This window comes from Spongiactinospora sp. TRM90649 (genome assembly GCF_029382225.1).
Classification (GTDB): Bacteria; Actinomycetota; Actinomycetes; order Streptosporangiales; family Streptosporangiaceae; genus Spongiactinospora.
The window spans coordinates 1-56,948 of the sequence record NZ_JARLTC010000045.1; the positions used below are offsets into that span (position 1 = coordinate 1).

Annotated in this window: 49 protein-coding genes, 4 pseudogenes and 1 riboswitch (1 of these 54 running past the window's edge); of the genes and pseudogenes, 22 read left to right on the top strand and 31 right to left on the bottom strand. The window is 71.7% G+C overall.

Going from position 1 to position 56,948, the window contains the following annotated elements; all coding sequences use genetic code 11:
• Positions 1-397 (top strand): hypothetical protein (locus tag P3X83_RS38135; RefSeq protein WP_277310259.1); only part of this gene is annotated, 397 nt, incomplete at its 5' end.
• Between the two features lie 101 nt (positions 398-498).
• Here P3X83_RS38135 and P3X83_RS38140 read toward each other — a convergent pair.
• Together P3X83_RS38140 and P3X83_RS38145 are read right to left on the bottom strand one after the other, a co-directional pair.
• Entirely contained in the window at positions 499-648 is a 150-nt protein-coding gene (locus P3X83_RS38140) for a hypothetical protein (RefSeq protein WP_277310260.1), read from the bottom strand.
• A complete protein-coding gene (locus P3X83_RS38145) occupies positions 596-913 on the bottom strand; it encodes a hypothetical protein (protein WP_277310261.1) in 318 nt (105 codons plus the stop codon). Before P3X83_RS38145 ends, P3X83_RS38140 begins: the two co-directional genes overlap by 53 nt.
• Before the next feature lie 370 nt (positions 914-1,283).
• Here P3X83_RS38145 and P3X83_RS38150 point away from each other — a divergent pair, with 370 nt between their 5' ends.
• Entirely contained in the window at positions 1,284-4,121 is a 2,838-nt protein-coding gene (locus P3X83_RS38150) for a tetratricopeptide repeat protein (RefSeq protein WP_277310262.1), read from the top strand.
• A 471-nt stretch (positions 4,122-4,592) separates the two neighbouring features.
• Here P3X83_RS38150 and P3X83_RS38155 read toward each other — a convergent pair.
• Positions 4,593-5,365: pseudogene (locus tag P3X83_RS38155) on the bottom strand (transposase family protein).
• 562 nt (positions 5,366-5,927) lie between these two features.
• Between P3X83_RS38155 and P3X83_RS38160 the strand changes: the two are divergent.
• Both P3X83_RS38160 and P3X83_RS38165 read left to right on the top strand, forming a co-directional pair.
• Positions 5,928-6,725, top strand: coding sequence for a hypothetical protein (locus P3X83_RS38160; protein ID WP_277310263.1), 798 nt, complete (start codon positions 5,928-5,930; stop codon positions 6,723-6,725).
• A 602-nt stretch (positions 6,726-7,327) separates the two neighbouring features.
• Positions 7,328-7,663 (top strand): annotated as a pseudogene (locus P3X83_RS38165) (MerR family DNA-binding protein); the annotation flags it as partial.
• Between the two features lie 25 nt (positions 7,664-7,688).
• Here the strand turns inward: P3X83_RS38165 and P3X83_RS38170 are convergent.
• Positions 7,689-9,104 carry an MFS transporter gene (locus P3X83_RS38170; RefSeq protein WP_277310264.1) on the bottom strand — a complete coding sequence of 472 codons (1,416 nt, stop codon included), beginning with the start codon at positions 9,102-9,104 and terminating at the stop codon, positions 7,689-7,691.
• A 66-nt stretch (positions 9,105-9,170) separates the two neighbouring features.
• Between P3X83_RS38170 and P3X83_RS38175 the strand changes: the two genes are divergently transcribed.
• Positions 9,171-9,809 carry a TetR family transcriptional regulator C-terminal domain-containing protein gene (locus P3X83_RS38175; protein WP_346742783.1) on the top strand — a complete coding sequence of 213 codons (639 nt, stop codon included), beginning with the start codon at positions 9,171-9,173 and terminating at the stop codon, positions 9,807-9,809.
• A 76-nt stretch (positions 9,810-9,885) separates the two neighbouring features.
• Here the strand turns inward: P3X83_RS38175 and P3X83_RS38180 are convergent.
• The 7 genes and pseudogenes from P3X83_RS38180 to P3X83_RS38210 all read right to left on the bottom strand — a co-directional run.
• Positions 9,886-10,020, bottom strand: a pseudogene (locus P3X83_RS38180) (IS256 family transposase); the annotation flags it as partial.
• A 230-nt stretch (positions 10,021-10,250) separates the two neighbouring features.
• Complete coding sequence (locus tag P3X83_RS38185; RefSeq protein ID WP_277310265.1) at positions 10,251-11,831, bottom strand: HEXXH motif-containing putative peptide modification protein; 1,581 nt, start codon at positions 11,829-11,831, stop codon at positions 10,251-10,253.
• Positions 11,832-11,889: 58 nt separating this feature from the next.
• Positions 11,890-12,057: a hypothetical protein gene (locus P3X83_RS38190; RefSeq protein WP_277310266.1), complete on the bottom strand. Its 168-nt coding sequence runs from the start codon at positions 12,055-12,057 to the stop codon at positions 11,890-11,892.
• A 684-nt stretch (positions 12,058-12,741) separates the two neighbouring features.
• The gene (locus tag P3X83_RS38195; RefSeq protein WP_277310267.1) at positions 12,742-13,014 is read right to left on the bottom strand and encodes an AAA family ATPase; all 273 of its coding nucleotides are present in this window, start codon (positions 13,012-13,014) and stop codon (positions 12,742-12,744) included.
• A gap of 376 nt (positions 13,015-13,390) precedes the next feature.
• Positions 13,391-13,783, bottom strand: coding sequence for a hypothetical protein (locus P3X83_RS38200; RefSeq protein ID WP_277310268.1), 393 nt, complete (start codon positions 13,781-13,783; stop codon positions 13,391-13,393).
• 78 nt (positions 13,784-13,861) lie between these two features.
• Positions 13,862-16,885, bottom strand: coding sequence for a BTAD domain-containing putative transcriptional regulator (locus tag P3X83_RS38205; protein ID WP_277310269.1), 3,024 nt, complete (start codon positions 16,883-16,885; stop codon positions 13,862-13,864).
• 240 nt (positions 16,886-17,125) lie between these two features.
• Positions 17,126-17,818, bottom strand: a complete 693-nt coding sequence (locus P3X83_RS38210) for a GNAT family N-acetyltransferase (protein WP_277310270.1) — start codon at positions 17,816-17,818, stop codon at positions 17,126-17,128.
• Positions 17,819-17,914: 96 nt separating this feature from the next.
• Here P3X83_RS38210 and P3X83_RS38215 point away from each other — a divergent pair, with 96 nt between their 5' ends.
• The gene (locus P3X83_RS38215; RefSeq protein ID WP_277310271.1) at positions 17,915-18,649 is read left to right on the top strand and encodes a TetR/AcrR family transcriptional regulator; all 735 of its coding nucleotides are present in this window, start codon (positions 17,915-17,917) and stop codon (positions 18,647-18,649) included.
• A 284-nt stretch (positions 18,650-18,933) separates the two neighbouring features.
• Positions 18,934-19,392 (top strand): hypothetical protein, encoded by a 459-nt coding sequence (locus P3X83_RS38220; protein ID WP_277310272.1) that lies wholly within the window; start codon positions 18,934-18,936, stop codon positions 19,390-19,392.
• Here the strand turns inward: P3X83_RS38220 and P3X83_RS38225 are convergent.
• Positions 19,378-19,647, bottom strand: a complete 270-nt coding sequence (locus tag P3X83_RS38225) for a hypothetical protein (RefSeq protein WP_277310273.1) — start codon at positions 19,645-19,647, stop codon at positions 19,378-19,380. The genes P3X83_RS38220 and P3X83_RS38225 overlap by 15 nt on opposite strands.
• Positions 19,648-19,980: 333 nt before the next feature.
• On the opposite strand from P3X83_RS38225, the pseudogene P3X83_RS38230 reads away from it, so the two are divergent.
• Positions 19,981-20,283 (top strand): annotated as a pseudogene (locus tag P3X83_RS38230) (IS701 family transposase); the annotation flags it as partial.
• A gap of 232 nt (positions 20,284-20,515) precedes the next feature.
• On the opposite strand, the gene P3X83_RS38235 reads toward P3X83_RS38230, so the two are convergent.
• Both P3X83_RS38235 and P3X83_RS38240 read right to left on the bottom strand, forming a co-directional pair.
• Positions 20,516-21,286: an alkaline phosphatase PhoX gene (locus P3X83_RS38235; RefSeq protein WP_277310274.1), complete on the bottom strand. Its 771-nt coding sequence runs from the start codon at positions 21,284-21,286 to the stop codon at positions 20,516-20,518.
• Between the two features lie 724 nt (positions 21,287-22,010).
• Complete coding sequence (locus P3X83_RS38240) at positions 22,011-22,478, bottom strand: DNA starvation/stationary phase protection protein (protein WP_277310275.1); 468 nt, start codon at positions 22,476-22,478, stop codon at positions 22,011-22,013.
• A gap of 119 nt (positions 22,479-22,597) precedes the next feature.
• Here P3X83_RS38240 and P3X83_RS38245 point away from each other — a divergent pair, with 119 nt between their 5' ends.
• From P3X83_RS38245 to P3X83_RS38255, 3 genes are all read left to right on the top strand, one after another.
• The gene (locus P3X83_RS38245) at positions 22,598-23,389 is read left to right on the top strand and encodes a helix-turn-helix domain-containing protein (protein WP_277310276.1); all 792 of its coding nucleotides are present in this window, start codon (positions 22,598-22,600) and stop codon (positions 23,387-23,389) included.
• On the top strand, positions 23,386-25,800 hold the full coding sequence (locus P3X83_RS38250; protein WP_277310277.1) for a VIT domain-containing protein: 2,415 nt from the start codon (positions 23,386-23,388) through the stop codon (positions 25,798-25,800). Before P3X83_RS38245 ends, P3X83_RS38250 begins: the two co-directional genes overlap by 4 nt.
• A 106-nt stretch (positions 25,801-25,906) precedes the next feature.
• Positions 25,907-26,935, top strand: coding sequence for a helix-turn-helix domain-containing protein (locus P3X83_RS38255; RefSeq protein WP_277310278.1), 1,029 nt, complete (start codon positions 25,907-25,909; stop codon positions 26,933-26,935).
• A 185-nt stretch (positions 26,936-27,120) separates the two neighbouring features.
• Here P3X83_RS38255 and P3X83_RS38260 read toward each other — a convergent pair whose 3' ends face one another.
• The gene (locus P3X83_RS38260; RefSeq protein WP_277310279.1) at positions 27,121-27,846 is read right to left on the bottom strand and encodes a lysophospholipid acyltransferase family protein; all 726 of its coding nucleotides are present in this window, start codon (positions 27,844-27,846) and stop codon (positions 27,121-27,123) included.
• A 197-nt stretch (positions 27,847-28,043) separates the two neighbouring features.
• Between P3X83_RS38260 and P3X83_RS38265 the strand changes: the two genes are divergently transcribed.
• Entirely contained in the window at positions 28,044-28,808 is a 765-nt protein-coding gene (locus tag P3X83_RS38265; protein WP_277310280.1) for an alpha/beta fold hydrolase, read from the top strand.
• A gap of 65 nt (positions 28,809-28,873) precedes the next feature.
• Complete coding sequence (locus tag P3X83_RS38270) at positions 28,874-29,377, top strand: hypothetical protein (RefSeq protein WP_277310281.1); 504 nt, start codon at positions 28,874-28,876, stop codon at positions 29,375-29,377.
• 24 nt (positions 29,378-29,401) lie between these two features.
• Here the strand turns inward: P3X83_RS38270 and P3X83_RS38275 are convergent, their stop codons facing one another.
• From P3X83_RS38275 to P3X83_RS38305, 7 genes are all read right to left on the bottom strand, one after another.
• Positions 29,402-30,589, bottom strand: a complete 1,188-nt coding sequence (locus P3X83_RS38275) for a hypothetical protein (protein WP_277310282.1) — start codon at positions 30,587-30,589, stop codon at positions 29,402-29,404.
• A gap of 91 nt (positions 30,590-30,680) precedes the next feature.
• Positions 30,681-31,373: an endonuclease/exonuclease/phosphatase family protein gene (locus P3X83_RS38280; protein ID WP_277310283.1), complete on the bottom strand. Its 693-nt coding sequence runs from the start codon at positions 31,371-31,373 to the stop codon at positions 30,681-30,683.
• Positions 31,374-31,505: 132 nt separating this feature from the next.
• Positions 31,506-32,450 (bottom strand): ROK family glucokinase, encoded by a 945-nt coding sequence (locus P3X83_RS38285; protein ID WP_277310284.1) that lies wholly within the window; start codon positions 32,448-32,450, stop codon positions 31,506-31,508.
• Between the two features lie 34 nt (positions 32,451-32,484).
• On the bottom strand, positions 32,485-33,261 hold the full coding sequence (locus P3X83_RS38290) for a hypothetical protein (protein WP_277310285.1): 777 nt from the start codon (positions 33,259-33,261) through the stop codon (positions 32,485-32,487).
• A complete protein-coding gene (locus tag P3X83_RS38295) occupies positions 33,254-34,429 on the bottom strand; it encodes an ArsA family ATPase (protein ID WP_277310286.1) in 1,176 nt (391 codons plus the stop codon). Before P3X83_RS38295 ends, P3X83_RS38290 begins: the two co-directional genes overlap by 8 nt.
• A gap of 25 nt (positions 34,430-34,454) precedes the next feature.
• The gene (locus tag P3X83_RS38300) at positions 34,455-34,889 is read right to left on the bottom strand and encodes an SRPBCC family protein (protein WP_277310287.1); all 435 of its coding nucleotides are present in this window, start codon (positions 34,887-34,889) and stop codon (positions 34,455-34,457) included.
• Positions 34,890-34,926: 37 nt separating this feature from the next.
• The gene (locus tag P3X83_RS38305; RefSeq protein WP_277310288.1) at positions 34,927-35,694 is read right to left on the bottom strand and encodes a metallophosphoesterase; all 768 of its coding nucleotides are present in this window, start codon (positions 35,692-35,694) and stop codon (positions 34,927-34,929) included.
• Between the two features lie 174 nt (positions 35,695-35,868).
• On the opposite strand from P3X83_RS38305, the gene P3X83_RS38310 reads away from it, so the two are divergent.
• Complete coding sequence (locus P3X83_RS38310; RefSeq protein ID WP_277310289.1) at positions 35,869-37,662, top strand: AMP-dependent synthetase/ligase; 1,794 nt, start codon at positions 35,869-35,871, stop codon at positions 37,660-37,662.
• A gap of 19 nt (positions 37,663-37,681) precedes the next feature.
• Here P3X83_RS38310 and P3X83_RS38315 read toward each other — a convergent pair whose 3' ends face one another.
• The 5 genes from P3X83_RS38315 to P3X83_RS38335 all read right to left on the bottom strand — a co-directional run bounded on the left by P3X83_RS38315 (position 37,682) and on the right by P3X83_RS38335 (position 42,459).
• Positions 37,682-38,107 carry a toll/interleukin-1 receptor domain-containing protein gene (locus P3X83_RS38315; RefSeq protein WP_277310290.1) on the bottom strand — a complete coding sequence of 142 codons (426 nt, stop codon included), beginning with the start codon at positions 38,105-38,107 and terminating at the stop codon, positions 37,682-37,684.
• Positions 38,108-38,127: 20 nt separating this feature from the next.
• Entirely contained in the window at positions 38,128-39,276 is a 1,149-nt protein-coding gene (locus tag P3X83_RS38320; RefSeq protein WP_277310291.1) for a glycosyltransferase family 4 protein, read from the bottom strand.
• Positions 39,273-40,526, bottom strand: a complete 1,254-nt coding sequence (locus tag P3X83_RS38325; RefSeq protein ID WP_277310292.1) for a M48 family metallopeptidase — start codon at positions 40,524-40,526, stop codon at positions 39,273-39,275. Before P3X83_RS38325 ends, P3X83_RS38320 begins: the two co-directional genes overlap by 4 nt.
• 205 nt (positions 40,527-40,731) lie before the next feature.
• Positions 40,732-41,268: a C40 family peptidase gene (locus tag P3X83_RS38330; RefSeq protein WP_277310293.1), complete on the bottom strand. Its 537-nt coding sequence runs from the start codon at positions 41,266-41,268 to the stop codon at positions 40,732-40,734.
• A 103-nt stretch (positions 41,269-41,371) separates the two neighbouring features.
• A riboswitch (cyclic di-AMP (ydaO/yuaA leader) is annotated at positions 41,372-41,555 on the bottom strand.
• 598 nt (positions 41,556-42,153) lie between these two features.
• Complete coding sequence (locus P3X83_RS38335; RefSeq protein WP_277310294.1) at positions 42,154-42,459, bottom strand: hypothetical protein; 306 nt, start codon at positions 42,457-42,459, stop codon at positions 42,154-42,156.
• A 134-nt stretch (positions 42,460-42,593) separates the two neighbouring features.
• Between P3X83_RS38335 and P3X83_RS38340 the strand changes: the two genes are divergently transcribed.
• The gene (locus P3X83_RS38340) at positions 42,594-43,235 is read left to right on the top strand and encodes a hypothetical protein (protein WP_277310295.1); all 642 of its coding nucleotides are present in this window, start codon (positions 42,594-42,596) and stop codon (positions 43,233-43,235) included.
• Between the two features lie 579 nt (positions 43,236-43,814).
• On the opposite strand, the gene P3X83_RS38345 is transcribed toward P3X83_RS38340, so the two are convergent.
• The 4 genes from P3X83_RS38345 to P3X83_RS38360 all read right to left on the bottom strand — a co-directional run bounded on the left by P3X83_RS38345 (position 43,815) and on the right by P3X83_RS38360 (position 48,385).
• Positions 43,815-44,792, bottom strand: a complete 978-nt coding sequence (locus P3X83_RS38345; protein WP_277310296.1) for an NlpC/P60 family protein — start codon at positions 44,790-44,792, stop codon at positions 43,815-43,817.
• A gap of 247 nt (positions 44,793-45,039) precedes the next feature.
• Positions 45,040-46,362, bottom strand: coding sequence for an NYN domain-containing protein (locus tag P3X83_RS38350; RefSeq protein WP_277310297.1), 1,323 nt, complete (start codon positions 46,360-46,362; stop codon positions 45,040-45,042).
• A 107-nt stretch (positions 46,363-46,469) separates the two neighbouring features.
• On the bottom strand, positions 46,470-47,186 hold the full coding sequence (locus P3X83_RS38355; RefSeq protein WP_277310298.1) for a response regulator transcription factor: 717 nt from the start codon (positions 47,184-47,186) through the stop codon (positions 46,470-46,472).
• Entirely contained in the window at positions 47,183-48,385 is a 1,203-nt protein-coding gene (locus tag P3X83_RS38360) for a histidine kinase (RefSeq protein WP_277310299.1), read from the bottom strand. The genes P3X83_RS38355 and P3X83_RS38360 overlap by 4 nt, the downstream gene beginning before the upstream one ends.
• A gap of 112 nt (positions 48,386-48,497) precedes the next feature.
• Here P3X83_RS38360 and P3X83_RS38365 point away from each other — a divergent pair, with 112 nt between their 5' ends.
• The 7 genes from P3X83_RS38365 to P3X83_RS38395 all read left to right on the top strand — a co-directional run.
• Positions 48,498-48,716 (top strand): hypothetical protein, encoded by a 219-nt coding sequence (locus tag P3X83_RS38365; protein WP_277310300.1) that lies wholly within the window; start codon positions 48,498-48,500, stop codon positions 48,714-48,716.
• Positions 48,717-48,719: 3 nt separating this feature from the next.
• Positions 48,720-49,205, top strand: a complete 486-nt coding sequence (locus P3X83_RS38370; protein WP_277310301.1) for a PH domain-containing protein — start codon at positions 48,720-48,722, stop codon at positions 49,203-49,205.
• A complete protein-coding gene (locus P3X83_RS38375; RefSeq protein WP_277310302.1) occupies positions 49,202-50,707 on the top strand; it encodes a PH domain-containing protein in 1,506 nt (501 codons plus the stop codon). The genes P3X83_RS38370 and P3X83_RS38375 overlap by 4 nt, the downstream gene beginning before the upstream one ends.
• Before the next feature lie 93 nt (positions 50,708-50,800).
• A complete protein-coding gene (locus tag P3X83_RS38380) occupies positions 50,801-51,517 on the top strand; it encodes an ATP-binding cassette domain-containing protein (RefSeq protein WP_277310303.1) in 717 nt (238 codons plus the stop codon).
• Complete coding sequence (locus tag P3X83_RS38385) at positions 51,514-52,329, top strand: ABC transporter ATP-binding protein (RefSeq protein ID WP_277310304.1); 816 nt, start codon at positions 51,514-51,516, stop codon at positions 52,327-52,329. The genes P3X83_RS38380 and P3X83_RS38385 overlap by 4 nt, the downstream gene beginning before the upstream one ends.
• Positions 52,326-55,349, top strand: coding sequence for an FtsX-like permease family protein (locus tag P3X83_RS38390; RefSeq protein WP_277310305.1), 3,024 nt, complete (start codon positions 52,326-52,328; stop codon positions 55,347-55,349). Before P3X83_RS38385 ends, P3X83_RS38390 begins: the two co-directional genes overlap by 4 nt.
• Before the next feature lie 20 nt (positions 55,350-55,369).
• Positions 55,370-56,948: the 5' portion of a DEDD exonuclease domain-containing protein gene (locus tag P3X83_RS38395; RefSeq protein ID WP_277310306.1), read on the top strand. The gene runs 161 nt beyond the window's last position; the window shows 1,579 of its 1,740 coding nt (coding positions 1-1,579); the start codon lies at positions 55,370-55,372; its stop codon lies beyond the right edge, outside the window.

Below are 56,948 nucleotides of genomic sequence, written 5' to 3' on the forward strand. Positions count from 1 at the left end.
GGACCTGATCAACGGGATCAACCCGGGATTCCTGGAGCTCGCCGCCTCCCGCGGCGCGACCCGCGCCGCCGGCGGAACGTTCGAGGGAACCAAGACCACCCTGCACAGCGGCACGGTGACGGTCCCGGTGCTGGACGAGCGGCAGGCCGGGATGTTCTTCGAGATGCAGGAGGAGGAGGGTGGCACGTGGAAGGGGCCGATCAGGTGGAAACTGTGGGCAGGGCCGGACAACCTGCCGAGACGTTTCCACGCCATCATGGATTTCACCCCGACCTTCAGTGACGGTGACAGTGACGGTGAGGTCGAGACCATGACGATGAACATCATCTATCGAGGATGGGGAACCGCCGTCACGATCACGGCCCCGCCCGAACGCCTGATCTCCACCGACTGGTGATCAACGACCGCTTGCTCGGCCACCGGCCCGCCGCCGGACGGGGACGTGAGCGGGTGGTCGGGCCGAGCGTCGGCCGGCACAACGCACACGACTCCCCCGGCTCACGCCACCTCACCGGATGAACGGCTACGGCCGAGCACCGCCGGCACCGTCAGCAGGGCCGCCTCCGCGAGGCAGGTGAGGGCGAACAGCAGCAGGTCATCTCTGTTCCAGGGCAGGAACCACGGTGCCAGGGTGGGCCGGTCCGGCATTGAGGTACTGGATCTGGGCGTACAGACCGAGGTCTTCCTCGTGCGGGCCGATGAGGTGAGCGATCGGCGGCGTGGTGACGGCCACCGCGACCATGGCAAGGACGACCGGCAGGGCCGTCAGCGCCGAGCCCAGCCGTGGCAGCCACCGCCTGCGGCGCAGCACGATGACGGGCGCGACCACCAGCGCGGCCACGGCCGCCCCGAGAGCGAAATTCGTGATCTTCGGCGTGACGGCGAAGGGCGCCGGCGGCAACACGATCGCCACCGCGGACAAGGCCGGCCAGAGGATTCTCGCTACCGCCGCAGACGCTCCATTTCGCCGGTTAGACGATCTTGTCACAGTCGGGCCCGCCGCCCAGTCCGCCGGCGGCGAGTCGGCCCGCACAACGCCGAGATCGGTGATCAGCCGGGATCTGCCGCTCTTTCCTGCGCCGACGGATGGCAGTGGGAGCACAAGGCGCGTTGTGGCGGAGGCAAGATCCCGCCGTACTCGCCATGGTCGGGGGTCACGAGTGGGTGACGCTCGGCCAGGCGGTCCGCGTTCCGGACCGGCGGGCCATCAGGCTGGAAGGATGCCGTTACCGACCATCTCCAGCGAGGGAACCGAACCGACATTGCGCAGCACGCTTCGGCGGGTGCTGCGAGTGCTTGCCGTGCTCGCGGGTGTGGAGGTGGCCCTGGCCGGGCTGGTGTGGTTTCTCCTCTACCCGTCTGGCCGGGATGATCCGACGCTGAGCAACCTGGACCAGTTGTTCGGCGTGCTGGGCGTGCTGGCCGGGGTGGCAGCGTTGTGGGTGGCGGTCATCACGCTGCGCCGTACTCCCATGCCGGGCGGCCGGGCGGTCGACGCCGGTCCGCCATCGTCCCAGGTGATCCCACAGACGGCAGCGGGCGACCAGGCGGTATCAGCTGCTTTGGCGCATCGTGCGGCGCCTCGGGCGCTGGCCGGGCTGCCCGCCGCCCCCGGCGCCTTCACCGGCCGTGATGCCGCCCTGGCCGAGATACTGGCCTTCCTGAACCCGGCCGCCCCGGCCGCCCCGGGCGGCGCAGAAGAGGAGGACAAGGGGGGTGGGACGGGGGTGGTCGTCTCGGCGGTGACCGGGATGGCCGGGATCGGCAAGACCGCCCTGGCTTTGGTCGCCGCCCACCACGGCCAGACCCAGGGCTGGTTCACGGGCGGGGTGTTCTTCATCGATCTGCGCGGCTACACCCCCGACGAAGCCGACCGGGTCCCCGCCGAGGCGGCGGCCGCGCAGTTGCTGCGCGCCATGGGCGTCCCCGACGATGAGCTGCCACCCGCCGGTGAGGAGGTCCTGGCCTTGTACCGGTCGGTGCTCGCCGGGCACGCCGCCGCTGGGCGGGGGGTGCTGGTGGTGACCGACAACACCGCCACCGTCGGGCAGGTGGAACCCCTGCTGCCCGCCCAACCGTGTCACCGGCTGCTGGTCACCTCCCGGCACACCCTGGCCACGCTGCCCGCCCAGCCGATCGACCTGACTGTGCTGTCTGAGGGGGAGGCGGTTGAGTTGCTGGGCGCCGCGCTGGCCATCGCCGGACCGGATGGACGGGTGGACGCCGACCCCGACCACGCGAAGATGATCGCGCGGCTGTGCGGGTTTCTGCCGCCGGCGTTGCGGATCATCGCCTCGCTGCTGCGGGCCGAACCCGGCCGCCCGCTGGCCGCGATGGCAGGCGAACTGGCCGATGCCCGAACCCGGCTGGAGGCGATGGAGTCCGGTGACCGCGACCGGAGCGGTCGGCCGATCGGGGTACGCGCCGCGTTCGACCTGTCCTATGAGCATCTGCTGGCCGAGGAGCCGGAGCAGGCGCGGCTGTTCCGGCTGCTGCCGCTGAGCCCTGGTCCGGACGTTTCCACTGCGGCGGCCGCCGTCCTGGCCGGGACCAGCGAGCTGGTGGTGCGGCGGCGGCTGGCCGGTCTGGTCCGCGCGCATCTGGTCACTGTCACCGCCGCCGAGGATGTCGGGCCCGCCGACGGACCCGTAGACGGGGCCGGTGCCGGGCCTGGGCTTTCGGGACAGGAGCGGTGGGGAATGCACGACCTGGTCCGCCTGTACGCCGATGAGCATGGCCAGGAACAGGCGGGCAGCGATGACCGCGAGAGCGCCCTGGATCGGCTGCTGGACTTCTACCTGCGCACCGCCGATGCCGCCGATGATCATCTGCGGGCCCTGCCCGGGCAGGATGTCCCCGATGCCTTCACCGGCCGCGGCCAGGCGATGGCCTGGTTCGACGCCGAACGTGTCACGCTCATCGCCATCGTCGCGCTGGCCTGGGCCACCGGCCGCGATCACATCGCCGCCTACCTGCCCGCCTGCCTGAACGAGTACCTGGACTGGCGCCGCGCGTTCGATGACCGCTTGAGCGTCGATGCCGTCGCGGTGCAGGCCATGGTCCGGCTCGGTGACCGGCACGGCGAGGGCATCGCGTTGACCGGCCTCGGCGTCGCTCTGCAGGAGGTGCGCCGGTTCGATGAGGCGATCACCGCTCATGAGCAGGCCGCTTTCATCTTCCAGGAGACCGGTGACCGGCCCGGCGAAGGCCGGGCGTTGACCGGTCTCGGCATCGCTCTGCAGGGGGTGCGGCGGTTCGGTGAGGCGATCACCGCCTATGAGCAGGCCGCCGCCATTTACCGGAAGGCCGGTGACCGGCCCGGCGAGGGCATCGCGTTGACCAACCTCGGCCTTGCTCTGCAGGAGGTGCGCCGGTTCGAGGAGGCGATCACCGCTCATGAACAGGATCTGGCCATTTGCCGGGAGGCCGGTGACCGGCCCGGCGAAGGCCAGGCGTTGACCGGTCTCGGCATCGCCCTGCAGGAGGTGCGGCGGTTCGATGAGGCGATCACCGCCTACGAGCAGGCCGCCGTCATCTACCGGAAAGCCGGTGACCGGCCCGGCGAAGGCCGGGCGTTGAGCGGCCTCGGCATCGCGCTGCGGGAGACAGGCCGGTTCGATGAGGCGATCACCGCTCATGAACAGGATCTGGCCATTTGCCGGGAGGCCGGTGACCGGCCCGGCGAAGGCCAGGGGTTGAGCGGCCTCGGTCTGGCCCTGCAGGAGGCAGGCCGGTTGGATGAGGCGGTCACCGCTCATGAGCAGGCCGCTTTCATCTTCCAGGAGGCCGGTGACCGGCCCGGCGAGGGCATGGCGTTGAACAACCTCGGCGTCGCCCTGCAGGAGGCAGGTCGGTTGGATGAGGCGATCACCGTCTACGAGCAGGCCGCAGCCATCTACCAGGAGAGCGGTGACCGGTACCACGAAGGCGTGGCGTTGAACAACCTCGGCCTCGCCCTGCACAAGGCAGACCGGTTCGATGAGGCGATCAACGCGTTCGAACGGGCTGTGGCCTGTTTCGAGGAGGTCGGCGACGCGCACTGCGCCGACATCGCCAGAGCCGGTCTGCTGGAGGTGCCGCGCGAGCAGGACGGCGGGAAGGGCGGGCCGCCTGCTCCGTGATCGGCGATCGGGCTGCGTAAGCGCGCGCCCATTCGTAGGGTGTGCACGGCAGGGGCGGGTCAGCGGCAGCGGGGGCGCGGCCGGCCTGTCTGCCGGTGGGCCGGCGCCTCGGGGACAGGCGGGTGTGGTGGTCGGCGAGGCGAGCGAGGTGTACCCGGAGCATGGCGCAAGCGGAAGCGCCGCCAGCCCAGCGGGCAGGCCCGCGAGGAGGCCCGTCGGCGAGAGGAAACGATGAGACGATCTAGGGTGACCAAGCCTCAACGGGATCTGCTCGCCAAGCCGTAGATTACCGGCCCCAGCAGGTCATCGATCTCCCGCCGGCGCTCCACCGGCCGGTAGGAACACCACCGCCTGGAAAGCGCCTCCAGATCGCCATTGGCGCGTCACCCGGATCGGAGCCCGAATCCAGGCCGCCACGTGTCCCCGCTCCCGCGCGCAGAGCGAGGATGTCTCAGTGAACCTATTTCAACCTCATGCGGCTTGGGCGACGCGATGGTTCTGAAGGACGGCGATGGCCTTGCAGAGGTGGCCGGCCTTGGACGGGCTGCAGCGTAGCTTGCGGAGGATCTTCCAGCTTTTGAGCTGGGCGTTGGCGCGTTCGCCGGGGCCGCGCAGCCTGGCATGGGAGCGGTTGGCCTGCTTCTGGGACCCGGGCTTGTTCTTGCCCTTGTACGGAGTACGGACCGGCCCCTCGGCTCCCTGATATGCCTTGTCCGCCAGAATGACGATCCCGGCCTGCTCCAGCGCGCGCAGGATGCCCCAGATGCGGGCGGCGCTCAGATCGTGGGCCTTGCCGGGCAGAGCGCCCGAGGTCCACAGGATCGTCCCATCCGGGGAGGCGATGACCTGCACGTTCATCCCGTGCACACGGTGCTTGCCGGAGAAGTACGGCCGGTCGGCCTTGATCCGGTCGATGTGGATCAGTGTGCCGTCCAGCACCAGGTAGTGCAGCCCGTCCCGCTTGGCCTTGCGCAGCGCCTGGCCGAGCTTGGGCGAGCGGGCCGACAACAACGCCACCGTCTCCTCCACGTACCGCCACGCGGTTGTCATCGACACCCCGAAGCCGGCCGCGTGCTCGGCGTAGGCCTCGCCCTTAGCAGGTAGACCAGCACCAGCAGGGCCTGTCGGCCGGGGTTGAGCCGCCGCCAGACCGACCTCATGGACTTACGGTGGTGCCGGATCACCCCGGCGACATGGTTCAGGCTCTGATGCGACAAATCGACGGCGGCACGATAGAACAGCACCCAGAGCTCCTGGTTGTGATGGGCGTGGTTGTGGTGATCAACCCCTCTACCAGGAGCTCTTCTACGTCATGGAGCTAACACCGGACTTGCGATCATGCTGTGACCAGGGCACTCGCTGGGAAGCCTGAAATGGGTTCAGTGACGGGTATGTAGAAAGGGATGCCGTCGTGGAGGACGACGCAAAAGTCGTCGTCATATTCGCTGAACATCAGGATCATCCCGGGCTTCAGCGCACTCGATAATGTAGAAGCCGGCTGAGCGCGCCGGTGGCGTCGTCGGGCACGGCCGCGACGATGAGCGTGCCATAGCGGCCGACTTTCAGCCGGACGAGCCCGACAGCGGCGGTGAGACCGGGTTGTTGTTCATCAGTGGTTCCTGATCGGTGGTCGACGTGGGCCTGTCCGCGCGGCAGGCCCAGGCGGACGCCCTGGAGGGGATGGCGGCCATCGGCGGACGGCCGTTTGCCGCGACCGGCCCCTCATCGTGATCACGCCGAGATCCGCACGTAGAACGATCCACTCATGTTCCGCAGGAGTACCGCGACAGGGCATGGGAGAGGTTCATGATGCGACGAGCCGCTGCGGTCGCGGTCGTGCTGGTGACGCTCATCGCGACCGGGCCGGCCTCCCACGCTCAGGCCCACGCCGGGCCGGGGAAGACCTCGGACCCGGTGGCGGCGCTGCAGCGCGCACTGGTCAAGGGGCACGGCATCCGCTTCTTCACCCATTACGAGTCCGACTTCACCACCGACGGCGAAATGGACAAAGGGCCTATCCGCGGGACGGATCGAGGACGGGTGGAGTTCAGCGACGGAGGACTCCACGCCTCGGACCTGACCAGCCGATCCCCCGACAACAAGGACGATCCCTGGCCGGTGCGATGGATCACCTTCAAGGGCCGCCACTACGTGCACGACCGCACGATGACCGACGACGGCAAGTGGGGGAAGTACGAGTGGACGCTCGTCATGATGGATCACCTGCGGCCCCGGCTGGACAACGGCGACGTCAACCTGCTGTCCCCGGCCACGCTGAAGGCCGTCCTGGCCACCACGAAATCGCGACACACCACTCCCGCCGGGACACTGCGGCTGGAAGGGACCATCACCACGGGCGCGTTGTACAAGGCCGACCGGGATATCTACACGGGCCTGAACGGCAAGCTCGATGCCGAGGAGGCGAAGAACCCGATCGCGTGGCGGTTGTGGATCGGCAAGGACGGCCTGATCCGGCGGGCGTGGACGGCATGGACCTTCCCGATCACCCCGACGATGGCCCAGCATCTGAAGAAGAACATGCGCATCACCGGCTGGGGAAGCAAGGTCAAGATCACACCGCCGCGTTCCTACGTCGGAGACTGATCGACGCCCCTTTGCCGGTCGACGGCCCGCCTCGCCATGGCCGAGGGGGGGCCGTCCGCGTGTCAGTCCAATGGGAGTCACGCGGCCCCCTGACGCGCGCCCCCGCGCTCCCCACAGTGCGGAGGCGCTCTCGCCGGGGCTGACCTGGACGCTACGCCGCACCATGCCATCCGGCAAGGGGCGTTACCGGTTTCCGTCCCATCCGATATGGGCTGCGAGAGCAGCGGCCCCGCCCTGGTAGCTCGGGCGGGGCCGTTGACGTCTGGTGGGAGTGGGGCCACCTCCACTGCACCCCAGCGAGTCGCAACCGTCCTGGTGGCCCTGGAGGCCCTGGCGGCCCTGGTCGGCGCGATCCCCGTGTTGCTGGAGGTCCTCCGCACATAGCCCCTTCCCCCACCCCCGCTCCCACCCCTGGGAGCGGGGCTTCAATCCCCGCCGCGGGCGGCCTTCCGCATCTCTGCCTGCGCCGTCAGCCGGTCCGTTTGCCTCCCTACCGCCTGTTCCGGCGGCCGAACCACTGCGCGCCCGGCACCGTGACCACATCACCGCCGTAGTCCCCCCCCCCGTGCAGGGCGAGAATGTCTCAGTGAGCCGCCTGGTAGGTCGGCCTGGTCCGGCCCTCGGCGCGCAGCCAGGGCGGTTTCCGCCTCTACACCGAGGCGGACGTGGCTCGGCTGATGGTGATCCGCCGGATGAAGCCGCTCGGCTTCACGCTGGAGGAGATGGGCGAGCTGCTGGCCATCACCGACCGACTCGACGACGGCGGCGCGGCGGCCCCGCAGGCGGCCGAGCGCGAGCAGTTGCCGGCGAGGCTGGGCCGCTTCGAGCAGGCCACTCGTGAACGCTGCGAGGTGCTGCGCACGCAGCTGAGCCGGGCCGAGGAGTTCGCCGCCGACCTGCGGCGGCACGCCGCTCAGTTGGCCGGCGGTGCTGCCTGACCCGCCGGCGCGCGGGAACGCCCGATCAGCGGGCGGGCTGCTGATCCGCCGGCTCGCCAGGGACGCTGGGTGCGTCGGGTGCGCTGTCGCGCCGTCGCGGCAGCGCGGCCGCCAGGAGGGCGGCGGCGACCAGCACCAGGGCCAGAACGGCGAACGCCCGCCCGTATCCGATCGCCAGAACGTGCGCCGGTGCCGGACCGCCGCCTACGCCGGTCGGCCCCGCCGTCAGCGTGACCAGGGCGGCCAGGCCGAGCGCGCCGCCGATCTGCTTGGCGGTGTTCATCAGTCCGGAGGCCGCCCCCGCATCGGCCGGGGCGACGCCCGAGGTGACCGTGACGGTCAGCGGCGTGTTCAGCAGGCCCGCGCCGAGCGAGATCAGCACGGCCGGGCCGCCGATGGCCGTCAGGTAGTCCTGCCCGGGGGCGACGCGGCTCTGCCACCAAAAGCCGGCCGCGCCGATCAGCGCCCCGGCGGCGATGAGCACGCGATCGTCGGCGCGGCGCATCAGCCACGGCGCCACCCGCAGGCCGACCAGCATGGTCAGCAGGGTGTGTGGCAGGAAGGCCAGCCCGGTCTGCAACGGCCCGTAGCCCAGCACGTTCTGCAGGGACAGGGTCAGGAAGTACCACATCGGATTCAGGCATGCCCCGGCCAGCAGCATCACCGTGTTGCCCAGCCAGACCTGCCGCGGCCGCAGCAGCGGTGGCGGAATCAGCGGCGCCCCCGCCACGCGCACCTCCACCAGCGCGAACAGGGCCAGCACCACGGCCCCGGCGAGCGCGACGGCGGGTGCGCCGGACAGGCCATAGGCTAGCGCGCCCAGCCCGGAGCCGGCCAGCACGGCGCCGAGCACGTCCAGCCGCCGCAGGCCATCGCGCCCCCGTCCATCGCGCCCCTGGCCGGGAGCCAGCAGGCGGGCCGCGGCCAGGCAGCCCAGCCCGATCGGCACGTTGATCAGCAAAATCCAGCGCCAGGACAGGTATTCGGTCAGCGCGCCGCCGATCAGGTTGCCCGCCGTGCCGCCGGCCAGGCTCACCGCCGTCCAAACCGCGATCGCCCGGGTACGGCGCGGCCCCTCGGGGAAGGCCGCCGTCAAGATCGTGAGCGTGGCCGGGACCAGGATCGCCGCCCCCACCCCCTGACCGGCGCGAGCGGCGATCAGAGCACCGGGCGCATCGGCCAGCCCGCCGGCCAGGCTCGCGGCGGTGAACAGCGCCAGGCCCGCGACAAAGACGCGCCGGTGCCCGTACAGGTCGGCCAGCCGACCGCCGAGCAGCAACAGAGCGCCGAAACTCAGCGCGTAGGCGTTGCCGACCCACGCCAGATGCGCCGCGTCGAAGCCGAGCGCGTGCTGGATGGACGGCAGCGCGACGTTCACCACCGACACGTCCAGGACCACCATGAATTGCGCGGCGCACAGCAGCGCCAACACGACGGGCACTGACCCTCCCCTCCCGTATAGCGATGTGTTCACATCGCATTACTGAGGTCCAGCATATAATCCGATGTGAACACATCGAGAAACTGGGAGGGGTTCATGGGCAGGGGGCCAGGTGCGCAGCACGTGCAGCGGCGCAATGAGATCGCCGACGCGGTGCTCGCCATCGTCGCCGACCGCGGCCTGGCCGCGGTCTCGCTGACCGAGGCGGCCGCCCGAGCAGGCGTCTCACCCGGACGCGTGCAGCACTACTTCCCCGCCAAGCAGCAACTCCTGGAAGCCGCCTTCGAGCGCGGCAACGAGCTGTCCAGCGCCCGCATCCTGGCCAAAGCCGGCGCCGACCTGCGAGCCGCCGAGCCCCGCCTGGTGCTCACCACGGTGCTGAACGAGCTCATCCCCTACGACGCCGCCAGCCAGGCGCACATGCGCGTACGGCAGTCCTTCCACGCCCTGGCGCTGGCCGACGAGCAGATCGCCGCCCGGCTCCGCCAGCTGTATGACGCCTTCCACCGAGACATGACCGACCTGCTGCACGCCGACCAGAACGCCGGCCACCTGACCCCCGGCACCGACCCGCACCGACACGCGATCAGCCTGGTAGCGCTCGCCGAAGGACTGGCCGCCAATGTGCTCATCGGCGTCACCACCAGCCAGGCCGCGCGACAATACCTGCTGGCGGCCATCGCCGACCTGTACAGCCGGGCTTAACGACGGGAGCCGGATCGCGCCTATCGCGGGTCCTGAGCTGCGAGAACACAACGGGTGGCGCCTGGTGGGGCCAGCCTTACCGACAGGCCGAGGAGGGCTCGGGGTGAGCGGTCATCGCCTGGAGTTCGGCCATGGATGCCTCGGACAGGTAGCGGCGGTCGGTGACCTGCCACTCATCGTGGAGTTCGGCCAGGACGGCGCCGGCCAGGCGTAGCTTCACCAGTCCCCTTGCCGGAGATGGCACCCGCAGCGGCAAAGGCGCCCATGAGATCAGTGACCGGGGACGTAGCGGGGCTGGCTGCCGGCTCGGCCGGTGGATACAGCTCGCGCAGCCAGTCGGCCGGCCACCCCGCCTCCACCACGGCGGGGCGGCCGGGCAGACGTGCCATGACCGCGGCGGCCTGCTCGCGCCCTGGCCCGGCCGAGGGACACTCCCTGCGGCTACCCGGAGGTCACCCGTTCCTTCGATCGCGTCGCAAACAGCTTCCTGAGCCGACGTCCGGATTCATCGACCATGGTCTGCACCACCTCCGCGGGCGCCCGCTCGGACTCACGGGGCGATGGGCTCATGTACACGGCGGGCGGCACGGAGTTCAGGGCATGGGATATGAGGCGTCTCGTCTCCATGAACGAGTCGACGCAGTCCTGTAGTGCGGCGCCGGCCGCGAGCGCTTCGCTCTGCTTGCGCAGGGCGTGTGCCTCCGGCGAATCCACATCGCACATCCGTAGCACGGCGAGCGCGTCGCCGATCTCCCGCCGGACGGCCATACCCAGTTCCCCAGCCCAGAGCGCGTCGTCACTCGCGGCATCTTCCGACCGTTGCGCGATCCTCCTGCAGATTTCCGCCGCCTCGCGCTCATAGAGATCGAGGACCAGGTGGATGTGGGCCCCCTCGGCGGAAGGCGACGGATCGAACGCAGCGTTGATCTCACCCAGCCAGCGGAGGAAGGTCCGCCCGGCGCTGCCCAACTGGTCCGGGTGCCGCCGGAGTTGGAGGACCAGATACCGGGCCCGGTCGAACGCCCTCCGTGCCTGTTTGACGGGGTCGGGGCCCTGGATCGGTCCGTACCGCCGGACCAGATTTTCGCTGTGGTCGATCACGCGAGTGAAGAACAGCGCCAGGCAGGAATAGACGTGCGCCACGGTGAGCGCCCGTTCCACCGGCCAGTCGCCCGGTTTCCCGGGATGTGCCCTGTTCCACCACGGACGGATCATCGGTGAGGTCTCGTCGGTGTAGCCGGGTCGCAGAATCGAGTGCGTCTGCAGCAGATCGATGAATTTGTCGTGCATGGCCTCGTGCAGGAGATACTCCGCGGCAAGCCACGGGTTCTTGAGCACACCGGGGGACAGGAAGATCACGCCGGGCACGCCGTTGTGGGTGAGCGAGGTGAATCCCATGGACGGCGCCGCGTCGAGAACGGCGATCAGGTGGACATGGCTCAGCGCGCTCTCGGCCAGGGTCGGGCACAGGACTCGCAGCAGCCGTACGCCTTCGGCGAGCGTGTCACGCGTGTGGTCGTCCGGGGTCGCCAGGGTCAGACCCATGTCCATTGCCCCGAGCTTCCGCTGGACGGCACGCCGGAAGTAGTCACCCGACACATCGTGGCCGGACCGTGTGCCGGACCAGACCCAGGGCCCTGGGGCCCCCTGCGGCAGGAGGAGGTCCTGCTCTCGCTCCGCGAGGGGAGGGATCTTCAGGTCTCCCCGCAGGTTGGCCACTGCGGCGGTCAGGATGGCGTCCAGTTCCGTACCTGGCGGCTGACCAGCGGTCTTCGTCTGTCGCAGCGAGTCATTGATCACCATGCGGACCGCCGGATCCCCGAGAATCCGGCGATGCACATCGTCGTCCGCGCCGTCCAGCGCCGACAGCAGAGCCGTGGCGGACGCCGACCACTCCTGCAGTCGCTCCAGGCGATACCGGTAATGCAGGAAAACGCGCTGCCATATATAGTCGTGCGACCCGAACGGGCGGGCGAGCGCGAGTTCCTCTTCGATATTCTGGGCCATCCGGACGGCGTCCATTTCCTACTCCCGAAAGTCATCGTGTGTGTCAGCGGGGGGAGTAGCGGTCACGATTCTATTATTGCTCCTCCGTCGCCGAGCTGTACTTTTGTGCGCACCATCCTCCTTCGCATTTCCCGGCGAGCTCCATGTCCACATCGGACAGGTCATCCGATGCGAGCTGGCTGTCGATGATTTCACCTTCGGTGATTCGAACGACCATCGGGCCGCTGAGCTTTTTACCCACCTGAAACTCCTCGTGGCGGATTTGTAAGCGGAAATGGAATCATGGCATTCATTGCCCTAATTGCACGATGAATAACCATCGGTTCCGCAAAGGCTCCCGCCGGGTTTGGGCCGCGAGGGACCGGCCGGTGGCGGGACGAGGAGCGCCGGGTCGCCGCCACCGGCGGACGCCGATGTGATCAGGCCGGACGGGTGGGACGCCCCTGGTGATGTCCCACCCGGCTGAGCTTGCCGGGGTAGCTCGGCGGCGTTCAGGCCCAGGCAGCGGTAGCCCCGGCGATGCCGAGGATCAGCTGAACGGTCACGGTGCCGGTACTCCCCGGCTTCTCGGCGGGTAGCCCCGCGCGCGGCGAGTTCTCACTCTCGCCGGTCGGCGCTCTGGGCTGCCAAAAGGCGGTCAGTCCGGCGCGTCCCAGATGGGCCGGATCTCGATCCCCACCCCAGCGGGCAGCGCCGCGCGATGTCCTCAGCCTCCTGCGCCCCGGCGCACTCGATGACGTAGAAGCCGACCAGATTCTGCCGCAACTCCACCATCGGCCCGCGCCGGAAGATCGGCCCCCGCTGCGATGATCGCGATCTCCAGCGGGTCGGGCGCTGGTGGGGAGATAGTACGTCTTGCGGGTCATCCCCTCCGGCTCGCCTCTGCGGCGTGTATGAGACGCCTCAGAGCCGCGTACACCAGAGTCTACGGAAGGTGGAGAGGGGTCCTCTTCGGGTGCGAGCCTGCTGAGCCGGGCGACCCGCGCGGCCTCGGTGACCTCCCCGGCACCATTGGGCGGGCCGATCGTGCGGGCCGGGTGGCCTCGGCCACCCCGCACGCCTCGGTCAGGTGCCCTTGCGGGTCCAGGTCGATCATGAGCACCCGATAGCCGAGTTCGGCCAGGGCGCCGGCGACGTTGAGCGTGGGGGCGGGCTTGCCGACCCCGCCCTTCTGGTTCAAAACGGCGAGTGTGAACACGCGGTCACGGTAACCCGGCCGGGTCGCATACTCATGGAGGAGCCGCCGATGAAACGCCTCATCCCCGTGTGTACTTGAGTTGAGGCGAGTATGAGGCGACTCACACATGCCTATGCGACTACGCGAGCGCGGAAGCAGTACGGGACCACAGAAGCTCTGTGGTCCCGTGTCCATCTGCCTGGGATGTCACTGCGGCGGCGCGAACTCCTGCCCGCACGTCCCGCATGAGGGCGCTGTGGCGATCAGCTGAACGTCGTGCGCTCATCGACTATGGCTACCTTCCGCACCTCATCCTCGGTCACGCCCCGGACGCCGCGCACGTCCACGCCGCTCAGCACCGCGCCGCTCAGGTCCGCGCCGTCCAGGTACGCGCCGCTCAGGTCCGCGGCGTACAGGTACGCGCCGCTGTCGTGGCCGCGGACGAAGCGGCCAGCACCTGGCGAATGGTGTCCTTGTCACGAGGGGAGTCGGCGGCCGGGCGCTGCAGGGCGTAGATACCGCCCAGCCGCACGTCGGTCTTGGCCGATCCGAGCTGCTCGACGGCCTTGGTGTAGCGGTCGGTGATCTGGCCCTGTTCGGCGACGGACTGGGCCTGGCGGCCGGGGTCCAGGGACGCGGCGGTGTACCAGAGCCCTTGGGCGGTGAAGACCACGCCGCCGATGACCACCAGGCCGGTGGCAGCCTGGACCAAGGTGTGCCGGGCGGCGTTGACCGCCTCGATCCGTTCGGTCGGCGTCATCTGCGCGCGCTCGGCCGCGCTCAGCGGCACATCTTCTCCCGCCAGCCACGTTCAAAAGCGCACAATATGGCTCCTGAGACACCACATCCCTGAAAGTCGATCAAGGATTCAGGGGGTTTCCGCGCTGGTGGGAGCCGCCACGTCCTGACCCCCGTTACGGGTGCTCGCCGGCCATGGCTCGCCTTCGAGGTCGGCCAACAGTGACAGTGCCAGGTCCTCCAGGAGGCGGGAGCCCATCGAGGACGCCTGGTCCAACGCTTGACGGGCGTACAGGAGAGCGCGGTCGCGCGTGCCGAGGTCGGCGTGCGCGCGGGCGAGGCCGAGCAGTGGCCTGACCTGCAGATGCCGCATGCCTGCGGTGACGGCGTAGCTGAGCGCTTGCTGGTGGGCGTCGAGGGCCGCGCCGTGATTTCCAGTCAGCGCCTGAACGGTGCCGAGGACATACGTGGCACGGCACAGGGCGTAGACGTGGCGCGCGCCTTCCGCGCGCTCGCCGGCCGTGACCGCGGCCTCAAGGGCGAGATCGAGACGCCTTCGGTCACGGTGGATCTCCGCCAGCGTGGTCAGGCTCTTGGCCTCGGGGACGTGCAGCCCACTCGCGCGGTCGTGACCGAGTGCCTCGGTGGCAAGGGCCAGCGCCTCGTCGAGGTCGCCGCTGAGACGCCGGACGGTCGCGAGCTCGTTGAGGGAGTGGCTCACCGCGCTGTCGCGCAGGTGGCGATGAAGGGCGAGGGCGTCGCGCAGGTGCCGTTCCGCGGTCTCCAGGTCGCCGCATTCCAGGCATACGGCGCCTAGATTGCCCATGGCGTGGGCCTCGCCGTAGGTGTCGCCGATCTCACGGTTGAGCTCCATGGACCTGACGAGATGGTCGATGGCGAGGGTCAGCTCGCCTTGGTCGTGGCAGGCGGCGGCGGCGTTGTTGTGTGCGGCGGCGGCGCCGGCGGACCAGCCCACGCGCTCGCTGTGCTGAACGGCCAGTTCGCAGGCGACACGGGCGGCGGCATAGCGGGCACGGCAGAGAGCGGCCGCGCCCGCACAGAGGTGCGCCGCCGCCAGTCCGAGCGGGTCGTCCTCCATGATGGCCGCGTGCACCGCAGCGTCGGAGAGCGCCACGATGTCGGCCAGGCTGGTAGCGGTGTGGTGCACGAAGTGACCGCGCAGGGCGTCGGCGATCAGCCAGGTGTGCCGCCTGGGCCCGCTGATCGGAGGCCGGCGGGCGGCCGAAGAGGGGCGGACGGCATCGGCGGTGTCGGCGGCGTGCAGGGCGAAGGCGACGAGGTTGGCCTGTTCCGCGGCGAGCCAGGCCATCGCCTCGGCGCGGGGCTTGTTCCCGGAGGTGACGGGGGGCGGCAGGCGGGTGATCGAGGGATAGGCGCTCTCCGCTGCGGCGACGGCCTCGGTCAGGTACCAGTCGCCGAGGCGTTGGAGGGCTTGGCCCCCGGCTGCGGGGCCGTCGTCGCGGAGCGTGAGCTCTCCGGCGTATTGGCGGAGCAGGTCGTGGCAGGCGTACCGGTACGACCGGTGCTCCTCGATGAGGTGGGCGGCGGCGAGGTGGTCTAAGAGTCGTTCGGCCTCGGCGGTGTCGACGTCCGCCAGGGCGGCGACGGCCGGCGCGGTGATGTCGGGCCCTCGGACCAGCCCCAGCAGCCGAAACACGTGCCGCTCCGCCTCCGCCAATCCCGCGTACGACAACTCGAACGCCGCCCGGACCGCCACGTCGCCGTCGATCCACAGCACGTCGAGCCCTCGGGCGGACAACGCCATGGCGTATTCGTCCAGCGACCTGCGCGGGCGCGTCGCCAGCGTGGCGGCGGCCACGCGCAGAGCCAGCGGGAGGTGGCCGCACAGCTCCACGATCCTCTCGGCCGCCTCCGGTTCGGCGGACAGCCGCTGATCCCCGATCACGGAGGCCAGCAGCCGGATGCCCTCGCCGTGGTCGAGCACGCCGAGTGACAGGTGTCGGGCGCCGTGGGAGACGGTCAGCCCGGCGAGCATATTGCGGCTGGTGACGAGCACCAGGCAACCGGTAGCGCCGGGTAACAGGGGCCGTACCTGCTCGGCCGTCCGCGCGTCGTCGAGCAGCACCAGTACCCGCCGGCCCGACAGGCGTGAGCGGTACAGGGCAGCCGCCGCCTCTTCCTGTTCGGGGATCCGCTCGGGAGGTATTCCGAGCGAGCCAAGCATCCGTACGAGTGCCTCCTGCGGAGCCGTGGGCGGGCGGGGCGCGTGCCCACGCAAATCCACATAGAGCTGGCCGTCGGGGAACTCCTCGGCCACGAGACGGCCGAACCGCACGGCCAGGGCGGTTTTGCCCGCCCCGGCGGCGCCGGTGACGGTCGTGACGGTGGGCGCTTCCCCGGAGAAGGCGTGGCGGCGCAGCAGGTCCAGTTCGCGTTCGCGCCCCACGAAGCCGGTCACGTCGGCGGGCAGCTCGGCGGGTGCCTGCCTCACCTCCTCACCTCCGTGGAGGGGGCCGAGGTCGGCGGAGTCGGCGAGGATGGCCGCCTCCAGCCGACGCAACTCGGGCCCGGGGTCGAGGCCGAGTTCGTCCGCCAGCAGGGTTCGCCCCTCGCGATATACCTCCAGCGCGTCGGATCGCCGTCCGGAGCCTTGTAGTGCGGTCATGAGCAGCCCCCGCACCCGTTCCCTCAGCGGATGCTCGGCGAGCAGCTCTGACAGCTCACCGACCACCTCTCGATGACGGCCGAGGGCGAGGTTGAGTTCGGCCCGCTCTTCGAGGACGGCCAGGCGCAGCTCCTGCCATCGGCCGACGAAGGCCGCCGTCTCCTCTAGTTCCAGGTCGCCGAGCACCGGGCCGCGCCACAGTGTCAAAGCCTGACCCAGCAGGCCGGCGGCCTCGCCCTGCCGCCCGGCTTGGGCGGCCTGCCGGCCCAACTCGATGCACTGCTCCGCGTCCTGGGTGTCCACCCGGCCGCAGGCCAGCCGGTAACCGGACCCTTCGGTTCTGATGATCTCCGACTTGGCGCCGGCTCTGCGCAGTTCCCTGCGTAGGGCCGCCACCGCGATCATGACCTGGTTGCGTACGGTCGCTGGCGGGTTCTGCCCCCAGGCGGTGGCCAGCCGGTCGATGCTGAGCACCTGGCCGCGGGCAACCACCAGCATGGCCAGCACCGCCCGGACCGTGGACCGCCCAGCCGCACCGGCCAGTCGCCGACCGTGGCTTCGAGCCGTCCAAGAACGCTGAACCGTACGTCGTCATCCCCCATGTGATCACGATAACGAGGGCGGCTTCCATCGGCCGATCAATGGGGCGAACGTCCCCGTCCACCGAGATGTGGGGAAGCGCTCGGAGCCTGCGACGAAGGACGCCGGCCGGCGTCAGAGTGGGACACCAGGCGGTGCGGCCCGGGATTATTGAGGCGTGGCGGACGTCCGCGCTTCGGCCTCTGCCTCCTCGGCAGTGCGGCTGGCACTCCAGATCATCGTCCGTTGGTGGACCCGTCGGCCGTCGTGGCGGAGGCCGGGAACCAGTGGTGCCGGGCCGTGCTCGGCGAAGCCCATGCGCTCGAAGAACCGCACCGCCCGGGTGTTCTCGACCAGGGTCTGCAGGTGGCAGCCGGGAGATCCGACCTTCCTGAGCCTGTCAAGCCACCGGCTCATCAGCCCGTCGGCGGCACCTGTCCCTCGCGCTTCGGGTGCCACGTTGATGTGCAGGTGCGCGGGCCACCTGGCGTCGGCGAACTCGCCGACGCCAGGCTCCCTGCGGATCGCGGCCCACGCCAGATCGGCCAGGCTGCGCGCGAAGAAGGCCGCCGGCCTGGGTCGGAAGACCAGCCGGTAGGTCCGCATCGCCTGCTCCATGCGCTCGCCCTCCCCGGGGAACCTCGCACTGTCGAGGCACCCCGTCAGGTAGCCCACCAGGGCGCCCCCGGCGACGGCGACGAAGAGCGAATCCGGCTCCAGCTCCATATAGGGGTCCAGGTAGACGGCCGCCTCCGAGTCCACGTGCCCCCACAGCGACGCCGTGGGAGCGCCCTCGCCCACGCGCTCGAACAGCTCGCGTAGCTCGGCGCGGTCACTCCGTGCGAACGTACGGATCTCCATGACGCCTCCCTTATCTGTACAGCCTACTCTGTACGACATACACGATTACTATGCTATATGACGTACACAGATTCCGGCCGCTCGAGAGGATGTTCCATGGCAGAGCTGCCACCCGTCGTGGCGCGGATGTGGGACCGCGAACCCACCACGCGCAGAGGCCCGAGGCCGCGCCTGGACCTGGCCACGATCACGATGGCCGCCATCGAGATCGCCGACACCGAGGGGCTGGCCGCCGTCTCCATGAGCAACGTCGCCGCCCAGGTGGGAGTCGCTCCGATGGCGCTCTACCGGTACGTCGGCAGCAAGGACGAACTGCTGACCGTCATGGCCGACAGCGCCGTGCCCCCACCGCCCGAACGCGAGAACCTGTCCTGGCGCGCCTACCTCGCCACGTGGACCCGGCTCACCCGCGACCTCCTGCTGTCCCGGCCCTGGCTGCTGGACCTGCGCCAGAGCACCCCGCCCATGGGTCCGCGGCGACTGCTCTGGCTTGACCGGGCCCTGGACGCGTTGTCCGGTACCGGGCTGGACGACGGCCAGAAGTTCAACGCCGCCACGGTGCTGACCGGCTACGCCTTCACCGACGCCACACTCACGCACTCGCTCGGCGCCGGCGGCAAGGAGCTCGCGGCCAGGGCCAAGGGAGCCACCGAGTACGGCGAGATACTCACCGAGGTCCTGGACCCCGAGACGTACCCGGCACTGTCGGCCATGATGCGCTCCGGCCTGCTCGGGGACTCCACCGGCTGGACGGAGGACGCCGACTTCCGGTTCGGCCTCGACCTCTTGCTGGACGGCATAGAGGCGCTGATCGCCCGCCCAGCCCGGTAGGGTAAGCAATGGTTCTTGAGTCGAGTTCGTTGGATCTTCCTCGACTTCCCCCTTCCTGGCCTGCGAGCTGGGTCTTCTCAGGTTTCCAGATGGATCACGGTCACCTGAAGTAGCTTCACTCTCCGTGAAACAACTGTCACTGGGGTGACGGAACAGCGGCTGGGGTGAAGTCGGGAGGTGCGGGTTGACGCTGGCAGTCGTACGCGATCTGCGTGAGCACCGCGCCCCGGCGAGCGTGGAGGAGCTCGCCGACTTCGAGACCCATGTGCTGGCTGGGTTCTTGCTTGCGCGCCTCGGCCGGCCTGGCCGACAGCACCATCCGCAGTGACACCAACCATCTGGAGCTGATCCGAGCCTGGTTCGGCCGACCACTGTGGGAGATGCAGCCGGCCGACGCCGACGCCTACTTCGGCAAGGTCCTGCGCGACGCCAGGCCCTCCACGCGCACCGGCCGGGCGGCCGCGCTGACGGTCTACTTCCAGTTCCTCGAGCTGCGCCATCGCATCGAGTTGCACAACATCACCGGACACGTGATCGAGTGCCCGCTGGATGAGATGAACCGGCCCAAGGCCTCGGTCGACCCGCTGCTGCGGATCCCGCCGTCGGAAGCGGAGGTCGAGCAGTTGTGCTCCGGATGGCGCGCGAGGACCTGGTCACCTGCCGCAAGTTCGCTCCGGCCGCCCGCAACTACGCCGTCGCGCGGCTGGTCGCCGATGTGGGGCTGCGGATCAACGAAGCTCTGAGAAGTCCCGCTCGGCGACCTCAGCCGGCACCGTGCGACTGAACGGCGTGACCACGGTGGGCGCGTTGTACCGGGCCGACCCGTACAACGCGTGGGACGGCAAGCCCACCGCAAGGGAAGGCAGGATCAATGCCATCCGGCAAGACCGATTACCGCATACCCGCCCAGCCGACATGAAGAAGATCAGCATGATGCGGGAATCCCAGCCGACGATGACCGCAGGCAGGCGCACCGACTGGCGCGAGCCGCGGACCATGGCCCGCGCATACCAGATCGGAGGAGGCATTGAACGCCGCAAGCATCGCCGCAACGCTCGCCCGGTGGCAACGTCTACTCCCCCAATCGTCGATGGCTTCCGAGGACCATGCTCGGCGCGGGGACGCTATGGACCATGAGCACGTAGGCCGTTCCCCGGCAGGCACGGTGAAGCGCTCGACGCCGCCCGCGAGGCACAGCCGGCTGCCGAGCGGCGCGCCGATGACACGAGCGGCACGTGACCGCGATGGCCACCGCCACCCACCGCGGCGCTGCCCTGGTCAACGGCTTGGCCGCAAATCGACGCGCTCGCCGCCACCACCTCGTTGATCGACTGGCCCGCCGCTCCCTTACCAACGACGACATCGCCTACTACGTGTGCTACGGGCCTGCCCGCACCACTCTGGATCGGCTGCTGCGGGTGGCCGGATCGCGCCGGGCCATCGAAGAGTGCTTCCAGGCGGCCAAGAACGAAGCCGGGATGGACCACTATCAGGTGCGTGGCTACACCGGGTGGTACCGGCACATCACCTTGTCGATGCCGGCCCACGCCTTTCTGGCGGCTGCCGCGGCTCAGGCAAACGAGGCCGGGCAGGAGCCGACACCCCACCAGACGATCATGATCTCATCCCCTTGACCGTCAACGAAATCCGGCGTCTGCTGGTCCGGCTTCTCCTGCAACCCCGGCATTCACTCGACCACGTTCTCGCCTGGTCACGATGGCGGCGCCACCGACAGGCCCAGGCCCGCCGTTCCCAGTACCGCAGCCGCGGCCACCCACTCCCTCAAGTGCCGTTGCAGTACTAGGACCCGGATCGACCGGCCGCGACCAGGCCGCGCGGCCGGTCCGGTCCGGGCGTCCGACGACCTCAGGGCCGGAAGGGGCCGGTGACCTCGTAGGTCACTCCACCTTCCGCGGGTCGTGGCACGGAGAAGTACAGGCGGCGTCCGTCCGGCGAGAACGCCGGGCCGGTGATCTCGGGCGTGCCCTGCCCGATCAGCCGGAGCAGCGGCCCCGCGCCGCCCTCGGGGGTCATCATGTTGATCTCCGGCAGGCCGCCCCTGGTGGCGTCGACGACGTCGAGGCGCTCCTCCTCGGCGTCGTACGACCAGATCCGGCCGTCGGCGGTGGCGAAGGCCAGCACGCCGTTCGCGTAGTGGCACCCGTCGGCGCGGACGAAACGGGCCGCACCGGGCACCTGCCCGCGCGCCGGGGTGAACAGCGCCGCCGGGCTCGGCACCGGACGCCAGACGACCGGCCCCGGCCCGCCGCACAGCACCTCCAGGCGGCCCTCGATGAGCGCGCCCCAGTCAAGGGGGCGGAACCGGTAGAGGCAGCCGTCCTCCTCGTCCTCGGTCAGGTAGACGACGTACCGCTCGGGGTCGCAGACGGCGGCCTGGTGCCTGAACCTGCCCATGGCCAGGCGGGGGGTGGCGGCGCGCACACCGTACGGGTCGCACTCGAAGATCCGCCCTCGGCCGGAACTCTCACAGGACAGCCAGGTACGCCATGGGGTCGCGCCCCCGCCCCGGTTGAAGTCGGCACCGGACAGGATGCGGTAGGCGTCACGCACCTCGCCGTCCCGCGCGAACCTGATCGCGGACGCCCCACCGAGCACCGGGACGTCGGAGTTGGACACGTATATCCAGCCCTCGCCATCGGGGAAACAGGCACCGCCGTGCGGCGAGGCATGCCACCGCAGCCCGCCCACCCGATGCCCGGACCGGGCGACGACCCGTCCCGAAAAGCCCGCCGGAAGGGCCATCCCATGCGAGTCCGGAGGCTCCAGCGGCCCATGCGGATCCTCCCGCGGCCCCGACCCCCCACGCCCCGGACCGGCGGCACGCCAAAGCGCCCCGCTCAGCGCCTGCGCGGCGAACGGGCCGGTACTGACGAACGTCCGGCGCAGCATCGGGACCCGCCTCCACATGTCCGGGGTTGCGACGTCTTCACGGCCACGCTACGCCGCGGGCCACCGGTCAGACCGATTCGATCCCCACCGCGTTAACAGACGGATACCTCCACACCCCCTCCGGCCTTAACGCCACACGAAAACCCAACCCCTCCCCCCACCCACCTCACCCCAAACCCCCACGCTCGGAACACCCACATCCCCGCTCGCCGCGCCGCCCGCGCGATCTTGGGCTTCGAACCGCCTGCTGGCGGGCGTGGATGACCGGGTGTCGGCGCGATGGGTCGTGGGAGTCGGTCACCGCAAGGCGAGCCTGCCGGGAACGATGGGGCCAGCCGGTGTCAGCCCTTCCGCCCGGGCCCGAGCGATGCGGTCGGAGTCGGCGCCGGTTTTCGATGATGCCGCCGCCGAAAGTGAGGCCACGGGCTTCCGCCCGGCCGGGCCGCTGTCGTCAGCGCTGGGCCTGCATCATCCAGTGCTGCTTCTCCAGATCCTGGGTAGCCTTGATCAGCAGGTCCTGGGTCACCGGATCGGGCTCCTCGGTCGCGCGGACGCGTTCGCGCATCCGCTTGACGATGCCCTCCAGGACGTCGGTGAGCGCCGCGACGACCTTGCCGTCGTTGATCCAGCCCAGTTCGAGCTGGGGCAGCTCGCTGGCGCGCGCGACGGTCGCGGCCCGGCCGTCCGGGTTGAGTCCGAGGGCAACGGCACGCTCGGCCATCACGTCGGTGTGCTCGCGCGCCAGCGCGACGATCTCGTCCAGTTGCAGGTGCAGCGGGCGGAAGTGGTGACCGATGACGTTCCAGTGGGCCTGCTTGCCCAGCAGTGACAGGTCGATCATGTCGATGAGCGCGCCCTGCAGGGCCTCAGCGACGGCCTTCTTCTCACCCTGCCGCAGACTGCCGGTGATTGCGGCCATGATGTGTCCTCCCCCTTTGCCTTGATATCAGCCTCATACGGCAAGCGCGCCCCTACCCGGACCTTCCACAGGTATGCACCCGGTTGACACTGTCATAGTTACAGTGTCACTATCACGGTATGAGCGAAACCTGGACAATCGGCGAGCTGGCCGAGCGCGCGGCGGACACGTTGCGCGCCGCGCCGGGCGATGCCGCCAGGGCCGGCGGCGGGGAGGAGACAGCGGGCCGTGGGGCCGTCAACGGGCGCATCCGCGAGGTGCCGGGCGAGCGGCTGATCAGGTGGTACACGACGATCGGCCTGATCGATCCCCCGCTGAGCCGCCGGGGCCGCGTCGCCCGCTATGGACGGCGGCACCTGCTCCAACTGGTCGCGATCAAGCGCCTCCAGGCCGGGGGCATGTCGATCGCCGACATCCAGGTCCACCTGGCGGGAGCCACCGACTCCCACCTCGCCTCACTCGCCGGGGTAACCCCCGCTCCCGACATCGCCCCGACCGCGACGGCCGACGCCGCGCCCCGGCGCGCCAGATTCTGGACCTCACCGGGAGGGTCACCCCCCGTGGAACCGGCAGCCCAGGCAGACCCTTTCCTGGCAGGCGCGCCGCAGAGCCTTCCGGCCGTCGCCTTCGACGGCGGGGTGCGGGCCGTGCAGGGGGTACGGCTGGCGCCAGGGGTGGTGCTGCTGCTCGACGGGGCGGAGCGGGCGCCGTCGGCCGCCGATGTGGCGGCGATCGCCGAGGCGGCCGGGCCGTTGCTGGCCGTGCTCGCCGAGCGAGGGCTGACCGTGGCCGCCGCGCCGTCCGCCCGGATCGCCCATCAGAACGGCCCGAAATACCAGGGCATCACTGACTTTTCCAATCTCCCCGATCATCCGGACATCGACCCTCCTTCGGAAGGGAGCACCGCATGACTGTTCCGATCACCCCGCTGCGGCCGGAGGAATGCCTCCCTGTCCCCGACGCGGGCTTCGGGGCGCTGCGCACCGAGCGGGGCAACCTGCCATTGGAAAGTGTCGACGTGACCGCCGGGGTGGCCGGCCTGATCGCCGGGGTGGAGGTCGTCCAGGGCTTCCGCAACCCGTTCGACGTGCCGCTGGAGGCGACCTACGTCTTCCCGCTGCCCGACCGCGCCGCCGTCACCGCCTTCCGAATGGAGGCCGACGACCGGGTGGTCGAAGGGCTGCTCAAGGAGCGCGGCCAGGCCCGGCAGGACTACGACCGGGCGCTGGCCGAGGGCAAGCGGGCGGCCATCGCCGAGGAGGACCGTCCCGACGTCTTCACCATCAGGGTCGGCAACATCGTGCCCGGAGAGAGCGTCCGGGTGTTCCTGACGCTGAGCCAGCCGCTGCCGTACGAGGACGGCGCGGCGACGTTCCGCTTCCCGCTGGTGGTCGCCCCCCGTTACATCCCGGGCACGCCGCTGGACGGGCCTTCGGCGGGGACGGGAACCGAGCCCGACACCGACGCCGTGCCCGACGCCTCGCGCATCTCGCCGCCGGTGCTGCTGCCCGGCTTCCCCAACCCGGTACGGCTCTCGCTCGCTGTGAACGTCGACCCGGCCGGGCTCGACCTGCGCGAGATGCGCTCCAGCCTGCACGAGGTGAACGCCGAGGGCACCCACGTGAGCCTGCGGCCCGGCGAGCGGCTGGACCGCGACTTCATCCTGCGCCTGTACTTCGACGCCTCGACCTCCCTGGCCTTGGTCCCCGACGAGACCCCAGGCGAGACGGCGGCCGGGCAGGGCACGTTCGCGCTGACCCTGCTGCCGGCCCCGGCCGAGGCCGTCCGCGCGCCGCGCGACGTGGTCCTGGTGCTCGACCGCTCGGGCAGCATGGGCGGCTGGAAGATGGTGGCCGCCAGGCGCGCCGCCGCCCGGATCGTGGACACGCTGACGGCGGGCGACCGTTTCGCGGTGCTGTCGTTCGACACGGTGGTGGAGCGCCCCGACGACCTGCCCCCCGGCCTGGCGGAGGCCACCGACCGCAACCGCTACCGGGCCGTGGAGCATCTGGCCAGGCTCGACGCGCGGGGCGGCACGGAGATGCTCGCGCCCCTCCAGGAGGCCCTCGGCCTGCTCGGCGACGGCGCGCGTGACCGGGTGCTGGTCCTGGTCACGGACGGCCAGGTGGGCAACGAGGACCAGATCCTGGAGCGCACCGGCGCGGGCCTGGCGGCCGTGCGGGTGCACACGGTGGGCATCGACCGGGCCGTCAACGCGGGCTTCCTCGGACGGCTGGCCGGCCTCGGCGGTGGCCGCTGCGAGCTGGTCGAGTCCGAGGACCGGCTGGACGAGGCCATGGAGCAGATCCACCGCCGGATCGGCGCGCCCCTGGTCACCGACCTGTCGCTGAAGGCCGAGGGCTTCGACCTGGTGCCGGACACGGTGACCCGCCCGGGTTCGCTGTTTCCCGGGGTCCCGCTGTCGGTCACCGGACGCTACCGGGCGGCGGACGGCGCGCAGGCCGTCCTGGCCGTGCACGGGCTGACGGCCGACGGCCAGCCCTGGGAGAGCCGGGTCACCGGCGCCCGCACCGGCAACCCGGCGATCCGGGCGATCTGGGCGCGGGCCCGCCTGCGCGCGCTTGAGGACCGCTACGCGACCGGTGACGAGTCGGTCGAGCAGGCCATCGTGGACACGTCGCTGGAGTTCGGCGTGCTGTGCCGGTTCACCGCCTTCGTCGCGATCGACTCCCGGGTGGTCGCCGAGGGCGGCCCCGAGCACCGGGTGATCCAGCCGGTGGAGCCGCCCAGCGGCTGGGACCCGCGCATGGCGGGCGCGCCGCCGATGGCCATCGGCGGCTACGCCATGGCCGCCGCGTCCTTCGCCGCTCCGGCGCCCGCTCCGCCCGGTGGCGCGTTCCCCGAGGCGTTCGACCCCGGCGATCCGGCCGGGCCCCCTCCGGTTCCGGCCTCGTTCCAGCCTCCGGTGGCGTCCGCCCCCATGCCCCGGCGCGGGTTCGCCGGGCCCGTCACTCCGCGCATGCCGGTGGGGCACGCGCTGGATTCGATCAGGCCCCAGCTTCTCGCGGAGCTGGAGCGGCTGCGGGCGGCCGAGTCGCTGCCGCGCCCAGCGCTGCTGCGCTACCTGTCCGACCTGGGCAGCCGCCTGGGGGCGCTGGCCACTTACCTGGCCGGGCACCAGGAGATGGCCGCCCTGGCCGTGGAGCTCAGCGCGGCCGAGCGTTCCGGTGCCGACCCACGTGACCTGTGGCGGCGGACGTTCGCGCTGCTCACACGCCTCACCGGTAGCGACGCGCCGTCGCCGGGGCCGCTGCGGCAGGTGGGCGGCGGCACGCCGTCGCGGCCGTTCTGGAAGCGTTAGGAGGCGGAATCGGCTCCGACTCCGGCCCTGCCAAGCGGTGGCGAGAACCTGACATGTCGTGAACCCGACGGTCTGAGTAGAGTGACACTCTCTACGCTCACCAACCATGGGGGAAGAGGACATGGCAGGACGCCGGTTGCTGGAGGGCCTGGGAGTCGGCGCCGCCGAAGAGACCGGCTACCGCGCGCTGCTGCGGCAGGGGCCGTCCACGCTCAGCGAGCTGTCGGCGGAGACCGGGGCCTCGGTCGCGGCGATCCGGCGGATGCTGCCCCGGATGGAGAACCTGGGCCTGGTGACCCGGGTGGCGGGCAGGCCGCTGCGGCTGCTCGCCACGCCGCCCAGCGTGGCCGTCGACATCCTGGTGGCCCGCCGCCACGAGGAGATCACGCACAGCCGGGCCGCCGTGGCCCTGCTCGCCACCGAGGTCGCGGGCCGGGTGGGCAACCACCCGGAGGAGGTGCTGGAGGTGGTGACCGGCCGCGAGGCGGTCGCCCGCCGGTTCCTGCAGCTCGAACACAACGCCGCCGACGAGATCCTGGTGCTGGTGCATCCGCCGTACGCGATGGACATCACCGACGAGGGCGAGGATCGGCGACGGCGTGGTGACCGCCGGGCGCAGGCGCGGGCCGTATACGGCCCGCGCGCCTTCGACGAGCCGGGGATGCTGGAGCACACGCGCCGGTCGATCGCCGACGGCGAGCAGGCCCGGCTCGGGGACGTTCCGCTCAAGCTGGCCATCGCCGACGGGCGGACCGCGATGCTCCCGCTGGTCTCCGAACAGGACGAGGCGGACGGCAGCGCCCTCGTCGTGCACCCCTCGGCGCTGCTCGACGCGCTGGTGGCGCTGTTCGAGGCACTGTGGCGCTCGGCCGTGCCGCTGCGCCTGACGCCCGGCGCGGAGCCAGAGGGCGAGTCGTGGCCCCGGCACTCCGACACCGACGTGCTGACACTGCTGGCGGGCGGCATGAAGGACGAGACGATCGCCCGGCAGCTCAGGCTCAGCTCGCGTACCGTGCAGCGGCGCGTGCAGGCCCTGTGCGAACAGCTCGGCGCGCGCACGCGGTTCCACGCGGGCTATCTGGCGGCGACCCAGGAGCTGCTGAACCGTGCGGCGGGCTACTCCCGGCCGGGGTAAGACCACGCGGGTCCAGATGGCGGTCGCCCGGGGCTCTTCGCGCTGGGCGACGCGCTCTGGTCAGCCAGGACATGTCGCCGCCGGGCCCCGCGATGAACCCGTCGAGCGACATGGTGCCCGAGTAGAGCAGGTTCGCCATGCAGGCCATGCTACGGAGCGCTACCGGCAGTCGGCGGCGGCGCCGTCTAGCTCGCGGCCCGGCCCTGTTCGGCCGCCTTGGCCTCGCGCGCCGCCTTGACCATCTCGATCTTGGCGCTGGCGGCGTACTTGTCCACGTACTCCTGCTCGGCCAGCTCCATCAGCGCGTACATGATCTCGTCGGTGACCGCGCGCAGCACCAGCCGGTCGTCCTCCATGCCGTAGAAGCGGGAGAAGTCGAGCGGCTTGCCGAACCGGACGCCGGGCCGGATGCCGAGCTTGGGCAGCGGACGCCCCGGGGGCATCATCTCGAAGGTGTTGACCATGGCCCAAGGGATCACCGGCACCCGCGACTCCAGCGCCAGCCTGGCCACCCCGGTCTTGCCCTTGTAGAGGCGGCCGTCGGGCGAGCGCGTGCCCTCGGGGTAGATGCCCAGCACGTCGCCCGCGCGCAGCACCCGCAGCCCGGTGCGCAGCGCCGCCTCGCTGGCCTTGCCGCCCGACCGGTCGATCGGCACGGTGCCGACCCCGGAGAAGAACAGACGGCTGAGCAGACCCTTCAGGCCGGTGCCGGTGAAGTACTCGGCCTTGCCGAGCGAGATCACCTTTCTGGGCAGGAACAGCGCGCCGAAGAAGTGGTCGGCGAAGGAGAGGTGGTTGCCCGCCAGGATCACCGGCCCTTCGCGCGGAACGTTGTCCACTCCCTCCGCCCATGGGCGGAACACCAGGTGCAGGATCGGCGCCAAGATGGCCTTGACCACCCAGTAGAACACTCCGGGCACCTCTTCTCGGCATCGGGTTCCGCCATCGATCCCGGGCAGGGGAACACGCCGTGGATCGGTGCCGGTGGGGCAAGCAGATATCTTCCCATCTTCCGGCCGGGAAGTCTCACCACGCCGAACCGCCGTTCCTCTCCCCAAACGGGTGTGTCTCATGCGAATATCGGGCGAACTGCCAGAGGAGGCGCGCGATGCCCGTCCTGCCCGGCGCCGAGCCGTACCACCGCGAGGGAGGCCCGGTCGGTGTCCTGCTCTGTCATGGATTCACCGGCACGCCGCAGTCGCTGCGGCCGTGGGCCGAGCACCTGGCCGCCGCCGGCCTGACCGTCGCGCTGCCCCGTCTGCCCGGCCACGGCACCACCTGGCAGGAGATGAGCCGGACCCGCTGGGAGGACTGGTACGCCGAGCTGGACAAGACCTTCGCCGACCTGCTCGGGCGGTGCGCCGAGGTCTTCGTGTGCGGGCTGTCGCTCGGAGGCTGCCTGGCGCTGCGCCTGGCCGAGGTGCACGGCCCGGCGGTGCGCGGCGTCGTCGCGGTCAACCCCTCGATCACCAGCGACGTCCCGCTGCTGCGCCTGGCCCCGCTGCTGAAACTGGTGCTGCCCTCGGTGCCCGGCGTCGCCGGGGACATCAAGCGGCCGGGGGTGACCGAACTGGCCTATTCGCGCACCCCGGTGCGCGCGGCGGCCACCCTGCCCCGCCTGTGGTCGCTCGTGCAGGCCCGGCTGAACCTGGTCACCCAGCCGCTGCTGGTCTACCACAGCCCCCAGGACCACGTCGTGAAGCCCACCAGTGTCAGGATCCTCCGCGAGCGGCTGACCGGCGGCAACCTCTCCGTCGTCGAACTGGCCGACAGCTACCATGTGGCGACGCTCGACAACGACGCGGGCGAGATCTTCGCGGGGAGCCTGGAATTCATCAGGACGCACGCCTCGGTACCCTTACAGAGGGACTGATCGCCGATGGGGGTGGCGGCCTCGGGAGGAAGGCACGGGACTGCGATGACTGACAGGCCCTGTACGTGACGCCCCAGAGTGACGAGGACGAGGTCTGGCGGCAGATCGTCGCCTCGTTCAACGAGCCTGCCGTGGACACCGCGGCCGGCCAGCCATGGCCGGACAGCGAGAACCTCCCGGCCGAACCCGTCAGGCGCGCGTCCGGCCGCGACGCCGACGACCCGGGGGCCGACGCGTCCGGCGGCACCGCGACGCGCGATCCCGCCGACGCCGACGACCGTGTCCCTGACGGCGAAGCGGACGAGCCCGATGAGCCCGATGAGGGCCACTACGAGCCGCCGCCACCGCCGCCGCTCCCCCGGGCCGACGCCTCCACCAGGCTCGCCTGGGCGGGCCTTTTCGGCGGCCCGGCCTATCTGCTGCTGGCCGCCGTGCTCGGCTGGCATATGCCGGGGTGGGCGCTGTTCACCGCCGTGGCCGCCTTCATCGGCGGGTTCGTGGCCCTGGTGGTGCGCATGGGCGACGGCCCGCCCGGCGACTCCGGCTGGGACGACGGCGCCGTCATCTGACCGTCCTGCGCCTGGCCGCGCGGGTCAGGACGTCGCGGGCGTGGCGTCGGACGACGGGGCGTCGAGCGCCTTGGATGTGCCGGAGCCGAAGCGCTCCACGACGTCGGTGTAGGCGTCCTTGTCGTCGATGGCGTGGCCGACCGCCCACACCGAGCCGGGGCTGCCCGGCAGATGGCCGACCGCCTGCAACCTGATCGTCCGGGGCGACTTGCCGGGCTCTCCGCGCATGATCTCGGTGGTGTCGCCCTGGTGGCGCAGCAGGAACGCCTGTCCCGGCCTGCCGGGGTCGTAGCCGGAGATCCAGTAGGTGCCCTTGCCGTCACCGGTCACGCCGTACAGGCGGGCGTCGCGGTCGGGCACGCGCACCTCGGACCAGCGCTTGCCGTTCCAGGACAGCGCCAGCGGCGAGACCTTGCCGTCGCCGAGGTAGACGCCGCCGACGGCCAGGGCTCGCTTGGGGCCGTCGCTGTGGACGTCGCGCAGGTATCCGCCGGCGACGCGCGGGGCGGAGACGGTCTTCCAGTCGCCGCCGCCGGAGCCGCGCCGCATGATCAGCGGCTTGCCGTCGGCGTCTCCGACGGCCCAGCCGTCGCCCTTGGGCTGCAGGGACACGCCGTACAGGGTGCCCTCGTCGCGGGCCGACTCGACGCGCCAGCCGGAGTCGGATCGGGTGACGATCAGCGGCTTGCGCTCGCGGGTGCCGACCGCGACCATCCGCCCCGGCACCGCCGCCACCCCGGCGAGCCAGTCGCTCGCGCGCAGTTGTTCCACACCGACCCGGTCGAAGCCGGAGCCGTCGCCGTGGGCGACGTACGGCAGGCCGTCGTGCCCCGCCCCCACGGTCCAGATGTCGTTGGGCGCGGCGGCGGCGATCGAGCGCAGGTAGCCCGCGCCGGTGTCGTCGTTGCGGATGCCGACCTGGGTCCACGCGCGGCCGTCCCAGTGCGCGATGGCCCCCCGGTTCTCCCAGGCGTCCCAGATGTCCTGCTGGCCGACGGCCCACACATCGGTGCTGGACAGGCCCGCCACGTCGGACAGCGAACCGTCGCCCTGCAGCCGGACGCGCTCGGACCGCTGCCACGACTCGGCGACGGCGGACGGGCGCGGCGGATCGGCGTGCGCGTAGGCGGCCGACATGCCAGGAAGGACAGGCCCGGCGAGGAGCACGGCTCCCACACCCGCCACCACACGCCGCACTGAGCGGCTGGTCATAGGCAAATCGTACGGGCACGATCTCCCGCGCGTGGACATCCACCCGGTTAAACGCGCGCCGATGCCGTTCCGGTGCGGCCGAACGCCGAGCTCAGGAGGCCCGCAGCTCGGCCACGACGGGAAGATGGTCGGTGGCGGCGGCCAGGTCGGCGGGGTCGGCTTCCGCCCCGCCGCAGGACACGACGGACACACCGGACCCGGCGAAGACGGCGTCGATCCTTTTGCCCGGCCGCCTGGCGGTGAAGGTCAGGCCGTCGCCCCTGGGAGCGTGCGCGTAGCAGTCGGTCAGCCGTCCGGCGATGTAGCGGAAGGTCTCGCGGTCGGCGTGTTCGTTGATGTCGCCGGCCAGCACCGGCACGGCGTCGTACGGCTCGGCCGCCGCCTCAAGCAGCGTGATCGCCTCGGCGGCGTGCAGGGCCCTGGCGGCCACGTCGAGGTCGAGGTGCACCGACGCGACCCCCAGGCGCAGGCCGTCCGCCTCGACCACGGCGATCGCCACCGCCCGGCGTTCCAGGAACAGGCGGAAGGACAGCAGGTGCGTCTCGGCGCTCAGCACGCGGACGCCGGGGCCGGTCAGCACGGCCATGCCGCCGCGCCGCCGTCCGGCGGCCACGATCATCCCGGTCTCCGCGGCGAGCCTGGCGCGTTTGCGCCGCCAGCACCACAGCCGGGGGACCTCCTGCACGCACAGGACGTCGGGGCGCAGCGCCCTGATGACCCTGACCAGCGCCGGCACGTCATCACGCATCGAGCGGATGTTGTACGTCGCGACCCTGATGGTCATGCGACGCAGAGTAGTCCGGCATGCACGGTAGCGGCCAGCGTCCTGGCCACAAGCGGCCAAACCCGGCGTTTCCGGACTTCCAGCATCAATCTCCGGACGACCGGTCGAAAAGGCTTCTCCATCTCGGCCATGTCACCGGCGGCGGGCCAGCCCGGCCGCGCCCACCAGCCCCGCCGCGGCGCCCAGCTCGGCGAGGCGGATGTCGGCGACCGGCCGGTGCCCGCTGCCGGTCAGCGCCCGCGCGAAGGACCGCCTGGCCTGGTCGATGAACAGGTCGGCGGCGCGGGACACCCCGCCGCCGAGGATGAAACAGCCCGGATCGAGCACCGCGGCCAGATCCGCCATGCCCTGCCCCAGCCAGTCGCCGATGCTCCCGAAGGCCGTCAGCGCGGCGTCGTCGCCCCGCCGCGCCGCCTCGGTGACGTCCTCGCCCTTGATGTCGGCGGGCGAGCCCCCGGCCAGGTCGAGCAGCAGCGCCGCCCGGTGCGGCTCCGCGGCGGCGATCACACGGGCCTCCTCGACCAGCGCGCCGCCGCTGGCGTAGCGCTCCCAGCAGCCCAGGTTTCCGCAGTCGCACAGGCGGCCCCTGGGGACCACCTGCATGTGCCCCATCTCGGCGCCCATGCCCCACCGTCCCCGGTACAGCTCACCGCCGAGCACGATGCCGCCGCCTATGCCGGTGCCGACCGTCACGCACACGATATGGCTCTCGCCCCGGCCCGCGCCGTGCCTCGCCTCGGCCCAGGCCATGGCGTTCGCGTCGTTCTCCACCGTGACGGGCAGCCCGACCAGCGCCGCCACCTTGTCCCTCAGCGGCTCCTCTCGCCAGGCCAGGTGGGGCGCGAAGCGCACGAACGCGCGGGACTCGTCCACGAAGCCCGCCGCGCCCAGGCCGACCGCCTCGACCTCGTGGCCGTGGGCCAGTTCCCTGACCACGTCGGCGATCGTCTCGGCGACCTTGTCGGGGTCGTCGGCGGGAGTGGGCCGGAGGGTCTGGGCGAGGATCCGCCCGTCGTCGTCGACCAGGCCGCCCATCAGTTTGGTGCCACCGATGTCGACTCCGATGGTCAGCGCCATCTCCCGACCCTCTCCTCCGGGCTCCTCCGGGCGATCAGCCCAGGTCGATGTGCTCCACGTCGCCGTGGTCGTCACGGTCGGCCTGGCCCGGACGGTCCTCGCGCGGCCTGCGGGCGGGGGTGGGCCGCGCCAGGGCGTCCACGGCCTCGCGCAGCGCGGTCACCAACTCGCCGCCCGCCGCCACCAGGTGGTCGGCGATGTCGGCGCCGGCGCTCGTGCTCGCCCGGCCCGCCTCGCGCTGGGCGGCGATCACCCGGCACACGGGGCAGGCGCGGCAGATGTAGCCGTCCTCGTGGTGGTCGGAGACGGCGTCCTCCCACACATCGCGCTCCCGCTCGGGCTTGGCGCCGCCGCCGAGCATCTGGCCGATGCTCTTCCTGGTGCCCCAGAGCAGGCCGCGGCCGATCTCCCGGGCCGCGCGGTCCTGCAGGGAGTCGAGCAGCCGCCGGGCCTCGCCCGCGACCATCGACAGCGGGTCGCGGCCCTCGGCCCTGGCCCGCTCCACGTCGCGCTCCCAGGCGGCCCGCCGGGCCTCCTCGGCCCGGGTGGCGGCCCGTGCCGCGGCCTCCTCGGCCGCCGCCGCCTCCAGCCGTGCCGCCTCGGCCCGGGCCTCCGCCGCCGCCCGCGCGTCGGCCGCCGAAGCCCCGGAAGCCTCAGATGGCTCCGCAGCCTCCTCCTGAGCGTCACGAGGCTCGGTGTCGGCCGGGGTGGCCGTCGGGCCGTCGATCTGGTCTACCTCCGCGCTCCACGCGTCCTGCGTGCCGGACCCGCCCGCGGAGGCCTTCTCGTCGTTGCCACGCTTCTCAGTCATCAAGCCCTCCTGACTCGAACCGTACCCGCAGGCGTCCGTCGAGGAGCGCGGCGCTTTTCACCCGGCGGCGGGCCAGCGCCCCCGGCAGCGCGATGATCCGCCGGTGCGCCCCGGCCGTGACGATGAGCTCCTCGCCCTTCCTGGCCAGATCGACCTCCTCGCGCACGGCGAGCGGCAGCGCGAGCACCAGCTCGCCGGACTCGCCGATCATCAGGGGCGGGTCGCCGGCGGGCGGCGCGAAGGGGTCGGTATCGCCGTACATGGCCGCGCCGACCCCGGCGAGCGCGGCGGTCCCGATCGGCTCCTCCCCCAGGTACGGCACGCGGTGGATCGGCAGCGGCGCGAACGACTCCGCCGCCTCCGCCAGCCTGGCCGACTGCGCGGCCACCCACTGCCTGCGCCAGTCGTCCGCGCCCTCCTCCGGGAACACCCGGTTGGCGATGACGGCGTCTACGCGGTAGCCGTACAGGCTCAGCGAGGTCAGCGTACGGCGGGCCTCGGCGAGCACCACCGTCTCCGGGGTGAGCACCAGCCGCACCGAGGCGTTCTCGCCGGTCAGCCGCTCGCGCACCGCCAGCAGCCCGCGGTGCAGCCGCTCCCCCACCCCGACGACCTCCTCGCCGGGCGGGCTGATCCCCATCACGTGCCGGATCAGCGGCGACGCGGCGCGCAACAGCCGCCTGCCCGCCGGAAGGAGCCTGCCGACGTGCCAGTCCAGGGCCTCGGGCAGCGCCAGCAGCCGCAGAGTCTCGCCGGTGGGCGCGCAGTCCACGACGATGACGTCCCAGCGACCGGTCTCGGCCTGGTCGCGCAGCTCCAGCAGCGCGATCAGCTCCTCCGCCCCCGGCAGGACGGTGATCTCCTCGGAGGTGATCTCGTCCATGCCGAGTTCCTTGAACACGTCGCGGACATAGTGCCGCAGCGTGCCCCAGTACCGCTCCATGGCCCGCTGGGCGTCCACCTGGAGCATGTAGAGGCCGGGCGCGATCTCGGCGGGGTCGGGCGCGGCCGGGGCGCCGAGGGCGTCGGCGAGGGAGTGCGCGGTGTCGGTGGAGACGACCAGCGTCTTGTGCCCGGCGCGGGCGGCGAGCACCGCCGTGGCCGCCGCCGCCGTGGTCTTGCCGACCCCGCCCTTGCCGGTGAACAGCAGCACGCGCGGCGCGCTCATCGGCGCGGCCCGCCGTCGCGGCCGGTCATGCCGCCTCGACGCGTTTTCTCAGCCCTTTCAGGGCGGTGTCCACGATGACCTTCTCGGCCTTGCGCCTGATCATGCCGATCATCGGCACCTTCAGCTCGACGGCCAGCTCGTAGGTCACCTCGGTGGCGCCGCCCGCCGGGGCGAGCCGGTAGCTGCCGGTCAGGCCGGACACCATGCCGCCCTGCTCGGCGATCCGCCAGTCGACGCCGTCGTCGTCGTGCCATGTGTAGGACAGGACGTAGGAGTCGCTGATCACGCCGACGTCCAGGGCGAAGCGCACCCGGTCGGCGCGGCCGTCCGCTCCGGTTGACAGCACCTCGGCGGACTTGACCTGAGCCCATGCCGGATATGAAGCGAAGTCGGCGATCACCGCCATGATGGCCGGCCGGTCTGCGCCGATCGTGATGGATGAGGTGGTGCGATCAGCCATGGCCTAACCGTACTCGTTTCCCCCATGCGTCACGTAGTCACCACTCCAGCGTGAAAGGGGTGCGCCTGGCCCGGAAGTGCCCGACGTTCACGCACTCCGTGCGGCCGATCCTGGTACGGGACGCCAGGGGCTGGTGCACGTGCCCGAACAGCGCGTACTTGGGCTGCGTGCGCCTGATCGCGTCGAGGGTCGCCTCGCTGCCCCGCTCGAAACGCCTGGCCACCACGTCGTAGAGCAGTTCGGGCACGGCGGGCGGGATGTGGCAGCACAGCACGTCCACCTCGCCGACGGCCTCCACCTTCGCGGCGTACTCGTCGTCGTCGATCTCGTACGGCGTGCGGTACCGCGTGCGCAGCCCGCCGCCCACGAACCCGAAGGTCAGCCCGCCGATCTCGACGCGCTCGCCGTCCAGGATGTGGTGTCCCTCGCGGGCGTGCGCGGCCCAGAACCTTGGGATGTCGACGTTGCCGTAGGTCATGTAGGCGGGTGTGGGCATGGCGGCGAACAGCTCGGCGTACTGCCGTTCGACCATGCGCTCGATGTGCTCGGCGGGGTCGCCGTCCAGCGAGCCCCACAGCCCCGCCGACATCGTCCGCGCCTCGTCGAAGCGGCCCGCCGTGCGCAGGCCGATGTACTCGGCCGCCCTGGCCGCGCCGAAGAGCTCGGGGAAGATGCCCTGGGAGTGGTCGTCGTAGTCGATGAAGAGGACCAGATCGCCGAGGCAGATCAACGCGTCCGCGCCGTCACCGGCGCGGGCGAGCGCGTCGGCCCTTCCGTGCACATCGCTCACGACATGGACCCGCATGCCGGACATCCTAATCAGCCGTCTCCGGCGCGCCGGATACCGGGAGTGACTGCTGGTAACGTGGTCGTCAGGTTGTCAACGCCCTTAGTAACGCCTAGATGACGAACTCTACCCAGTCGTAACTTATCGCGGTAGCGTCCAGGCACAGATCGACCGCCCCGCAAGGAGTGACCCGTGCGCGAGTACAGCGTCCCGGTGCTGGTGGACGTGCCGGCCGCCGCCAACTGCACAGACACGGTATTCCAGCGAGCCGAACAAGAACCGGGCAGGGTGGTCATCCGCCGCAAGTCCGGCGACGCCTGGACGGCGGTGACCGCGGGCGAGTTCCGCGACCAGGTCGCCGCCCTGGCCAAGGGCCTGATCGAGGCGGGCATCATGCCCGGCGACCGGATCGCCCTGATGTCACGCACCTGCTACGAGTGGACCGTCGCCGACTACGCCATCTGGGCGGCGGGCGCGGTCAGCGTCCCGATCTTCGACACCTCCTCCGCCGAACAGGTCTCCTGGATCCTGTCCGACAGCGGCGCCAAGGCCGCCTTCGTGGAGCAGGCCCAGCACCGCGACATCGTCGCCGAGGTCGTCGCCGGGCTGCCCGAGCGGATTCCGGTGTGGTGCTTCGACGACGGCGCCGTCGGCGAGCTGACCCAGAGCGGGGCCGGCGTGTCCGCCGAGACCCTGGAGGAGCGCCGCACCTCCCAGGGCGCCGCCGACCTGGCCACGATCATCTACACGTCGGGCACGACCGGCCGTCCCAAGGGCTGCCGGCTCACCCACGACAACCTGCTGTTCACCGCGCGCAACGTGGTCGCCGGGCCGCTGGAGCGGCTGTTCGAGAAGCCCGACCGCGCGGGGCTGCTGTTCCTGCCGCTCGCGCACAGCTTCGCCCGCATCATCGAGGTCGTGCTCGTGGAGACCGGCGCGGTGCTCGGCCACTCCCCCAACCTGCGCGAGGTCGCCCCCGACCTGCAGTCCTTCGGACCCACCTTCCTGCTGGCCGTGCCGAGGGTCTTCGAGAAGGTCTACAACGGCGCGGTGCAGCGGGCCACGGCCGAAGGCAAGGGCAAGATCTTCAAGGCCGCGGCCGACACCGCGATCGCATGGAGCCGCGCCGAGGGCACCGGCGGCGCCGGGTTCGGGCTGCGCCTGCGGCACGGCCTGTTCGACCGGCTCGTGTACGGCAAGCTGCGCGCCGCCACCGGCGGCAATCTGTCGGCAGCCGTCTCCGGCGGTTCCGCGCTCGGCGACCGGCTCGGCCACTTCTTCCGGGGCGTCGGCATCGAGGTCTTCGAAGGCTGGGGCCTGACCGAGACCTCCGCGCCGTCCACGGTCAACATGCCCGGCGCGAACAAGATCGGCACGGTCGGCAAGCCGTTCCCCGGCGTGACACTCCGCATCGCCGACGACGGCGAGGTGCTGGTCAAGGGCCGCCACGTCTTCGACGGCTACTGGGACAACCCCGAGGCCACCGCCGAGGCCATCGACCCCGACGGCTGGTTCCACACCGGCGACGTCGGCGAACTCGACACCGACGGCTACCTGCGCATCACCGGCCGCAAGAAGGAGATCCTGGTCACCGCGGCGGGCAAGAACGTCGCCCCGGCCCCGATGGAAGACCGCATCCGCGCCCACCCCCTGGTCAGCCAGGCGATGGTGGTCGGCGACGACCGGCCGTTCGTCGCCGCGCTGGTCACCCTCGACCCCGAGGCGCTGGCCCAGTGGAAGAAGACCAACGCGCGCGAGTCCGCCACGCTTGCCGAGCTGAGCGCCGACCCGGAGATCATCGCCCAGGTGCAGAGCGCCGTGGACGACGCCAACCGGATGGTGTCCCGGGCCGAGCAGATCAAGAAGTTCAGCGTGCTGGAGATCGAACTCAGCGAGGAGTCCGGGCACGTCACGCCGAAGCAGTCCATCAAGCGCAACGTGGTGATGGCCGACTTCGCCAAGCAGATCGAAGACCTCTACACCTGACGGCCGCGGGCGTCGGTGCTCACAGGGGCGTTCGCAGCGCCCGCACCACCCGCTCGAAGGTCTCGTCCCAGCGGGCGGCCCGCTCCTGCCGGAAGTCGGCGGCGGCGCGGGCGCCCGCGAGCGGCGGCAGCGGGCCGTCGCCGATCAGCACCGGGATGACCCGCACGTTCTCCTCGATCGCCCGTTTCATCATCGCCGCGTACTCGTTGCGCACCCAGGCGCTCCCGGCGGAGGCCGGGCTGTGGACCAGGATGCCGTTCGCCGACGCCCGGACGAACTCCTCGACCCGCACCACGATCAGGTCGCCCAGGGTGATCAGCTCGCCGTCCCAGGCGACGGTGAGACCGCGCTCGCCAAGGCGGCGGGCGAACGCGGCGACCCAGTCGCGGTCCGCGTGGGCGTAGGAGATGAACACGTCGTATTCCGGGGATCCCCGCGTTTCCACGGCGTCACCTTCCCTGGTGATCACGAGGGCGGTCTCGTCCGGGAGCCGAGCAGCTCGTCGAAGCGGGCGGCGACCAGCGGCCAGGACCACTCGCGTTCGGTCCAGGCGCGCCCGCGCTCTCCCATCATCCGCGCTCTGCCGGGGTCGGACAGCAGGTCGATCAGGGCGCGCGCGACCTCGTCCACGGACGTGCCGTCCACGACCAGGCCGGTCTCGCCGTGCCGGACGGCGTCCGGGGCCCCGCCCGACGACCCCGCGATGACCGGCAGCCCGGTGGCCGACGCCTCCAGGTAGACGATGCCGAGCCCCTCCACGTCGATGCCGCCCAGGCGGGTGCGGCAGGGCATGGCGAAGACGTCTCCGGCGTCGTAGTGCGCGGGCAGCGCGCTCCACGGCACCGGGCCGGTGAAGCGCACGGACCCGCCCAGGCGCGCGGCGGCCCGCTGCAGGGCGCGGCGGCCGGGGCCGCCGCCGACCAGGAGCAGGGCGGCCTCGGGGACGGCCCGCAGCACCTTCGGCCAGGCCCGCACCAGCACGTCCTGGCCCTTGCGGGAGACCAGGCGGGACACGCAGACGGCCACCGGGCGGCCGGACAGGCCGAGCCGTTTGCGGACCTCCGCGCCTCCCGCGCCCGGCCGGAAGACGGAGGTGTCCACGCCGGGGGTCAGGCGGGCCAGCTTGCCGGGGTCGATGACCTCCGCCAGCCGTCCTCGGGTGTACTCGCCCAGATAGGTGACGACGTCGGCGTGCGCGCCGATGCGCGCGAGCACCTGCCGGGGGCCGGGCAGCCGGGCCCACGACGCCTCGTGGCCGTGCGTGAGCATGACCACGCGCCGGGCGCCGGCCGTCCGCAGCGCGGGCGCCAGCAGGCCCAGCGGCGCCGCCGCGCCGAACACCACGGTCTCCACGCCGTGCTCGCGCACCAGCCGCGCCGCCCTGCGGGCGACGCCCGGCACCGGCAGCATCAGACGCCCGGGGTGACGCACCACCCGGTACGGCTGGCGGCGGTCGAACGCCTCGCACCCCGTCCAGCTCGGCGCGTAGACGATCATCGACCCCGGCGGCCGGTGCAGCGCGAGGCCGTGCACGAACGCCTGGATCCCGCCGGGGCGCGGCGGGAAGTCATTGGTGACGACGAGGGCGGGGCCAGGTTCCCGCGGCTCCGTCATGGCTCGGGCCGGCCGTGCAGCAGCGCCCAGGAGCGGGCCGAGGCGATCCGCTGCGGTGCCGTGGGATGCGATGAGTAGAGGACGTATTCCAGCGGATCGGGTGACAGGTCGGAGATGTTGGTGACGGCCAGCCGCTTCTGCATCGCCACGAACGTGGCCGGATCACGGGTGAGGTCCAGCGCGTGGACGTCGGCGCGGGCCTCGATGTGCCTGCTGACCACGTTCTGCGCGGGCCCGGACAGGAACGTGGCCAGGCTCATGAGCCCCATCAGCAGCCCGGCCGCCGCCGGGTCGGCCACCGAGCGGACCCCGGTGCGGCGGGTCAGCGGACCGGCCGAGGTGATCAGGAAGAGCAGCACCGCGCCGAACGCCGCGCCCAGGCCGCCGATCAGCGTGCCGGACAGGACGTCGTCGTTCTTCGCGTGGCCCAGCTCGTGCGCCACGATCAGCTCGATCTCGTTGGCCGGGGCGCGCAGCAGCGTGTCGTAGACGACGATGCGGCGGGTCGCGCCGAACCCGGAGACGTAGGCGTTGAGCGCCGTCGTGCGCCGCGACGCGTCGGCGACCAGCACGTCCTCCACGGGCACGCCGTCGCGGGCGGCCATGGCCAGCAGGTCGTCGCGCAACTGCCCGGCGCGCATCGGCTGGAAGTCGTTGAACAGCGGCTCGACCACGATCGGGTAGACGAACGAGGCCGCGAGGGTCAGCGTGAACGCGCCCACCGCCGCCGGGATCCACCACCGCGCGAAACGCCGGGCCAGCGCGATCACCGCGACCACCATGACGGCGGTCAGCAGTGTGCCCACGCCGATGTTCTTCAGCCGGTCGATGCTCCAGGAGGCCCAGCTCTGGGTGGAAAGGCCGTAGTCCACCAGGTAGGTCTCGTACCACATGCCGAGCGGCCAGCGCAGCAGCTCGACGATCACGGTCAGCGCCACGATCCCGAGGACGGCCTGCACCCACCAAGGTCCCGGGAGCCGCCGCACCACGCGTGCGCCGAACGGCGTGGCCACCAGCACGATCGCGAAGGCCAGGCCGAGCGCGAGCGACACGTATGACGGCACGCTGATCGCCGCGTCGAACGCCCGTGACCGGGCGATCTCGGCGGCGGTGAAGTCGCGCGCCGGGTCCGGCGTCACGGGCGGCGCGTCCGCCGGAAGCGGATACCAGGGCGTGGCCAGCGCGACGACGAGGCCGATCGCCAGGCCGAGCACCGCCAGCGCGATCCATGCTCCGCGCACCCCTCGCACCAGCGCCACTCCCCCCGGTCGGACCGTCTCCCAGAGCGCATTCTCTAGGATCCGCCCGCCGGAGAGCCACCATCGCGGGATTCGGACGCCTGCCGTACCCCGGATGGCGGCCGGTCCCGGTCCCCAGGGGGGCGGGGAGGACCGGGACCGGTGACCGCCGGGCCTCGTGAGACGAGGCCCGGACGGAACCCGGCCGGAGGCCGGGCTAGATGCCCGGACGTACGGCGCCGCTGAAACTCGCCTTACGCCAGCCGCTGAGCTTGTCGATGCGGACGGTCTTTCCACTGCTGGGCGAATGGACCATCTTGCCGTTACCGACGTACATTCCAACGTGGCCCTTGCCCCGGAAGAACAGCAGGTCTCCGGGCCGCAGGTTCTTGTAGGACACCTTCTTCTTGACGCGCGCATATTGGCTGTGCGTGATGCGCGGAAGGTTCACGCCGGCTTTCTTCCAACTGAACTGAACGAGACCTGAGCAATCAAAAGCGTTCGGACCGGTGCCTCCCCACCGATACGGATCGCCGACCTGCTTCTTGGCCACAGAAACGGCCTTGGCGGCTTTGGCCTTCTGCTTGGCCGCCTTACTCAGCTTCTTGGTCTTGGACTTGGCCTTGGCGGCTTGTGCCTCGGCCGGTGCGGCCTCGCCCGGTTCGGGCGTGGTCACCGTCGTCACCGTTTCGACCTCGGAAGCGAATGGTTCGGGACCGGCCGTCGCCCCGGCCGTGGTCGCAGCGAGCGCCACGGTCGCCGCCGAAGCGGTGAGGGTGAGAACCGTGCCACCGATCGTGAGGCGGGCACGGCGAGACAGCCGCGAATCATACTGGGATGCGGACAGGATTGCTCCTCAGCTCTTCCACGAATGCCTACCGGGTTAGCTGACGGATTCGGGCGGGGAAGTTTCGCCCTACGGCGCACGCGGCGCCGATTCACCCCTGTCTCCGTTCTCGCCGATAAAAGATCAGTGCGAGTCGGACAATTGGGTCCCCGGCTCCATGCCTCCTGACTGCATGGACTCGGCAGGTCACCGCCCCGGAACGGGGGGGTCAAGGCACGCGCCTACGCGGACGGCGGTGACCGGATAGATCTCTATTCAGAAAAAACACCGGCGGATCCTGGCCGGTGTGTCGCGGCGGCATGGCGTGCCGACCGCGCAGCGAGAAGGTACCCCTATCGCCATATCTCGGCAAAGAGCCGACAAAGACAGGAGATCGTATCTACCCCGGGATCTTGTGTGAATCCCCTGCATGACCGGGGGTTCCGAGATGGAGTGTGACTCTCATCACATATCCCGGAAAGCATGACAAATGCCGTAACGGAGATCACATCCGGGGGCGGCGCTAGAGATCTTCAGCGCGGGGGTTCGAGATCGGCGGGTCGCAGGTGTTTCACGGATCCACTTGAACCCCTAGCGGCGCATGCTATGCTCCGCATCACAGAGCCATAACGAGCGTTATATGAGTAAAGTCGGTGTAGCAAAAGCGGGCGTATGCGCACGCATCCACCCGCCGCATGGCGACGCCGAACCGGGGAAAACCCACCCGGAACACGGCGACGACCACCACCCCCGAGGGCCCGAGGAAGGCGAGGCCGGGGCGACGAGGGCGGTGGAGAATCGGGTGGTACGGATTCAGCGAGTCACGGACGGCGCGCCCACCCGGCCGATGACGCCCTTCACCCCGGCGCCGCACCGCTGAGTCACGACCCGGCCGCCGGGACGGCGAACGCCACCGACGTCCGCACACCCCTTCGTCCGGGCCTTCAGCCGCAGCAGCGTCGACTTGAACGGATCTCCCGCCTCGGGACCATGGAAGTCGGGAGCGCCGACCGGCGGCGGCTCAACGGACGCGGAGGCGGCCGGAATCCCGTGGCCACCGAACGCCACGGCGGCGCCGAGAACGACCACGGCGAGACGCCTGGCCAGTACGAAATGCATGAGCTCTCCTTGTGATGTCACGTGCACCTGGACATCGCTCAAGGTAGGCGATCGATAACTCTGTGTAAATAGCGCGCAACGCCGCCGGGATCGCTAGGCTACGCGGATCATCGAGCCGCGAACGGGTGAGGGCGATGGACACGGACGGACGAATCCAACGGGCCGGGCTTCTCTACCAACGCGCGATCTTCAACGGTGATCAGAACGCCCTGACCGACGCGGACCGCGAACTCGACGCGGTCGAAGCCGACCTCGCCCTCGCCCGGGGCCGCGTCCTGCACGGCCGCTTCCTGGAGGAACGCCGGGAGAACCCACACGAACTCCCCCTGTTCGAACGCGCCGCCGACCTGTACCGCACCCTCGGCGACAAGCGCGGCGAGGGCGAGGCCCTGTTCTGGATCGCCTGCTTCCACCAGCTCGTCCGCGGCGACGACGCCACCGCCGGCCCGCTCTTCGAACGAGCCGATGAGATCGCGACCCAGGCGGCCGACGACGACACCCGCTCAGAGGTCCTCCGCCACCAGGGCATCGCGGCCCACAAGGCAGGCCACCTCGACAAGGCCCGCGACCACCTGGAGGAGTCAACCCGCCTCCGCCGCGAGTCCGGCCACCTCCCCGGCGTCGCCGCCAACCAGGTCGGCCTCATCTACATCGCCATAGCCCAGGGCCGCCACGAAGACGCCCGCACCCTGGCGGATGAGGCCCGCACCATCGCCCACACCACCGACTCCACCCGCCTCCTCCACCAAATCGAAGAAGCCACCACCAACCTCTAACCCCCACCCCCTCCGCCCAGCGGAACCAACGTCCGCCCTCGCCTCCGCCCAGCAAGCCTCCAAACCGCACCACCCGAAGGCCGCGCCCAGGCACTGCGCCGCACAGCTGAGCACCGCCATCACCCGGCCCCACCTGACCAGCACCATCGCCTCGATAGCCAAGATGGCCAACCGCATCCCGTGGTGACTGTTCTGAAGAGGTGGGCTTTGCCTCAGTCGCACGACTTGCCATGATCCACGAGTGCCCACCGACATAGTGTTCTTCCTCGCCCCTGATGACGAGACCGCCACCGAGACGCGCCTCAGGGGGCCAGGGCGGGCACTTCCATCATTGACCTGCCACGGCATCGACGAGACATCCAGCCCTAGGGCGAGAAGCTGCCACCCGCGCGGACGGCACACGAGCACCACCGGCATCGGGCGCAGCCCGTCATAAAGACACGTAGCCCGAGCGCAGCGAGGCCAATTGGGCACCGACCCGCGCGTACGGCAACGGCTTGCGCGGAACGCGGCAGCAGGCATGTGCGGGGCGCGATATCGAGGCGGCCCCGCGCGTACGACAACCGGGGCGGGCCGGGGCTAGGGGCGGATGGCTCCGACGAAGCGGCTGTTGCCGTAGGAGCTGAGGGGGGTGATCTTGACGACGTCGCCCGTTTGCGGGGCGTGGACCATCTTGCCGCCGCCCGCGTAGATGCCCACGTGCCCGAGGCCGTGGCTGAAGAGGAGGTCGCCCGGTTCGAGGGCGTTCATGTTGACCTTGCGCTTGGCGCCCCAGGCCCACTGCTGCCAGGTGGTGCGCGGCAGGGTGACGCCGCCGGCACGCCAGGAGGCCTGGGTGAGGCCGGAGCAGTCCCAGCCGCTGGGCCCGGTGCCGCCGTACCTGTACGGCTTGCCGAGCTGGGCGTAGGCAAAGGCGAGCACCTGGCGGGCGTTGCCAGAGGCGCTGCCCGTGTACTTCATGCCCTGGCTGTCCGGGTTGCCCTTGTTGTAACTGTTGAGGCGGCGCAGCAGTTTGGTCTGCTGCTTGATGAGCTCCTCGACCTTCTTCTTCTCGTCCTCGATCTCGTCCACCGTGGCCTTGGCCTCGTCGAGGGCCTTCTCCGCGGCGGTGCGCTTGGCGCGCAGGTCGCGGTTGGCGACGTCGAAGGCGTTGAGGGACTGCGATCGGGACGCCGTGAGCTGGCTGACGGACGCGAGGCCGCCGAGCATGGTGCCGGGGTTCTGCTGGGTGAGCAGGCCGGGCCAGCTCGCGAGTTCGCCGCCCTGGTAGGCCGTAACGGCCATGCCGACGAGCTGACGGCGCAGGCCGTCCACGGTTTTGAGCTGCTTGGTGTATTCGGTGTTCAGCGACGCATACTTCTTCTTGGCCTTCTGCTGCTTGTCGGTGGCCGTGTTGTACTGGTCGACCACCTTGTCGGCCTGCGCGTTGAGCTTCGCCAGCTTGGCCCTTGCCTGCGCGAGCGTCGGCCGCGGGTCGGCGGCGGCGGCTCCGGCGAACGGGACAGTCAAGGTGACGAGAACCAGTCCGGCGGCGACGGGAACCCGTGCGATCCTCACCTGCACCAACCCAACTCCTTTAAACATCAGAACCTGGGGCGAAATAGTACAGAAGTATGCAGGTGCGGCTCACGCTTTCCGAGTGATTCGAGTGATCTACGTGGTGCCCGCTCTGCCCCTTCCGGGGATGTGACACGCCAACGGTAGACCCAGGGGAGGCCATGAGCGGCCCAAGTATCGGTAAAGGGTCGGCAAATGCCCGCGAGTCGGCTGGACCACCCCAGAACCGGACCAGCCTAGAAAGTTGTCAGGCGCGGCCGAGGCGGCGCAACAGCAGCGAGGACTGCACCGGGCGGGCGCCCATCCGCCGCACCGAGTCGGCCACCTCGCGGTCGGAGGACACCACCGCGATGGCCCGCCCCGACGGCTCGGCCCGCACGAGCTGGCGGATCAAATCGTCGGCGATCTGGCCGGGCGCGCTGAACATCACCCGTACCCCACGGGGCGCGGCGACCGGCACCGGGCCGTTCAGCTCCGCGCCGTCGAAGACGCAGGTGACCTCGACGCGGGTCTGGGCGACCAGGCCGCCCAGGCCGGTGAGCAGGCGGGTGCGCTGGTCGGCCAGGGTGAGCGTGCCGTAGCCGGTCTTGGTGACGTTGTAGCCGTCGATGATCAGATGCACCTGCGGCAGCGCCATCAACTGGTCGAGCAGGGCCGGGTCGTCGTCGGCCAGGGCACGGGCCGGGACGGCGCGCACCCCCGGACGGTCGGGCGCCACCGCGCTCACCGTGTCGGCCGGTCTGCTGATCGTGGAGGGCAGCGCGAGCTCCCGGCGCAGGCCCGCCGCGGCGTCCTGCAGGGCGTCCAGGAGCACCCGCACGCGGGTGTCCTCGGCGCTGCGCCCCTCGCGGGCGGCCCGGCGGCCCGTTTCGAGCTGCCGTTCGGCCTCGGCGAGCCGTTCGCGGGTACGGCGCAGCTCGGTCTCGGCGGCGCTGCCCGCCGAGGACAGCGCGACCCGCGCCTCCTCAGCGTGCGCCGCGTGCTCGGCGGCCCTGCTCTCGGCCGTCTTGCCGCGCTCCCGCGCGTCGTGCAGCTTGCGGCGCAGGTCGGCGTTCTCCGCGCGGCTGGCCTTGAGCTGCTCGCGGATCCGGTCGATCTCCTCCTTCGCCGCCGTCTTCTGCGCGGCCAGTTGCTCGCGCAGCCTGGCGATGGTCTGCTCATGCGCGGAGTCCTCGGCGGCGGCGGCCACGCGGGCGAGGTCGGTGCGCGCCGCCTCGACCATGTCGGGCCAGCCGGGCGGGCGGGTCAGGTAGGCCGCGGCGGCGACGAGCACCGGGTCGGCGGCGGGCGGGACGGTGCCCTCGGCCAGGCTGGCCACCAGCTCGGGCCAGCCGTCGGACAGGGCCTCCGCGACGACCTCGCGGAACTCCTTGTCGGTCTCCAACTGCGCGGCGATCGGCGTGCCGCCCAGCTTGGCGCGCTTGCGCGGCTCGAACCTGGCGATGCCCCGCAACGGGGCGGGCACCGAGGTCACGGGGATGCTGCCGAGCACCTGGGCCGCGAGATCGACCACGTGGAGCCTGACTTGCTCGGGCAGCGGACGAGACAGGCCCTCATCGGCTGAACTCATCCCATGTCCCCTCAGCCCTCGTCAGGCACCCTTTCGAAAAGAATCGTCTATCAGACAAGGGTACGGCCGTCACACAACTGACTTGGCCGGTGACAAGGGGACGAGCGCTAACCGTGACCGGCGTCGTGGACGGTCAGCGCGATCTGCACGCGGTTGTTCAGCTCCATCTTGGTCAAAATCCGGGAAACGTGCGCTTTGACGGTGGCCACGCTCATGAACAGCTCGGCGGCGATCTCCGCGTTGGAGCCGCCCCTGCCGACGGCCAGCGCGACCTCCACCTCGCGTTCGCTCAGCCGGTCGAGCAGCGCCCGCGCGCGGCCTTGGCGGTCGCCGGGGGCCGAGTCGGCCACATGGGAGATGAGCTGCCTGGTCACGGCGGGTGACAGGATCGGTTCGCCCTCGGCCACCCGGCGGATCGCGCCGACCAGTTCGCCGGGCGGGGTGTCCTTCAGCAGGAACCCGGCGGCCCCGGCGCGCAGCGCCCGCAGCACCTGGGCGTCGGCGTGGAAGGTGGTCAGGATGACGACCTCGGGCGGGCGCGGCCGGGCGCGCAGCCGTTCGGTGGCCGAAAGGCCGTCCACCTTGGGCATCCTGATGTCCATCAGCACGATGTCGGGGCGGTGCCGCTCGACCAGCGCGGGCACCTCGTCGCCGTCGGCGGCCTCGCCCAGCACGGCGATCTCGGGCACCCCGCCGAGGATCATGCTCAGGCCGGCGCGCACCAGCGCGTCGTCGTCCACGATGAGCACGCCGATGGGGCTCCCGCCAGAACGACCGCCGGATCGACCAGTGGAATGCCCGGTGGAACCCGTCGCGCTGTTCATGCCGGCCACGGTAGCCAGGCGGCCAGGACGTAGTCGCCATCGGGGGCGAGGCCGTGCTCCAGCCGTCCGCCCGCGAGGCTGGCGCGCTCGGCGAGGCCGATCAGCCCGGTGCCGCTGCCTGGGATGGCCGGACGGCGGGCGACCGGCCGGGGATGCCCGCGGGTCTCGCGGGCGTGGTTGCGGATCTCGACGCTCAGGCCGTCGCCGGGCGACCCCTCGACGGCCACGGACGCCCGTTCGTCCGGCGCGTGCTTGCGCGCGTTGGTGAGCCCTTCCTGAACGACCCGGTAGACCGTACGGCCGAGCGCCGCCGGGACCTCGGCCTTGCCCGGCACCTCGACCGAGAGATCGACGCGCGTTCCCGCCCGGACCGACTCCTGCACCAGCTCGCGCAGGTCGGCCAGCGTCGGCTGCGGCGGCTCCGGGGCCTCCCCCTCGCTGCCCTGCCGCAGCACCCCGATGACCGCCCGCAGGTCCTGCAGCGCCTCGTGGGCGCTGGACCTGATCGCGGCGGCGGCCGTGGCGACGTCGCCGGGGGCGGCGTCGCGCCGGAACTCCAGCGCCCCGGCGTGCAGGCTGAGCAGCGACAGCCGGTGGGCCAGCACGTCGTGCATCTCACGGGCGATGCGCTCGCGTTCCAGCCGCCTGGCCTGCTCGGCCGACTGCGCGGCCTGGTGGTGCAGGGACAGGACGAGCTGCCGCCTGGAGCGCACGAGCATCCCCCAGGCGACCACCATCAGACAGGCGATCCCGGACACCACGATCGTGCCGCTGACGCCGAGTTCGGCGTCGGGGTGCAGCCAGGCGTAGGGGATCACGGCCAGCAGGTGCGGCACCATGACCAGCACGACGTATCGGAAGGGCCGGTGCACCGCGACCGTGAAGATCGCGATCACCAGCGGCCCCGAGACCAGCAGTGAGAACGTGGACAGCGGCGCGAACGCCAGTGCCAGCGCCACCGGCCATCTGCGCCGGGCCCAGACCGCCGCGCAGGACAGCGCGCCGAGGATCTCCTCGGTGAGCACCAGGGGGCGCGGCGCGCCGGTCAGGTCGCCGTGCACGCTCAGCGTGAACGCGCAGGCCAGCAGGAACAGCACGATGTCGACGAACCAGTCGCGCGGGGAACGCCGGACGGGCCCCGACCGCTCGTCCGGCGAGCCGATCAGGACCGAGGGCAGCAACCACCGGTACTCGACCATTCTCAGTGCAGGTTATGGCCTCCTTCGGACACCGCGACAGCTACCAAAGTCGATGTCCGAGCCGCCTTCCGGCCGACGCGACGGAGGCGCGGGCTCGGCGATCGTCGATGACATGAAGGCAATACTGGAGATCGCCGGGTTGCTCTGCCTGGTCCAGGCGGTCGGCGGCGCGCTGAACAACCTGACGGACGGCTCGCCGAGCTGGTTCCTGGTCAACCACGTGGCCCTGTTCAGGGGATACGAGATCTTCGCCAGCATCGCCCTGGGCGTGCTCGGGGTGGCCCTGTGGGCGGCGGGCCGCTCGATCGGCCGGGCCCGAGAGAAGGGCTGAGCGATGCTGGACCTGCGGCCCCCGCGCAATCAGGCCGACCCCCGCGCCATCGCCTGGTGGACCGTCCAGGGCCTGGTGGCGACGGCACTGCTGGCGATTCCGGCCCTGGTGGCGTTCGCGCTGCTCACCGACCGTCCCGGGTGGCTGGCGGCACTGCTCGGCGCGCTGTGCGCGGGGCTGCTCGCGCTGGCGCTGGTGGGGCCGAGGGCGCAATACCGGTTCTCTCGCTGGGAGGTCACGGACCAGGCGGTCTACACCTGCTCGGGGTGGTTGTTCCGGTCCTGGAGGATCGCGCCGATGTCGCGTATCCAGACGGTGGACACCGCCCGCGGCCCGCTCCAGCGGCTGTTCGGGTTGTCCGACGTGACGGTGACCACCGCGTCGTCGGCGGGCGCCATCAAGATCGAGGGGCTGCACCACGCACTCGCCGACGACCTGGCCGAACGGCTCACCGCCATCACCCAGGCCACTCCTGGCGACGCCACGTGAGCGCCGACTGGCTGCGGCTGCACCGGCGTTCGTACGCCGCGTCCGCGGTGATGTCCCTGGCCCTCGTGGTGCCCCTGACGACGGTCCTGACCAAGGCGCTGCTGGACCGTGCGGTGGCCCCGCCCCTGGTGGCCGCCGCCGACGCCGGGGCGGCGGTGCTGATCGTGATCGGGGTGGTGGTCTACGACGTGCTCAGACTGCGCGCCACCGCCTACCGGATCACCGGCGACCGGGTGGAACTGCGCACCGGGATCATGGTGCGCGAGCACCGCTCCATCCCCCGCGACCGGGTCAGGACCGTGGATGTGACCGCCAGCCCGGTGCGCCGCGCGCTCGGGCTCGCCGTGGTCAGGCTCGGCACCGGTGAGCGGGCCGGCGCCGACCGCGCGGAGCTGACCCTCGACCCGGTCGGACGCGCCGAGGCCGACCGGCTGCGCCGTGTCCTGCTGCACCTGGAGGCGGCTGGCGAGCCGCCCGCGCCGATCGCCGAGCTGTCCTGGGCGTGGCTCCGCTTCGCGCCGCTCACCGTGTGGGCGCTGGCGGGCGGCGCGGCGCTCGTCGGGGTCGCCAACCGGGCACTCGACCTCCTCGGGGTCGACCCGCTCGACATCGGCGCGGACGCCGGCCTGTGGGAGCGCCTGACCGCGCTGCCGCTGTGGCTGCTCGTGCCGCTGCTCCTCGCGGTCAACCTGGCGGCCGGTACGGCCGGCGCCCTGCTCCTGTTCGCCGAGTCCTGGTGGCGCTACCGCCTGGACCGCGAGCCGAACGGCACCCTGCGGCTGCGCCGGGGCATGCTCACCACCCGCTCGCTGACGCTCTCCGAGCGGCGGCTGCGCGGGGTGGAGCTGTCCGAGCCGCTGCCGCTGCGCTGGGGCGGCGGCGCCCGGGTCAAGGCGATCGTCGCCGGGCTGTCCACGGGCGGGGAGAACGAGACCGAGCGCGCCGACACGCTGACCCCGCCGGTGCCGCTCGCGGTGGCGCGACTGGTCGCCGGGGAGGTCTCCCCCGGTGATCGGCCCGCCCTGAGCTCCCACCCACGCGCGGCACGGGCCCGGCGGCTGCGGTGGGCGGCGTTCACGGTGGTCTTCCTGGCCGGTGCCGTGGCGGTGTGCGACTGGCGCATCGCCTGGGTGCCGTGGTGGGCGTGGTTCGTGCCGGCGGTGGCCGTACCGGTGGCCGCGCTTTTCGCCGCCGACGCCTACCGCGCGCTCGGCCACGCCCTCGGCCCCCGTCACCTGATCTTCAGGTCCGGTTCCGCGGTGCGCCGCGCCATCGCGCTTGACCGGGCCGGGGTCATCGGCTGGAACTTCCGCCAGTCGGTGTTCCAGCGCCGATCCGGCCTGGTCACGCTGGTGGCGGCCACCGCGGCCGGAAGCGGTTCGTACTCGCTCCACGACGCCGCCGAGAACGCGGCGGTCGCGCTGGCCGACGGGGCCGTGCCCGGCCTGCTGGCCCCGTTCAGGGCCTCCGCGGGGCGCGAGGAGATCGTGACGCGTTCGTGACACGGGGCCAGGCAACGCCCGGACGGGCCCATAGGTACTAGAGGGCGTCCGTGCCGGTGGCACGGCCTCACCCCGGAACACGGAGGCCGCCCGATGACCGACCCCGCGCCGCCCACGCCAGCCAGACCGTCCGCAGCGCCCGCGCTGTCCTGTCACGCGCTCGCCTGCGAGGCCGGTGGACGCGAGCTGTTCCGCGATCTCACCCTGGAGATCGCGGCGGGTGAGCGGATCGCGGTGGTCGGGCCGTCGGGCTCGGGCAAGACCACCTTGCTGACCACGCTGGCCGGGCTCGGCCCGCCGGTGTCCGGCCGGGTGCTCGTGGGCGGCGTGGCGCTGGCCGGGAACCCGTCGCTGCGCGCCCGGATCGCCCTGGTGTTCCAGTCCTACGGCCTGCTCACGCTGCTCACGGCGGCCGAGAACGTCGAGGTGGCGCTGCGCGCGGCGGGCCGTACGGCCCGGCAGGCCGTGAGCGACGCCGCCGGTCCCCTGACCCGGCTGGGCCTGGCACGGCACGCCGGTCACCTGATCGAGGAGCTGTCCGGCGGGCAGCAGCAACGCGTCGCGGTGGCCAGGGCGCTGGCCCTTGAACCGAGCGTGCTGCTGGCCGACGAACCCACCGCCGAGCAGGACGCCGCGCACCGCGAGATCGTGCTCGGCGAGCTGCTCGCGGTCGCCGGGCGCGGCGGCGCGCTGGTGATCGCCACCCACGACGCCGAGGTCGCCGCCCGCTGCGACCGCGTCGTGGAGCTGCGGACCGCGACCGCGAGGGCGGGCGGGGCGGGCGGCGTCGCGACGGCGGTGACCCGATGACCGCCGCCGTGCGCTGCGACGGAATCGTGCAGATCTACAAGACCAGCGAGCTGGAACTGGTCGCCCTGCGCGACGTGGACCTGGTCGTCGAGCGCGGGGAGACCGTGGCGCTGCTCGGCCCTTCAGGCGCGGGCAAGTCCACGCTGATGTGGCTGATGGCGGGCCTGCTGCGGCCCAGCGCGGGGCGGCTGCGGATCAACGGCGCCGAGGTGTCCCGGCTGTCGCCCGCCGCGCTGGACCGGATGCGGGCCACCGACATCGGCGTGGTGCTGCAGAACCCCGGCCGAAACCTGATCCCCTACGCCTCGGCCGCGCAGAACGTGGCCTTCGCCCAGCGGGCGGCCCGCCCCGACCGGCGGCGCGTCGGCGAACTGCTGGACCGCGTCGGCCTGGACGGCATGCGGCGGCGGCGCGCGGGCGAGATGTCCGGCGGCGAGCAGCAGCGCCTGGCGGTCGCGGTGGCCCTGGCCAACTCGCCGAGGCTACTGCTGGCCGACGAGCCGACCAGCCAGCTCGACGACGCGTCCGGCCGGGCGGTGATCGAGCTGATCGGGCAGGCCGCCGCCGACGGCGGCACCACGGTCGTGGTGGTCACCCACGACCAGTCGGTGAGCCGGGCGCTGGGCCGTACGGTGACCATCCGCGACGGCCGGGTCGGCGCCGAGGGCAGGGGCGGCGAGGACTTCGTGGTGATCGGCCGCGAGGGGGCGGTGCAGCTTCCCCCCGAGTTCCACGAGCTGCTGCCGCCGGGGAGCATGGCCAGGGTCGAGGCGCTGCCGGACGGCGTGGCGCTGCGCAGGGCCGACTCGTGAGGGCCGCGAGCCTGGGGCTGACGCTGCGCGGCCTGTGGGAGCGCCGGGGCCTGTCGCTGGCCGTCCTCGTGGTGACCGTGGTGTCGGTGGCGACCGCGGCGGTCGGGCCGATCTTCACCGAGGCGGCGGGGACCGCCGTGGTCCGCGGCGTCCTCGCGGCGGCGTCCCCGGAGGGCAGGGGCTGGCGCGTCACCGCGAAGGAGGCCGACGTGGCCGGGGCGGCGGCACGGTTCGCGGCGGGTACGCCTTTCCTGCGTCCGCCGGTGAACGGCGCCGAACTGGTCAGCCCCGAGTTGCGATCGCTCCGGAACCATCCGCTGACCTGGCAGGACGGCGTGTGCGAGCACGTCGTCCTGGTGAAGGGCCGCTGCCCGGCCGAGGCGTACGAGGTCATCGCGAGCGAGGCCGCCGGGTTCAAGGTCGGCAGGGTCGTCCGCGTGGCGGGGCTGTCCGAGCCGCCGCCCCCCGGCTCCGAACCGGAGGTCAGGCCCGCGCCCGCCAGGCTGCGCGTGGTCGGCGTCTACCGGCCGGGCGACGTGAACGATCCGTACTGGTTCGGCAGGAACATGTTCCCGCAGACCGCGGGCGCGGTGGAGAGCAACGGCGACCCGCTGTTCACCACGCAGGACACCCAGCGGTACGGGATGGCGAGCGTGCCGTGGGAGAACTGGTCCATCGTCGCCGTGGACCCCGGCCGGATCACCGCGGCCGACCTGCCCCGCCTCGTGGAGCTGACCGCCGCCGCGAAGGGCATCTCCGTCTCCGGAGCCGGGGTGATCACCCTCAGCCGCCTGCCGGACACCGTCGAGGAGCTGATCACCCAGACCGGCACCATGGGCGTCCCGGCCCTGCTGGTGATCGGGCAGCTCGTCGTGCTCGGCTGGCTGCTGCTGTACCTGACCGTCTCCGACCTGGTGGCCGCGCGCGGCCCGGAGATCGCGCTGGCCCGGCTGCGCGGCCACCGCAGGCTCCGGGTGTGGCGGTTCGCGCTGGGCGAGCCGATCCTGCTGCTGGCGGCGGCGCCGGCCGCCGGGCTGGCCTTGGGGACGCAGGTCTCCCGGATCATGGCCGCCGCGCTGCTGCCCTACCGGGCGCCGGTCGTCCTCCCGCCGTCCGCGCTGCTGGCGGGAGCGGCGGTGACGCTGGGCGGGCTGGTCGCCGCCGCGATCGCGGCGCGGAACATGGCCGTGCGGCCGGTGACCGAGGAGTGGCGGCGCACGCCGAGGCGGCGGGCGCGGGGCTGGGTCATCGACGCGATCGTGCTGTCACTGACCGCGCTCGGTCTGGTGGAGCTGCTGGCCGCCGGCATCATCACCGGGGCGTCCGGGCAGAGTTCGGGGGCGCTGGCCGTACCGGGGCTGCTGGCCGTGGCGGCGGCGCTGCTGGCGTGCCGGCTGCTGCCGTTGCTGGCCAGGGCCCTGTTCGGGGTGACCAGGCGGGCCGGGGGCATCGCGCCGTTCCTGGCGCTGCGGCAGATCGCCAGGGGCCCGGCCACCGTCGCGAGCGTCATCGTGCTGAGCGCCGCGTTCGGCATGGCCACGTTCGCGACCGCCGCGTGGGACGTCACCTCCGCCAACTTCGACCGTGTGGCCCGGGTGCACAACGGCGCGTACGGCGTGCTGGGCCTGCGCGTCTCGACCCTCGCCGAACTCCGCCAGGCGGTGGAGCTCGCCGACCCGGCCGGCCGGTACGCCGCCCCCGTGGTGGTCATGCCCGGCCCGCCGAAGATGATCGCGACGGATCCGGCGCGGTTCGCGCACGTCGCGATGTGGGACGCGGCCCGTCCGGGGGCGGCCGCGTCCCGGCTGACGGCGGGACTGGCCGATCCCGCCGCCGCGCCGCGCGTGATGATGCGCGGCGAGCGGATCAGGCTGCGGATCGACCCGATCACCATGGACAGGAAGCTGAAGGACGTGACGCCCAAGCTCTACGCTGACTTCCGGGTGCCCGGCTCGACCCAGCCCAAGAGCATCCCGCTCGGCCCGCTGACCGCCACCACGACGCTGGAGTGGGGCCTGCCCGGCGACTGCCGCACCGCGACGTGCGAGCTGCGCTCGCTGCGCGGCGACATCACCTATCAGACCTCGTCCGCCGCGGAGACCATGGTCTTCGTCAACGTCACGAAGATCGAGGTGCGGTCGGAGGGACGCTGGCGGGAGATCGACGCGGGGCTCACCGAACAGTCCCGCTGGACGGGCGACGCGAACGCCGACGACGAGGGCCTGACCATCACGATTCCGCCGTACGGCGGGGCCAACGTGATCCCCGCGGCCTTCCCCGCGAGGCTTCCCGCCCTGGTCAACGCCCCGATCGAGGCCAAGTTCGCGCCCGGCCTCGACCAGAACTTCGGCGCCGGGCACGAGGTGATCGGCGGTATCGCCGCGCTGCCCGGCCTGGACGAGGCGGGCGCGGTCGTGGACCTGGAACTGGCCGACCGGGTCTCGTACGGCTTCGCGCGGGAGGCGGACCCGCAGGTCTGGGTCGCCGCCGGACACGTGGAGGAGGTGCGCGCCGCGCTCAACGCGCAGGGCTACCCGGTGTCGCCGCCGCGCACGGTGGACGAGCTGGTGACCAGGTACACCACGCAGGGCCCCGGGCTGGCGCTGATGCTGATGCTCATGTCGGCGCTGGCCGCCGCCGCGCTCGCGCTCGGCCGTGCCGTCCTGGCCCTGTACGGCGCGGCGCGCCGCCGCGGCTACGAGCTGGCCGCCCTGGAGGCCACCGGGGCTCGGCTGGGCGCCCTGCGCACGTCCCTGCTGCTGGAACAGCTCATCGTGCTGGCCTCGGGGACCCTCGCGGGCGTCGCCGCCGGGCTCGCCGCGGCGCACGTGGCGCTGCCGCGCGTCCCGGAGTTCGCGCGCACGCCGGTGACCCCGGCGCTGCTGTACGAGCCGTCCCTTGCGCCGGTCGCGCTGATCGCCGGGGTGGGCCTGGTGGCCGCGTTCGCCGCCGCCGCGCTGACCGCGGAGGCGCTGCTGCGCGGCATCCGCCCCGACCGTCTGAGGCAGGCCCAGTCCTGAATATGTCGGTGGACGGCCTTATGGTCTTGCTCGTGGAGATCGCTGTGCAGGGCGCGCTGGACGAGCTGGGCACTCCGCTCGGCGAGGTGACCTTCGTGGTCTTCGACCTGGAGACGACCGGCGGCTCGCCCGCCGACCACTCGATCACCGAGATCGGCGCGGTCAAGGTGCGCGGCGGCCAGGTCGTCGGGGAGCTGGCCACGCTGGTCGATCCCGGCGGCCCCATTCCCCCTTTCATCTCCGTGCTGACCGGCATCACCGACACGATGGTGGCGGCGGCGCCGAGGTTCGGCTCGGTGCTGCCGTCCTTCCTGGAGTTCGTCAAGGGCGCCACGCTGGTCGCCCACAACGCGCCTTTCGACATGGGGTTCATCAAGGCGGCCTGCGCGGCGCACGGCTACCCGCCGCCCGCCAACCCGGTGGTCGACACCGCCGACCTGGCCCGGCGGATGCTCACCCGCGACGAGGTGCCCAACTGCAAGCTGGCCACCCTCGCCCGGGTGTTCCGCAGCACCACCGAGCCGTGCCACCGGGCGCTGGCCGACGCCAGGGCCACCACCGACGTGCTGCACGCGCTGCTGGAGCGGGCGGGCTCCTTCGGCGTGCACACGCTGGAGGAGCTGAAGGGGTTCGTCCGCGCCCCCACGCCCGAGCAGCAGCGCAAACGCCACCTGGCCGACTCGGTGCCCGCCTCCCCCGGCGTCTACGTGTTCGAGGACGACCGCGGCGAGGCGCTCTACATCGGCAAGAGCGGCAGCCTGCGCACCCGCGTGCGCAGCTACTTCACCGCGAGCGAGACCAGACGGCGCATCCGCGAGATGATCGGCATCGCCGAGCGCGTCCGCACCATCGTCTGCGCCACCGGGCTGGAGGCCGAGGTCAGGGAGCTGCGGCTGATCGCCGCGGGCAAGCCGCGCTACAACCGCCGCTCGCGGTTTCCCGAGCGGGCGGTGTGGCTGAAGCTCACCGACGAGCCGTTCCCGCGCCTGTCGATCGTCCGCGAGGTGCGGGCCGACGACGCCACCTACCTGGGGCCGTTCGGCAGCGGCCGTACCGCCGAGGACGCGCGCGGCGCGCTGCACGAGGCCATCCCGCTGCGGCACTGCACCGAGCGGCTCGGCCTGCGCCCGTCGCGGCCCGCCTGCGCGCTGGCCGAGATCGGGCGGTGCGGCGCGCCGTGCGAGGGCCGGGAGAGCCAGGCCGACTACGCGGTCCACGCCGAGGCCGTCCGCCGCGCCATGCGGCACGACGCCTCGCCGGTCTACGCCGCCGTCCAGGCCAGGATGGAACGGCTGTCGGTCGAGCAGCGCTACGAGGAGGCCGCCGCCGACCGCGACCGCCTGGCCGCCTACATCCGGGCGTCGGCCCGGATGCAGCGCCTGACCTCGATAACCCGCCTGTCGCAGCTCGTCGCGGCCAGCCCCGCCTTCGGCGGCGGCTGGGACATCCACGTCATCCGCTACGGCAGGCTCGCCGCCGCCGGGGTGATGCCGCGCGGCGCGCACCCCACCCCGTTCGTGGACGCGCTGGTGGCCACCGCCGAGACCGTCGTCCCAGGTCCCGGCCCCACCCCGGCGGCCAGCGCGGAGGAGACCGAGT

What these genes read in the sequence shown, in the direction of transcription:
- P3X83_RS38285 (WP_277310284.1), bottom strand. Translation starts at nt 32,450, where the DNA reads ATGGCGCTGACCATCGGAGTCGACATCGGTGGCACCAAACTGATGGGC.
- P3X83_RS38210 (WP_277310270.1), bottom strand. Translation starts at nt 17,818, where the DNA reads ATGGAGATCCGTACGTTCGCACGGAGTGACCGCGCCGAGCTACGCGAG.
- P3X83_RS38160 (WP_277310263.1), top strand. Translation starts at nt 5,928, where the DNA reads ATGATGCGACGAGCCGCTGCGGTCGCGGTCGTGCTGGTGACGCTCATC.
- P3X83_RS38215 (WP_277310271.1), top strand. Translation starts at nt 17,915, where the DNA reads ATGGCAGAGCTGCCACCCGTCGTGGCGCGGATGTGGGACCGCGAACCC.
- P3X83_RS38255 (WP_277310278.1), top strand. Translation starts at nt 25,907, where the DNA reads ATGGGGGAAGAGGACATGGCAGGACGCCGGTTGCTGGAGGGCCTGGGA.
- P3X83_RS38335 (WP_277310294.1), bottom strand. Translation starts at nt 42,459, where the DNA reads ATGCATTTCGTACTGGCCAGGCGTCTCGCCGTGGTCGTTCTCGGCGCC.
- P3X83_RS38240 (WP_277310275.1), bottom strand. Translation starts at nt 22,478, where the DNA reads ATGGCCGCAATCACCGGCAGTCTGCGGCAGGGTGAGAAGAAGGCCGTC.
- P3X83_RS38380 (WP_277310303.1), top strand. Translation starts at nt 50,801, where the DNA reads ATGACCGACCCCGCGCCGCCCACGCCAGCCAGACCGTCCGCAGCGCCC.
- P3X83_RS38185 (WP_277310265.1), bottom strand. Translation starts at nt 11,831, where the DNA reads ATGGACGCCGTCCGGATGGCCCAGAATATCGAAGAGGAACTCGCGCTC.
- P3X83_RS38305 (WP_277310288.1), bottom strand. Translation starts at nt 35,694, where the DNA reads ATGCGGGTCCATGTCGTGAGCGATGTGCACGGAAGGGCCGACGCGCTC.
- P3X83_RS38280 (WP_277310283.1), bottom strand. Translation starts at nt 31,373, where the DNA reads ATGACCATCAGGGTCGCGACGTACAACATCCGCTCGATGCGTGATGAC.
- P3X83_RS38245 (WP_277310276.1), top strand. Translation starts at nt 22,598, where the DNA reads ATGAGCGAAACCTGGACAATCGGCGAGCTGGCCGAGCGCGCGGCGGAC.
- P3X83_RS38290 (WP_277310285.1), bottom strand. Translation starts at nt 33,261, where the DNA reads ATGACTGAGAAGCGTGGCAACGACGAGAAGGCCTCCGCGGGCGGGTCC.
- P3X83_RS38340 (WP_277310295.1), top strand. Translation starts at nt 42,594, where the DNA reads ATGGACACGGACGGACGAATCCAACGGGCCGGGCTTCTCTACCAACGC.
- P3X83_RS38265 (WP_277310280.1), top strand. Translation starts at nt 28,044, where the DNA reads ATGCCCGTCCTGCCCGGCGCCGAGCCGTACCACCGCGAGGGAGGCCCG.
- P3X83_RS38250 (WP_277310277.1), top strand. Translation starts at nt 23,386, where the DNA reads ATGACTGTTCCGATCACCCCGCTGCGGCCGGAGGAATGCCTCCCTGTC.
- P3X83_RS38140 (WP_277310260.1), bottom strand. Translation starts at nt 648, where the DNA reads ATGCCGGACCGGCCCACCCTGGCACCGTGGTTCCTGCCCTGGAACAGA.
- P3X83_RS38385 (WP_277310304.1), top strand. Translation starts at nt 51,514, where the DNA reads ATGACCGCCGCCGTGCGCTGCGACGGAATCGTGCAGATCTACAAGACC.
- P3X83_RS38275 (WP_277310282.1), bottom strand. Translation starts at nt 30,589, where the DNA reads ATGACCAGCCGCTCAGTGCGGCGTGTGGTGGCGGGTGTGGGAGCCGTG.
- P3X83_RS38360 (WP_277310299.1), bottom strand. Translation starts at nt 48,385, where the DNA reads ATGGTCGAGTACCGGTGGTTGCTGCCCTCGGTCCTGATCGGCTCGCCG.
- P3X83_RS38295 (WP_277310286.1), bottom strand. Translation starts at nt 34,429, where the DNA reads ATGAGCGCGCCGCGCGTGCTGCTGTTCACCGGCAAGGGCGGGGTCGGC.
- P3X83_RS38225 (WP_277310273.1), bottom strand. Translation starts at nt 19,647, where the DNA reads ATGGTCCGCGGCTCGCGCCAGTCGGTGCGCCTGCCTGCGGTCATCGTC.
- P3X83_RS38300 (WP_277310287.1), bottom strand. Translation starts at nt 34,889, where the DNA reads ATGGCTGATCGCACCACCTCATCCATCACGATCGGCGCAGACCGGCCG.
- P3X83_RS38355 (WP_277310298.1), bottom strand. Translation starts at nt 47,186, where the DNA reads ATGAACAGCGCGACGGGTTCCACCGGGCATTCCACTGGTCGATCCGGC.
- P3X83_RS38365 (WP_277310300.1), top strand. Translation starts at nt 48,498, where the DNA reads ATGAAGGCAATACTGGAGATCGCCGGGTTGCTCTGCCTGGTCCAGGCG.
- P3X83_RS38350 (WP_277310297.1), bottom strand. Translation starts at nt 46,362, where the DNA reads ATGAGTTCAGCCGATGAGGGCCTGTCTCGTCCGCTGCCCGAGCAAGTC.
- P3X83_RS38320 (WP_277310291.1), bottom strand. Translation starts at nt 39,276, where the DNA reads ATGACGGAGCCGCGGGAACCTGGCCCCGCCCTCGTCGTCACCAATGAC.
- P3X83_RS38370 (WP_277310301.1), top strand. Translation starts at nt 48,720, where the DNA reads ATGCTGGACCTGCGGCCCCCGCGCAATCAGGCCGACCCCCGCGCCATC.